This window comes from Vreelandella olivaria (genome assembly GCF_023507745.1).
Taxonomy (GTDB): domain Bacteria; phylum Pseudomonadota; class Gammaproteobacteria; order Pseudomonadales; family Halomonadaceae; genus Vreelandella; species Vreelandella olivaria_A.
This window is the reverse complement of record NZ_JALPZO010000052.1, coordinates 1-57671: the sequence shown is the minus strand read 5'-3', so window position 1 is coordinate 57671 and position 57671 is coordinate 1. Positions and strand designations below refer to the sequence as shown.

58 protein-coding genes and 1 pseudogene (1 of these 59 running past the window's edge) are annotated in these 57671 nt (G+C 52.9%); 34 read left to right on the top strand and 25 right to left on the bottom strand.

Annotated elements, in window-relative coordinates:
• The 4 genes from HP566_RS04280 to HP566_RS21820 all read right to left on the bottom strand — a co-directional run.
• Positions 1-1828 carry the 5' portion of an efflux RND transporter permease subunit gene (locus tag HP566_RS04280; protein WP_249976023.1) on the bottom strand. It extends 1358 nt beyond the left edge of the window, so the window shows 1828 of its 3186 coding nt (coding positions 1-1828); its start codon is at positions 1826-1828; the stop codon falls past the left edge of the window.
• Positions 1828-3105 carry an efflux RND transporter periplasmic adaptor subunit gene (locus HP566_RS04275; protein WP_249976022.1) on the bottom strand — a complete coding sequence of 426 codons (1278 nt, stop codon included), beginning with the start codon at positions 3103-3105 and terminating at the stop codon, positions 1828-1830. The genes HP566_RS04280 and HP566_RS04275 overlap by 1 nt, the downstream gene beginning before the upstream one ends.
• A gap of 76 nt (positions 3106-3181) precedes the next feature.
• Entirely contained in the window at positions 3182-4648 is a 1467-nt protein-coding gene (locus HP566_RS04270; RefSeq protein WP_249976021.1) for a TolC family outer membrane protein, read from the bottom strand.
• A 268-nt stretch (positions 4649-4916) separates the two neighbouring features.
• The gene (locus HP566_RS21820; RefSeq protein WP_425348171.1) at positions 4917-5030 is read right to left on the bottom strand and encodes a MipA/OmpV family protein; all 114 of its coding nucleotides are present in this window, start codon (positions 5028-5030) and stop codon (positions 4917-4919) included.
• A gap of 476 nt (positions 5031-5506) precedes the next feature.
• On the opposite strand from HP566_RS21820, the gene HP566_RS04265 reads away from it, so the two are divergent.
• Positions 5507-6211 (top strand): response regulator, encoded by a 705-nt coding sequence (locus tag HP566_RS04265; RefSeq protein WP_249976020.1) that lies wholly within the window; start codon positions 5507-5509, stop codon positions 6209-6211.
• Entirely contained in the window at positions 6208-7572 is a 1365-nt protein-coding gene (locus HP566_RS04260; protein WP_249976019.1) for a sensor histidine kinase, read from the top strand. Before HP566_RS04265 ends, HP566_RS04260 begins: the two co-directional genes overlap by 4 nt.
• Positions 7573-7794: 222 nt before the next feature.
• Here HP566_RS04260 and HP566_RS04255 read toward each other — a convergent pair whose 3' ends face one another.
• Positions 7795-9711 carry a sigma 54-interacting transcriptional regulator gene (locus HP566_RS04255; protein ID WP_249976018.1) on the bottom strand — a complete coding sequence of 639 codons (1917 nt, stop codon included), beginning with the start codon at positions 9709-9711 and terminating at the stop codon, positions 7795-7797.
• A 299-nt stretch (positions 9712-10010) separates the two neighbouring features.
• Between HP566_RS04255 and HP566_RS04250 the strand changes: the two genes are divergently transcribed.
• Genes HP566_RS04250 through cynS form a run of 4 tightly spaced genes read left to right on the top strand, consistent with a single transcriptional unit; the run spans position 10011 to position 13698 of the window.
• Complete coding sequence (locus HP566_RS04250; protein ID WP_425348169.1) at positions 10011-11432, top strand: CmpA/NrtA family ABC transporter substrate-binding protein; 1422 nt, start codon at positions 10011-10013, stop codon at positions 11430-11432.
• A gap of 2 nt (positions 11433-11434) precedes the next feature.
• Positions 11435-12292 carry a nitrate ABC transporter permease gene (gene ntrB / locus HP566_RS04245; protein WP_249976016.1) on the top strand — a complete coding sequence of 286 codons (858 nt, stop codon included), beginning with the start codon at positions 11435-11437 and terminating at the stop codon, positions 12290-12292.
• A gap of 13 nt (positions 12293-12305) precedes the next feature.
• A complete protein-coding gene (locus HP566_RS04240) occupies positions 12306-13265 on the top strand; it encodes an ABC transporter ATP-binding protein (protein WP_249976015.1) in 960 nt (319 codons plus the stop codon).
• Positions 13258-13698, top strand: a complete 441-nt coding sequence (gene cynS / locus HP566_RS04235; protein ID WP_249976014.1) for a cyanase — start codon at positions 13258-13260, stop codon at positions 13696-13698. Before HP566_RS04240 ends, cynS begins: the two co-directional genes overlap by 8 nt.
• Positions 13699-13716: 18 nt before the next feature.
• On the opposite strand, the pseudogene HP566_RS04230 reads toward cynS, so the two are convergent.
• Positions 13717-14069: pseudogene (locus HP566_RS04230) on the bottom strand (fructosamine kinase family protein); the annotation flags it as partial.
• A 105-nt stretch (positions 14070-14174) separates the two neighbouring features.
• Here HP566_RS04230 and HP566_RS04225 point away from each other — a divergent pair.
• A complete protein-coding gene (locus tag HP566_RS04225) occupies positions 14175-14486 on the top strand; it encodes an NGG1p interacting factor NIF3 (RefSeq protein WP_249976013.1) in 312 nt (103 codons plus the stop codon).
• Between the two features lie 5 nt (positions 14487-14491).
• On the opposite strand, the gene HP566_RS04220 is transcribed toward HP566_RS04225, so the two are convergent.
• Positions 14492-15049, bottom strand: a complete 558-nt coding sequence (locus tag HP566_RS04220) for an NUDIX hydrolase (protein WP_249976012.1) — start codon at positions 15047-15049, stop codon at positions 14492-14494.
• 94 nt (positions 15050-15143) lie between these two features.
• On the opposite strand from HP566_RS04220, the gene HP566_RS04215 reads away from it, so the two are divergent.
• From HP566_RS04215 to HP566_RS21705, 4 genes are read left to right on the top strand one after another with little or no spacing between them, the layout of a single operon-like run.
• Positions 15144-15830 (top strand): CoA pyrophosphatase, encoded by a 687-nt coding sequence (locus tag HP566_RS04215; protein ID WP_249976011.1) that lies wholly within the window; start codon positions 15144-15146, stop codon positions 15828-15830.
• The gene (locus HP566_RS04210; RefSeq protein ID WP_249976048.1) at positions 15830-16498 is read left to right on the top strand and encodes a 2OG-Fe(II) oxygenase; all 669 of its coding nucleotides are present in this window, start codon (positions 15830-15832) and stop codon (positions 16496-16498) included. Before HP566_RS04215 ends, HP566_RS04210 begins: the two co-directional genes overlap by 1 nt.
• A 7-nt stretch (positions 16499-16505) precedes the next feature.
• Complete coding sequence (locus HP566_RS04205; RefSeq protein WP_249976010.1) at positions 16506-18071, top strand: PAS domain-containing sensor histidine kinase; 1566 nt, start codon at positions 16506-16508, stop codon at positions 18069-18071.
• A gap of 26 nt (positions 18072-18097) precedes the next feature.
• Positions 18098-18745, top strand: a complete 648-nt coding sequence (locus HP566_RS21705) for a response regulator transcription factor (RefSeq protein WP_249976009.1) — start codon at positions 18098-18100, stop codon at positions 18743-18745.
• A 25-nt stretch (positions 18746-18770) separates the two neighbouring features.
• On the opposite strand, the gene HP566_RS04195 is transcribed toward HP566_RS21705, so the two are convergent.
• A complete protein-coding gene (locus tag HP566_RS04195; RefSeq protein WP_249976008.1) occupies positions 18771-19739 on the bottom strand; it encodes a L,D-transpeptidase family protein in 969 nt (322 codons plus the stop codon).
• A 506-nt stretch (positions 19740-20245) separates the two neighbouring features.
• On the opposite strand from HP566_RS04195, the gene HP566_RS04190 reads away from it, so the two are divergent.
• A complete protein-coding gene (locus HP566_RS04190) occupies positions 20246-20653 on the top strand; it encodes a PRC-barrel domain-containing protein (protein ID WP_249976007.1) in 408 nt (135 codons plus the stop codon).
• A gap of 123 nt (positions 20654-20776) precedes the next feature.
• Here HP566_RS04190 and HP566_RS04185 read toward each other — a convergent pair whose 3' ends face one another.
• Entirely contained in the window at positions 20777-21199 is a 423-nt protein-coding gene (locus HP566_RS04185) for an OsmC family protein (RefSeq protein ID WP_249976006.1), read from the bottom strand.
• A 198-nt stretch (positions 21200-21397) separates the two neighbouring features.
• Here HP566_RS04185 and HP566_RS04180 point away from each other — a divergent pair, with 198 nt between their 5' ends.
• Positions 21398-22303: a DMT family transporter gene (locus HP566_RS04180; RefSeq protein ID WP_249976005.1), complete on the top strand. Its 906-nt coding sequence runs from the start codon at positions 21398-21400 to the stop codon at positions 22301-22303.
• On the opposite strand, the gene HP566_RS04175 is transcribed toward HP566_RS04180, so the two are convergent.
• From HP566_RS04175 to HP566_RS04160, 4 genes are all read right to left on the bottom strand, one after another.
• Complete coding sequence (locus tag HP566_RS04175; protein WP_249976004.1) at positions 22257-23099, bottom strand: MOSC domain-containing protein; 843 nt, start codon at positions 23097-23099, stop codon at positions 22257-22259. The two genes, HP566_RS04180 and HP566_RS04175, sit on opposite strands and share 47 nt — an antisense overlap.
• Positions 23100-23175: 76 nt before the next feature.
• A complete protein-coding gene (gene gntR / locus HP566_RS04170) occupies positions 23176-24180 on the bottom strand; it encodes a gluconate operon transcriptional repressor GntR (protein WP_340163062.1) in 1005 nt (334 codons plus the stop codon).
• 70 nt (positions 24181-24250) lie between these two features.
• Positions 24251-24781: a gluconokinase gene (locus tag HP566_RS04165; RefSeq protein WP_249976003.1), complete on the bottom strand. Its 531-nt coding sequence runs from the start codon at positions 24779-24781 to the stop codon at positions 24251-24253.
• Positions 24782-25098: 317 nt separating this feature from the next.
• A complete protein-coding gene (locus HP566_RS04160; RefSeq protein ID WP_249976002.1) occupies positions 25099-25794 on the bottom strand; it encodes an aspartate/glutamate racemase family protein in 696 nt (231 codons plus the stop codon).
• Positions 25795-25950: 156 nt separating this feature from the next.
• On the opposite strand from HP566_RS04160, the gene yghU reads away from it, so the two are divergent.
• On the top strand, positions 25951-26799 hold the full coding sequence (gene yghU, locus HP566_RS04155) for a glutathione-dependent disulfide-bond oxidoreductase (protein WP_249976001.1): 849 nt from the start codon (positions 25951-25953) through the stop codon (positions 26797-26799).
• Positions 26800-26899: 100 nt separating this feature from the next.
• Complete coding sequence (locus HP566_RS04150) at positions 26900-27133, top strand: DUF2798 domain-containing protein (protein WP_249976000.1); 234 nt, start codon at positions 26900-26902, stop codon at positions 27131-27133.
• On the opposite strand, the gene HP566_RS04145 is transcribed toward HP566_RS04150, so the two are convergent.
• The 3 genes from HP566_RS04145 to HP566_RS04135 form a co-directional block, all read right to left on the bottom strand.
• The gene (locus tag HP566_RS04145) at positions 27130-28119 is read right to left on the bottom strand and encodes a lipid A deacylase LpxR family protein (RefSeq protein WP_249975999.1); all 990 of its coding nucleotides are present in this window, start codon (positions 28117-28119) and stop codon (positions 27130-27132) included. The two genes, HP566_RS04150 and HP566_RS04145, sit on opposite strands and share 4 nt — an antisense overlap.
• Before the next feature lie 200 nt (positions 28120-28319).
• Complete coding sequence (locus tag HP566_RS04140; protein WP_249975998.1) at positions 28320-28859, bottom strand: YaeQ family protein; 540 nt, start codon at positions 28857-28859, stop codon at positions 28320-28322.
• Positions 28860-28923: 64 nt separating this feature from the next.
• Entirely contained in the window at positions 28924-29613 is a 690-nt protein-coding gene (locus HP566_RS04135; RefSeq protein WP_249975997.1) for a glutathione S-transferase family protein, read from the bottom strand.
• 200 nt (positions 29614-29813) lie between these two features.
• On the opposite strand from HP566_RS04135, the gene HP566_RS04130 reads away from it, so the two are divergent.
• On the top strand, positions 29814-31193 hold the full coding sequence (locus tag HP566_RS04130) for a GntP family permease (protein ID WP_249975996.1): 1380 nt from the start codon (positions 29814-29816) through the stop codon (positions 31191-31193).
• Between the two features lie 67 nt (positions 31194-31260).
• Here HP566_RS04130 and HP566_RS04125 read toward each other — a convergent pair whose 3' ends face one another.
• From HP566_RS04125 to HP566_RS04090, 8 genes are all read right to left on the bottom strand, one after another.
• Complete coding sequence (locus HP566_RS04125) at positions 31261-31878, bottom strand: LysE family translocator (protein ID WP_249975995.1); 618 nt, start codon at positions 31876-31878, stop codon at positions 31261-31263.
• Positions 31879-31977: 99 nt separating this feature from the next.
• On the bottom strand, positions 31978-32751 hold the full coding sequence (locus tag HP566_RS04120) for an enoyl-CoA hydratase-related protein (protein ID WP_249975994.1): 774 nt from the start codon (positions 32749-32751) through the stop codon (positions 31978-31980).
• 117 nt (positions 32752-32868) lie between these two features.
• Positions 32869-33720, bottom strand: a complete 852-nt coding sequence (locus HP566_RS04115) for a 3-hydroxybutyryl-CoA dehydrogenase (RefSeq protein ID WP_249975993.1) — start codon at positions 33718-33720, stop codon at positions 32869-32871.
• Positions 33721-33737: 17 nt separating this feature from the next.
• Positions 33738-35369 carry an acyl-CoA synthetase gene (locus tag HP566_RS04110; RefSeq protein ID WP_249975992.1) on the bottom strand — a complete coding sequence of 544 codons (1632 nt, stop codon included), beginning with the start codon at positions 35367-35369 and terminating at the stop codon, positions 33738-33740.
• 49 nt (positions 35370-35418) lie between these two features.
• A complete protein-coding gene (locus HP566_RS04105; protein WP_249975991.1) occupies positions 35419-36792 on the bottom strand; it encodes a solute carrier family 23 protein in 1374 nt (457 codons plus the stop codon).
• A 183-nt stretch (positions 36793-36975) separates the two neighbouring features.
• Positions 36976-38766, bottom strand: a complete 1791-nt coding sequence (locus tag HP566_RS04100; RefSeq protein ID WP_249975990.1) for an acyl-CoA dehydrogenase — start codon at positions 38764-38766, stop codon at positions 36976-36978.
• A gap of 125 nt (positions 38767-38891) precedes the next feature.
• Positions 38892-40262, bottom strand: a complete 1371-nt coding sequence (locus HP566_RS04095; protein ID WP_249975989.1) for an MFS transporter — start codon at positions 40260-40262, stop codon at positions 38892-38894.
• 136 nt (positions 40263-40398) lie between these two features.
• Entirely contained in the window at positions 40399-41037 is a 639-nt protein-coding gene (locus tag HP566_RS04090) for a class I SAM-dependent methyltransferase (RefSeq protein ID WP_249975988.1), read from the bottom strand.
• Between the two features lie 40 nt (positions 41038-41077).
• On the opposite strand from HP566_RS04090, the gene HP566_RS04085 reads away from it, so the two are divergent.
• The 4 genes from HP566_RS04085 to HP566_RS04070 all read left to right on the top strand — a co-directional run bounded on the left by HP566_RS04085 (position 41078) and on the right by HP566_RS04070 (position 43310).
• On the top strand, positions 41078-41461 hold the full coding sequence (locus tag HP566_RS04085) for a VOC family protein (RefSeq protein ID WP_249975987.1): 384 nt from the start codon (positions 41078-41080) through the stop codon (positions 41459-41461).
• Positions 41462-41571: 110 nt separating this feature from the next.
• Positions 41572-41988: a DUF4870 family protein gene (locus HP566_RS04080; protein ID WP_249975986.1), complete on the top strand. Its 417-nt coding sequence runs from the start codon at positions 41572-41574 to the stop codon at positions 41986-41988.
• A 3-nt stretch (positions 41989-41991) separates the two neighbouring features.
• Positions 41992-42927, top strand: a complete 936-nt coding sequence (locus tag HP566_RS04075) for a lysophospholipid acyltransferase family protein (protein WP_249975985.1) — start codon at positions 41992-41994, stop codon at positions 42925-42927.
• Positions 42928-42959: 32 nt separating this feature from the next.
• Positions 42960-43310, top strand: a complete 351-nt coding sequence (locus tag HP566_RS04070) for a DUF4870 family protein (protein ID WP_249975984.1) — start codon at positions 42960-42962, stop codon at positions 43308-43310.
• A 26-nt stretch (positions 43311-43336) separates the two neighbouring features.
• On the opposite strand, the gene HP566_RS04065 is transcribed toward HP566_RS04070, so the two are convergent.
• Positions 43337-43747 (bottom strand): DUF1090 domain-containing protein, encoded by a 411-nt coding sequence (locus tag HP566_RS04065; protein ID WP_249975983.1) that lies wholly within the window; start codon positions 43745-43747, stop codon positions 43337-43339.
• Between the two features lie 217 nt (positions 43748-43964).
• Between HP566_RS04065 and HP566_RS04060 the strand changes: the two genes are divergently transcribed.
• The 14 genes from HP566_RS04060 to HP566_RS03995 all read left to right on the top strand — a co-directional run bounded on the left by HP566_RS04060 (position 43965) and on the right by HP566_RS03995 (position 57418).
• Positions 43965-44897: a CysB family HTH-type transcriptional regulator gene (locus HP566_RS04060; protein ID WP_249975982.1), complete on the top strand. Its 933-nt coding sequence runs from the start codon at positions 43965-43967 to the stop codon at positions 44895-44897.
• 227 nt (positions 44898-45124) lie between these two features.
• Positions 45125-46204, top strand: a complete 1080-nt coding sequence (locus HP566_RS04055) for a sulfate ABC transporter substrate-binding protein (protein ID WP_249975981.1) — start codon at positions 45125-45127, stop codon at positions 46202-46204.
• A gap of 59 nt (positions 46205-46263) precedes the next feature.
• The gene (gene cysT / locus HP566_RS04050; protein ID WP_249975980.1) at positions 46264-47094 is read left to right on the top strand and encodes a sulfate ABC transporter permease subunit CysT; all 831 of its coding nucleotides are present in this window, start codon (positions 46264-46266) and stop codon (positions 47092-47094) included.
• An 11-nt stretch (positions 47095-47105) separates the two neighbouring features.
• Positions 47106-47993 (top strand): sulfate ABC transporter permease subunit CysW, encoded by an 888-nt coding sequence (cysW, locus tag HP566_RS04045; RefSeq protein WP_249975979.1) that lies wholly within the window; start codon positions 47106-47108, stop codon positions 47991-47993.
• Between the two features lie 34 nt (positions 47994-48027).
• Complete coding sequence (locus HP566_RS04040) at positions 48028-49107, top strand: sulfate/molybdate ABC transporter ATP-binding protein (RefSeq protein ID WP_249975978.1); 1080 nt, start codon at positions 48028-48030, stop codon at positions 49105-49107.
• A 189-nt stretch (positions 49108-49296) separates the two neighbouring features.
• The gene (locus tag HP566_RS04035; protein WP_249975977.1) at positions 49297-49656 is read left to right on the top strand and encodes a winged helix-turn-helix domain-containing protein; all 360 of its coding nucleotides are present in this window, start codon (positions 49297-49299) and stop codon (positions 49654-49656) included.
• 133 nt (positions 49657-49789) lie between these two features.
• Positions 49790-50578: a molybdate ABC transporter substrate-binding protein gene (gene modA, locus HP566_RS04030; protein ID WP_249975976.1), complete on the top strand. Its 789-nt coding sequence runs from the start codon at positions 49790-49792 to the stop codon at positions 50576-50578.
• Entirely contained in the window at positions 50575-51276 is a 702-nt protein-coding gene (modB, locus tag HP566_RS04025) for a molybdate ABC transporter permease subunit (protein ID WP_249975975.1), read from the top strand. The genes modA and modB overlap by 4 nt, the downstream gene beginning before the upstream one ends.
• The gene (gene modC / locus HP566_RS04020; protein WP_249975974.1) at positions 51266-52378 is read left to right on the top strand and encodes a molybdenum ABC transporter ATP-binding protein; all 1113 of its coding nucleotides are present in this window, start codon (positions 51266-51268) and stop codon (positions 52376-52378) included. The genes modB and modC overlap by 11 nt, the downstream gene beginning before the upstream one ends.
• A 434-nt stretch (positions 52379-52812) precedes the next feature.
• A complete protein-coding gene (ssuC, locus tag HP566_RS04015) occupies positions 52813-53610 on the top strand; it encodes an aliphatic sulfonate ABC transporter permease SsuC (RefSeq protein ID WP_249975973.1) in 798 nt (265 codons plus the stop codon).
• Positions 53611-53612: 2 nt separating this feature from the next.
• The gene (locus tag HP566_RS04010; RefSeq protein WP_249975972.1) at positions 53613-54410 is read left to right on the top strand and encodes an ATP-binding cassette domain-containing protein; all 798 of its coding nucleotides are present in this window, start codon (positions 53613-53615) and stop codon (positions 54408-54410) included.
• 91 nt (positions 54411-54501) lie between these two features.
• A complete protein-coding gene (locus HP566_RS04005; protein ID WP_249975971.1) occupies positions 54502-55476 on the top strand; it encodes an aliphatic sulfonate ABC transporter substrate-binding protein in 975 nt (324 codons plus the stop codon).
• Between the two features lies 1 nt (position 55477).
• A complete protein-coding gene (gene ssuD / locus HP566_RS04000; RefSeq protein WP_249975970.1) occupies positions 55478-56656 on the top strand; it encodes an FMNH2-dependent alkanesulfonate monooxygenase in 1179 nt (392 codons plus the stop codon).
• 177 nt (positions 56657-56833) lie between these two features.
• On the top strand, positions 56834-57418 hold the full coding sequence (locus tag HP566_RS03995; RefSeq protein ID WP_249975969.1) for an RBBP9/YdeN family alpha/beta hydrolase: 585 nt from the start codon (positions 56834-56836) through the stop codon (positions 57416-57418).
• Positions 57419-57671: the final 253 nt, after the last annotated feature.

Below are 57671 nucleotides of genomic sequence, written 5' to 3'. Positions count from 1 at the left end.
GGATCTCTTCAACGGCAGCACTGAGCTTGGCCATGTAGTTTTGGGTACGGTCAAGTGATGCAGCATCTGGCAGCGAAACACTCACCAGAACAATACCCTGGTCAGTTTCAGGCACCAATGTCGAGGGGGTATTGGCATACAGCCAGTAGGACCCCACGCCGGTTGCCACCGTCAGCGCCAGTGCAAGCACCCAGAAGCGTACCAGCTTTTTCACACACCACATATAAACCGCCGTGATACCGGCAAACAGACGATCAAACAGGCGTAGTGGCGTGGTGATCGCACGTTTAAACGCAGATTGCTTCGTTTTATGCAGGTTGTGTTTGATGAAAATGGCCGATAGCGCTGGTGTAAATGTCAGAGCCATCAGAGCCGACAGTGACACCGATATGGCCACAGTAATGGCAAACTGCTGGTAGATTTGCCCGGTAAAACCACCCAGGAAGGCTACTGGCACAAAGACAGCCGCCATAATGAGCGATGTGGCGATAACCGGGCCACCCACTTCTTTCATCGCCCTAATAGTCGCATCACGCACACTGATATCATCATCTTCGCTGAGCACACGCTCAACGTTCTCCACCACCAGAATGGCATCATCCACCACTATTCCTATCGATAGCACCAGGGCAAAAAGTGTCAACAGGTTGATAGAGAAGTCAAACAGATAGAAGCCTGCAAATGTACCAATAACGGACACCGGCACTACCGACATCGCAATAACCGTAAATCGCCAGTTCTGCAGGAAGATGAACAAAATAACGATAACGATCAGGAAGGCTTCAATAAAGGTATACAAAACCGTTTCTACTGAAGCATCGATAAACAGCGTGGTGTCATAGGGTGTTACGTACTCAAGCCCCGGTGGAAAGCGCTCGGACAGCCCTTCCATAGTGGACCGCACTGACTCAGCGGTCGATAGCGCATTAGCGCCCGGCTGCTGGTTAATAATGATAGGCGTCATCGTAGAGCCGTTTAAGCGGGCATCCACGCCATAGAATGAAGCCCCCAGCTCGATACGCGCCACATCCTCCAGCCGCAACGATGAGCCATCAGGATTGGTACGCAGATAGATATTACGGAAATCGTCAGCATCCGATAAGCGTCCGCCAGCCGTAATGGTATACGTGTAAGCGCGCGGATCACTTTGCGGTGTTGCCGCTAAATTACCTGCAGGAATTTCAGTGTTTTGGGCACGAATGGCACTTGCTACCTCACTGGGTGTGAGGTCGTACTGAGCCAGCTTATCCGGGTCCATCCAGATCCGCATGGCAAACTCGCCGCCGCCTAATACCTCAGCATTCCCGACACCAGGCACTTGGCGCAGTTCGTCAAGGATATTGAGCGTGGCATAGTTCTGCATATAAACGTTGTTGTAGTCTCCACTGGGAGACGTCAGAGCAACCAGCATCAGGATCGAATCCGAACGCAGCTCTACGGTTACCCCCTGAGACTGCACAGCCTCAGGTAGCTGCGAGAGGGCTCCTTGAACCCGGTTGTTCACATTGATGGTGTTAATATCGCCATCAGTGCCGATATTGAATGCCACGCTCAAGCTCATAAGGCCATTATCAGCACTGTTCGAGGTCATATAGAGCATGTCCTCAACGCCGTTGATAGCTTCAGCCAGGGGCGCAGCGACGGTTTGTGCCACGGTTTCAGCATCGGCCCCTGGAAACTGGGCCTGCACTGAAACGGTGGGGGGCACAACGCTGGGGTACTGCTCAATAGGCAGTATCCGCATCGCCATAGTGCCTACCAGCGTCAGGATAATCGCCAGTACCGTGGCGAAAATCGGACGACTGATAAAGAAATTGGAGAAATTCATTATTGAGCGCCCTCTTCCCCTTCATCCGCAGGCACATCACCAGCACCTTCGGTCATTGCGGAGGCGGCTTCAGCCTGCTCCTGCTGCTCCTGAGCTTCAGCCTCTTCAACGGTTTCCACCAGTTCTTTGGCGTCGCCATCAAAACGGACAGGGTCAATCACCATCCCAGGCTCAATCCCCGCTGGGTCACCGACGATCACACGTTCGCCCTCTTCCAGACCGCTAGCAATGATTTGCCATGGGCCTGCTACATCGCCTAACTGTACGGTATGCTCGCGCGCTTTATTCTCGTCATCCAATACAAATACGCGTGGCCCCATCAGCCCCTGAGTAACGGCGATCTCTGGCACTGCGATAACGTTGAAGCGTTTTAGGCCGTCAAGACGAACACGCACGAACTGACCTGGCAAGACGGCACCATCGGGGTTGGCAAAGGTGGCAGATGCCTGAACGGTACTGGTACCGGTATCCACACGGGAGCCTAAATAGTCCAACCGACCTTCGAGTTCAGCAGTACTACCTCCGCTGATGCCTGGAACGGTAAGGCGCGCAGTAATATCTGACGTATCGCCACCGTCACTCAGCTGACGGCGCAGCTCAAAAGCATCTCGTTGGGGTAATTGGAAGCGAACCTCCAGCGGATCCAGCGGCGTAATGATGGCAAGCTCTGTTCCAGAATTAACCAGATTGCCCACATTGATCTGGCTTAAGCTGATCATGCCAGAAACCGGGGCGGTCACATTCGAGTAGCCCAGGTCCAGATTGGCACTGGTGAGCGCTGCTTCGGCTTGGGCAACGTTAGCCTGAGCCACACGCTGTTCAGCCAATGACTGATCATACTGTTGACGACTGACCGAGTTTTGGCTCAACAGCTGTTCAAAACGCTGGGCATCACGCTGGGCACGGGCCAACTCAGCACGGGCGCTCTGTAAATCCGCTTCGCGCTGATTGACGGTCGCCTGGTAGAGATCAGGTTCAATGGTATAGAGCCGATCCCCCTGCTCCACCAACTGCCCAGGCTCAAAATGGCGCTCCTCCAGGAAGCCACTCACCCGTGCCACCAGAGTAACTTCACCATCACTACGCAGCATAGAGGGGTAAGACTTATCCAGTGGCAAATCCTGGCGAGCCACTTCTGCCACTTCCACCGCATGGGGCGGAGCCTCCTGCTGCTGCGACTGTTGCTCTTGCGGCTGCTCTTGTCCACATGCGGCTAGCGCCAGTGTAGCTATCAGCGTCACTAGACTCGCTCTACCTGAGTGAATCACTTTCTTCATACGATGAATTCCCATACATTTTTGAATATTGACGGGTAGCAACACAGCGTTCGTGGTAACTCACGCTAACCAATGACTATGCCCCAGGGGTAGGTGGGGCACCGATATCCATCGCCCTCTGATAAGCGTCTGCTTCACCACTTTCAGGGAGCGTAAAATTCACAGTGTCACCGGTTAGCCACGCATTCACTTCCTCAATGGCGGCGACATCCAATAAGCCGGCCTGCTGGCGCAGAGCGAGTAGATTCACCACATAGTCATAGCGCGCTTCTGCATAGTTGGCGATCGCGTTATAGAGGTTTTGCTCGGCGTTCAACACATCAACAATATTACGCGTGCCCACTTCATAACCAGCTCGTGTGGCCTCCAGGGCACTACGATTGGAAACAATCGCCTGCTGCCGTGCTTCCACGGTTTCAACATTATTGCTGACCTGGGTATAGAGCGAACGCACCTGCTGGATGGTGGTACGTCGTTGAGACTCAAAGTCATACTGGCTGCTTTCCAGCAGGAAAGTCCCCTGACGGATGCTCGCGCTTGTGCTTCCACCGGTATAGATGGGTAAACTGGCACTTACACCTACTTGGCTTGACGAATCGTGCCCATTAACCAAGTCACTATCACTTTCGGCATATTGGTAATTAGCAAACGCCTGAACACTGGGTAGGCGGCTAGCACGGGCAATTTCCACCCCCACCCGGGAAAGCTCAATACCAGCTCGCTGCGCCAATACCTGGGGGTTTCGTTCAATAGCCTGCTCTACCCAGTAATCCCGATTGCTCGGCGACGGCAGTGCAATCGGCATATCGCCCAATGCATCAATGGCGGCATAACGACGCCCTGTGAGTTGCTCAAGCAGCTCGAAAGCCACCTGAAGGTTACTTTCAGCAGCAATACGGTCAGCCCGGGACTGGTCGAAACTCGCCCGCGCCTCCTCGACTTCCGTGATTGCGATCAACCCAACCTCAAACTGCTCACGAGCCTGCTCTAACTGGCGGCCAATCGCACGCTCCTGAGCCATTCGTGCATCGAGCACTTCATGAGCACGAAGAATATCGAAGTAGGCGCTCACCACATCTATTAGCAATTGTTGCTCGGTCGCTGCCAACAAATAAACCTGCTGGTCAATTTGACGTTCCGCCTGGTTCACTTCCTGGCGGGTAACGGCATTAAACAGCGCCTGGGTAGCTTCTAACGATAATGATGCGGTGTTATAGCGATCATCGCTTAACCCCACACCCGGTATATCCACTGTATCACTATCATTTGTCCTGACGGTGGATTGGCTCTCATGCTGCCGGTTATGCACCACATTTCCGGAAGCATTTACCTGCGGCAGCAACCCGCCGCGCACCACATCACGCCCTGCTTCAACGCTGGAAAACTCCGCACGGGCAGATGCCAGTGCAGCGTTATTATTCAGTGCATCACGGGTGATGGTCACTAAGTCTGCCGCATGGGCAGGCAATATAAAGGACGATGTCAGCACTGCTAACAACAGGGGGCGAAAAGGGGCATTGACTGCCCAGTGTGCCAGTCGCATGGGATTGCCTCTAGGTGTCAACGTAGGATGGCGCAACAGCGATGCCATTCAGAAGAAAGAGTGGCATTATAGTTACATTCATGTATGTATGCTAGAGTTGAACGTTAACAAAATGTGTGGACATGGACGATGTCAAGCTTGGCCTTATTAACCTAGACCAGGGTCACCCCTCGCGCACGCATGTCCTCGGGTGTAAGCACGCTCAGGGGATAACATAAACCACACAAGCTGCCTTTGCATGCTACCTGGGGTACTTGGAATATATAACCTATTCCCACCCAACAGATGTAACACTACTGTCATTAATTAGCGGGCTATCTGAAATCGCATCTGGGTACCACTCATAACGAATGCTTGTATACACGGCCCAACTGAGGGTCAACGAGAGCAAAGCCTACTCCCACATTGGGAATGTCGTTACGTGAAAAAAACAACTGGCTACTACCGAAATACAGTCAGAGGAAAAATACTCAGTTCAGTACCTGCGCCAGTATAGGGTGAGTTTGCGTATCTCCCACATCCCCTAAGCACCACTGCGTACTCTGCTCATCTGATTGGCTAGAGGACCCTTCTTGCGCATATGTAGAGGTACATCCCCCTCCCGCAAGAACAGTACAACCAAGCAGATTTTCTGCCACATTCTTCAATAACATACTTTTCTCCACAATTTAATGGCATAGCGTCTCTAGATAACTGCGATATGGTGTACTCCTGACCTTCCTCCTATACTATTGCATATTTATTTTTCTGGATTATTTCTTCATTATTTCCATCCAGAAACAATAGTTTCAGATAACAACATGCTTCAGGTAAAAGAAAAGCTATAATAGACTGACCTTTACATAGGAAACCAGGCTCATGGCCACAATCTTAGTCATCGACGATGACATCGACTTATTAGATTTAATGCGAGATTTTTTAACCAGGCATGGTTTTAAAGTTGAAACCGCTTGCTCAGGTAAAACCATGGATCAGAGAATGGAACATACCAAGTTTGACATGTTAATTCTCGACATCATGTTACCAGACGAAGACGGCATCGCTATCTGTAAACGCATACGCGAACACTCGAATATATCCATCATCATGCTCACAGCAATAACAGAACTTCCTGACCGAATCTTAGGGCTAGAGTTAGGTGCAGATGATTATGTAGCAAAGCCTTTTGATCCTAGAGAGTTGTTAGCAAGAATCAGAGCCGTCCTCCGACGGACCTCTCAACGGTCATATACCCACACATCCACACCTCATTTTCATTTCAACAACTGGAAGCTGGAAATAGGTAAACGAGAGCTGAGAAATGAAAATAACACACTCATCCCCATATCTGGCGGAGAATTCGAACTACTTTTAACCTTTGTAAATCATCCTGGAAAAGTACTAAGTAGAAACCAAATACTAGACCTAACAAAAGGAGCAACATATGATGTTTTTGATAGAAGCATTGATGTCCTCATCAGTAGACTTCGTAGAAAAATCGAACCAAATCCAAAATATCCAAAACTGATAAAAACAGTTCGTAACTCTGGATATATATTTACTCCGTTGGTTTATCGAAAATGAGGTGGAACAGTCAATTCCCTGGAAATATCAATGCATGGTTCGTAATACATGTCATCGCTGCAATTCTAATTGCTTTGGTGATGAATTTGGTTTTCATATGGTCAGCAGGCACGCTATCACAGCCTCCTCTTGAAAGAAGCGATCAAATTGTCATGGTAGCAGGCATCACTAAAGTGATTAATCAGCTACCGCCAGATCAACGCCGACAGATTGCCAATAAAATTTCCGAAGAACCTGTAATGGTGAGCTGGTTCCCTGATCGTACAAGCCTGCCGCTTCCACCCACCCCTAACGACTATGATCCTCTCTATTGGGGAAACTTCGCCAATATATTAGGCTATCCAAATATCAAACTACTTCTAATTGATCCGGCTGATTCTGCTTGGCAGCAAGCAGATATTCCTATAGAAAAGCGCTTATATGCACTTGCAATTCGTCTAGAAGATCATTCTTGGCTCATGTTCAATAGCACTGAGCGCCTATGGGGACTAAGTTTTCCATATCGTATTCTTTTGTATATTACTTTTTTTCTGGTATCCACTTTTCTAGTTTCCTGGTTTTTTGGTCTTTCCGTATCCCGCCCCATACGCTTATTTGCACGTGCTGCTGAACAGTTTAGCATAGGGGCAAGAACTCAACCGATTGAGGAGCACGGCCCATCCGAAATCCGTACGGCTCTCTCAATTTTTAATTCTATGCAAACCAGAATTCAGCGTTTAATAGACAGTCGCATAGAGATGTTGACTTCAATATCACATGATTTAAGAACCCCACTAACACGCTTGAAGCTACGCAGTGAGTTCATTACTAACGAAATGCAAAAGAAAAAATTTTCTGCCGATGTTTGTGAACTTCAATCCATGGTAGAGGCATGTTTAGATCACTTCCAACTGGAATCAAAATCAGTTGAAATGACCCCATTTGACCTTAGCGAACTTTTATATACTGTAATTGACAACTTTTCTGACATGGGTCATGACATTAAACATCAACACTATAAAAAAATCACTTACTATGGGCATCCAGATTCTTTAAAAAGAGCTTTAACCAACCTAATAGATAATGCAATAAAATATGGATATGATGCAGAAATAACGTTATCAATAACACAATCACTTATCATCATTGCTGTAATGGATAATGGCCCTGGAGTTCCTTCCTCTCAACTCCTTCGGATTTTCGACCCTTTTTACCGTGGAGAACCATCACGCAACCATAAGACTGGGGGATATGGGCTAGGGCTAGCTGCCAGTCGCTCCATTATCCATATGCATGCAGGGGAGTTGACACTTGAGAACCGACAACCACAAGGACTCATTGCAAAAATCACACTTCCTATACTAAAAAGCTATTCCTCCTAGACTCATAACATAATCACAGTGCTTTGGGCTAACCGGTAAAAGCAAGAGGGCCAGCGGCAGATCCTGAGAGTCTGACACCCACAGCAGTACGGCTATTTAGACACCGGCACAGGTGTTCTCCTGGGGAGCCCCAGAGCACCGCCCAGGTGCTGTATCTATGGCTTAAGTTCAGGCCTTAAAACCAAGTAATTCTATAAAAGCAACTGAAGTGCCAATTTCAGATTATTGCCTCTTTATACGATAGAGGTGCGGGTCGACCCCCCATTTATGCAGCCGCGAAGCCAGTGTCGTCGGTTTTACTCCTAGCTGCTCAGCCGCCCCACCAATTCCCGATACCTTTCCATTGGCAGCAATCAGAGCGGCAATGGCATTATCACGTTGCTGTTGCTGAAATGCCTGTTCAGTTTGGACGCTTTCCTGAGGCGATGGCACATCACTCCATTTTCGGGAGACGCTCCCCCTCATGCGCGAAGTTTCACCCAGCAGCAAATCATCAAAGGTCAAACGACGATCCTGTGTCACAATGACCTGTCGCTCTATCACGTTTTCCAACTCGCGAATATTTCCCGGCCAAGGGTAACGTTGCAGTACCTCCAGTTGCGCGGGGGGAATGCGTACGCCAGGCTTGTTGAACTTCAGGCAAGCCCTGTTCAGAAAATGCCGCGCCAACAATGGCACATCTTCAATCCGTTTGCGCAGTGGAACGGAATCGATCGGGAAGACGTTAAGGCGGAAGTAGAGATCTTCGCGAAAATGCCCTTCCTCAATCATATCCCGCAGGTCGCGGTTAGTAGCAGCAATTACCCGTACATCGACTTCCCGTGTTCGGTTATCACCTACCCGTTCAAACTGCTGGTCTTGCAGTACGCGGAGCAATTTACTTTGTAGCTCTAATGGAATTTCGCCCACCTCATCCAGAAAGAGCGTACCACCATGGGCCAACTCAAAGCGGCCCGGGCGATCCTGTACAGCGCCCGTAAATGCTCCTTTCACATGGCCGAAAAATTCGCTCTCAAACAGGTCACGGGGGATCGCCGCACAGTTAACCCGAATGAGCGGCCGGTCGCTGCGTACACTACCGGCATGAATCGCCCGGGCAATTAACTCTTTACCCGTACCGGACTCACCACTAATCAACACGTTAGCGCTGGTCGGTGCGACCATTTCAATCTGCTGAATAAGCTTGGCCACCGCCGGGCTGTTACCAACAATATTACGGTGATTTAGCTCCGCCTTAATCTCCTCCTGAAGGTACTGGTTCTCAAGCTCTAAACGACGCTTGAGCGACTCCACTTCCTCCAAGGCGTCACGCAGCTGCTGCTCAGCCCGCTTGCGCTCGCTAATATCACGAAACAGCACAACGGCTCCCACCAACCGTCCCATCTCGAAAATCGGCGTGCTGGTGTATTCAACCGGTATCGCCTCGCCGTTTTTATGCCAGAACACTTCGTCATCAACATGATGCACCTGGCCATCACTAAAGGAGGCATGGATGGGACACTGTTGCACTGGAAAATGACTGCCATCCGCGTGGGTATGATGGAACATCAGGTGGGCATCGTGCCCCACCATATTCTCTGTGCTCCACCCTAAAATACGCTCCGCTGCCGGATTGACGAAAGTAGTTTTCCCCTCCGCATCCAGGCCGTAAATCCCCTCTCCGGCGGCACTTAAAATCAACTGGTTCTGCTTTTCGATCCGCTCGAATACCTGCTCAACCCGCTGCCACCCCACCTCACCCTGGCGGTGCTGACGGATTAGCTCGGCCTTTGCGCGGCGCTGCTCAGCCTTATTGCGATCGATCAATGTCAACAGTAGCAGCGACGTACCCTGGATTCGCTGGCCGTATACTTCAACCCGATGTGGCTGGCGCCCCGTATCAAGAAGGATCAGATCATCAGACCAGCCACCAGATTGGGTTAGCACTTCATCAGTAAAACTCACCCATAGTGGCAACGACGCGCTGAGCCGGTGACTGAACGGAGTGTCAGGCGGATTTTCCGGTTCGATAAGTAATAGCTGACATGCCGCCTCATTTGCCTCGACCAACTGGTCTTCTAACGGATCAATGACCACCATGGCGAGCGGAGTCTGACTAGCCATTAGCGTCAAGGCGTGGCCAGAACCATTTAATGCCATTACAGCGTCCTTTTGAGTCACCCAATTTAGAGGATGGTTAACACCATACAAACACTGGGCCAATTACGACATTTCGTCATTTTAACAACGAAATATCGTAATTAACGAAAAATCGTTAACCAATAGATTCATAAATCCTTATCATAAAACAACATTAAATATTTGAAATAAAAGGCATTATCCAACAAAAGAGCATTATGGCACATAAGTGGCTACCTAACTCTGTAGCGCCGCAGGGAATTTTTCGCACCAAGACGGCGCAGCCAACACCCTTTTTTGCTCCTGTGAGGTGAACGTCCATGAAAGAGAACAATGACCATAGCAGTCTTGGTAATCCCTTTGATCATCACCAATCACTGATTCACGGACGAAAATGCAATTGCCATCAGTGCCTCCCGGCGTCCCCATCTACCACTAGACCACCTACTGCCGCCCCCTCCCATCAGTCAACTACCTTGAGCAGCGCAGACGATGTGATGGACAGGGTGGTGGAGAGCACGTTGGTACGCGGCATGTTCGGCCATAGTGACATACACCGCCGCCAGTTTATGAAGCTGGTGGGCGGCGGCACCGCCGCAGCGGCCCTCGCCAGCCTGTTGCCGATGGATGCGATCAAGGCTGCGGTCAAAGAGGATCTGGGGCCACTGGAAAAAACGCAGCTTGATATAGGTTTTATTCCCATTACCTGCGCCACTCCCATTATTATGGCGCATCCCATGGGTTTTTATGAGCGTTACGGCTTGGATGTCAACGTGATTAAAACCGCCGGCTGGGCGCTCATACGCGATAACTCACTGAATGACCGTTACGATGCAGCCCATATGCTTTCGCCGATGCCGCTGGCAATGAGCCTGGGCGTGGGCTCTTCGCAGCGCGCTTTCATCGCACCGGCGATTGAAAACATTAATGGTCAAGCGATTGTTTTGCACAACGACCATCAAGATAAACGTGACCCTCAGCAGTGGAAAGGCTTTACCTTTGGCGTACCCTTTGAATACTCAATGCACAACTTCCTACTGCGTTATTACGTCGCCGAACATGGCCTGGACCCAGACCAGGATATTCAAATCAGGGTGATCCCACCGCCCGAAATGGTGGCCAACCTTCGTGCTGGCAATATCGACGGCTTCCTCTCACCTGACCCCTTTAACCAACGTGCCGTGTTTGAACGCATTGGCTTTATCCATTTGCTCACCAAAGAGATATGGGATGGCCACCCATGCTGCGCCTTTGCCACCAGCACACGCTTTGCGAGAGAGAACCCCAACACTTACGGTGCTCTACTGCGTGCCATCATTGATGCAACCCAGTACTCTTCAGACCCTGCAAATCGTTCTGAAATCTCGGAAGCCATTGCGCCCACCAACTACCTTAACCAGCCGGTTACCGTTATCGAGCAAGTGCTAACAGGTCGTTATGCCGATGGCCTGGGTGGCGTGCAGAACGTACCGGATCGTATCGACTTTGACCCCTTCCCATGGCACTCCATGGCGATATGGATTCTTACCCAGATGAAACGATGGGGCTATATCGAAGGTGACATGGATTACCAGCAAATTGCCCGGGATGTCTTCCTTGCCTCCGATGCCCGTACCGTTATGAACGAGCTTGGTTACGACGCCCCTGAGGAGTCTTCACGCCAATACCAGATTATGGGCAAAACCTTCGATTACAACGATCCCGAGGGCTACATTGCCAGCTTTGATATCCGCAGGAGCTGATCATGGACCGCACCACGATCGAATGGAAATTAAGCTTGAACATGCGTGCCGGGCTGCTGGCCATCGTGTTACTGGCGCTGCTCCTGGGCTTGTGGGAAGGGTTACATAGAACGCCTTTACTTGGCGGCGGCGAGGAGCTCAGCGAGTATGAGATGCTACTGGGGGGAGCTGATGAAACGGCCAGCGTCCCCCCTCCCTCCGCCATCATAGAACGCGCATGGGAGCAGTTATCCAACCCTTTCTATGATGCGGGCCCCAACGATAAAGGGATTGGCATTCAACTGGGTTACTCGCTTTACCGAGTGCTCAGCGGATACTTGATGGCAGCCGCTGTCGCCATTCCCATCGGCTTTCTGATTGGCATGTCGCCATTGGCCTATAAAACCTTGAACCCCTTCATTCAGGTACTGCGACCGATATCACCGCTGGCCTGGATGCCGCTGGCGCTGTTTATCATTCGTGATGCAGAAGCCTCGGCAATCTTTGTCATCTTCATTTGTTCCATCTGGCCCATGCTGCTGAACACAGCCTTTGGCGTAGCGGGGGTGCGTAATGACTGGGTGAATGTGGCCCGCACTCACGAGCTTTCGTCTCTGCAGACCGCCTTTAAGGTCATACTGCCTGCTGCCGCACCGACCATTCTTACCGGCATGCGTATTTCGATAGGTATTGCATGGCTGGTGATCGTCGCCGCTGAAATGCTTGTGGGTGGAACCGGTATTGGCTACTACGTCTGGAACGAATGGAACAATCTTGACCTGACCAGCGTAATTTTCTCCATCCTGATGATCGGCGTGGTGGGCATGCTATTGGATATGACACTTGCCTATGTTGCCCGCCTGGTCACCTACGCCGAATGAAAAGGAGTTTACGATGAGTCATGCCTTTGTTGAAGTGCAGCAAGCCGCGAAACGCTTCCCTGGCGCAGGTAAAGACACCGCACCATTAACCGTTTTTGAAAACATTAGTTTTCAGCTAACGAAAGGTGAGTTTGTTTGCATTATTGGCCATTCAGGCTGTGGCAAATCCACCATTATGAATGCACTCGCCGGACTGGATCAGTTCTCGGAAGGCTCCATGGTGATGGAGAACAAAGAGATCAGTGGCCCTGGTCTTGAGCGTGGTGTGGTGTTCCAAAACTACAGCCTGCTGCCGTGGTTAACCGCACTGGAAAATGTCCGCTTTGGGGTTCGTGCCCGCTGGAAAACGTGGAGCAACCACGAAGTCACCGCACATAGTATGAAGTACCTGGAGATGGTGGGTTTGAAAGAGGTGATTAATCGTAAACCCGCGCAACTCTCTGGCGGTATGCGCCAGCGGGTCAGCATTGCCCGCGCCTTCGCCACCAAACCAAAACTACTGCTGCTTGATGAGCCTTTTGGCGCACTGGATGCGCTGACGAGGGGGGTGATTCAGGATGAGCTGATCAAGATCTGGAGCCAGGATCAGCAAACCGTATTCATGATCACTCATGATGTCGACGAAGCGGTACTACTGGCCGATCGCATCTTCTTAATGACCAACGGCCCCCAGGCGCGTATCGCTGATGCGGTGGAAATCGACCTGCCCAGACCACGGCAACGGGCAGAGATCGTTAAGCACCCCCATTTTTATACCATTCGCAATTATCTGGTCGATTTTCTGGTGAACCGCTCAGGTGAGCTACGCACCCAGGAGTTCGACGGGCAAGGGCTTCGCTATCCAACACCAGTGAACCCAGTGCACCTGGCGGCAAGCGATGAGCCTGGAACCACTTTACCCCCGGCATCCCCTGCCACCAAACCACAAGAGAACCTAGTCAAGTTCACTCCCAAGGAGGTCCGTCATGGATAAACTTGAAATGCGCCACACTCTGCTGGCCGCGAAAGCACGTAAACAAATGAGCTGGGATGACATCGCCAGTGCTGTTGGCATGTCACCGGTTTGGGTAGCCTCAGTCTGCTATGGAATGAATAGCGCCAGCACCGAGATCGCCCATAAACTTTGCGATGTTCTGGAAGTGGAAAGCGATGTAGCTGAAGCCCTGATCACCTTCCCCACCAAAGCCTGGGATGAAGCGATTCCGCAAGACCCATTTGTATATCGCCTTTATGAAGTCGTGGGTGTCTATGGCGAAACCCTGAAGGATGTCGTCCAGGAGAGGTTTGGTGACGGCATTATGAGCGCCATTGATTTCACCATGGAGGTGGACAAAATCGAAGACCCCAAAGGCGACCGGGTATTGCTAACCCTGAATGGCAAGTTTCTGCCTTATAAATCCTGGTAGCGTTCCAAGGCTACAACACAGCGCTTCACGCCTCGGCCAATCGGCCGGGGCGTTACCGTCCCAGTAGGCATCAAAAAAGCCGCTTCTGGCGAGCCAAACAGTGTCAGCATTGCAAGATCAACCTCGGGGTAATGGCGATACACTGCTGGATCAATCAAGGCGGGGCCACGAGGCGTTGTCAAAACATTATCCGGCCACAAATCACCATGGATCAAACTGGCAAGAGTATCCGGCATCCATGTTTCCAACTGATCCGCCTGATGTTCAACTCGAGCCAGCAAGCCATGTTGGTAGCAGGCCTGACTCAGTGGACGCAGCCGTCTTTCACGCTGAAACACACGGCCATCTGCAACGGGGGCATTGGCTTGGGGGGGTACGTCCAGGGAAGTGAGCGAAGACAGCTGGAGGCAAGACCAGTCGTCGCCTTTCCGCTAACATAAGCGTCTCACATCGTTCATCATCAGGAGGCCCCAGCTATGTACAAGCTGGCATTTTTTGTTCCCGTTGAAGAGGCAGAAAACGTTAAAGAGGCTATCTTTGAAACGGGCGCGGGCAGGATTGGCAACTACGAAGCCTGCTGTTTTCAGACACACGGAACGGGCCAGTTCCGCCCGCTGAAAGGGGCAGCCCCACACATAGGTCAGGTGGATATGCTGGAAACGGTGGAAGAGATTAAGGTCGAACTGGTCTGTGAAGACACCCATATTCACGCGGCCATAGCGGCACTTAAACTCGCCCACCCCTACGAGGAGGTGGCCTACGACGTCTGGCAGCTTGCTGATCTTTAACCGCTTCACGCACTCCCCAAGTACCGCTCACGATCTTCAGGCGTAATCGTACTGATATGGAGAGGGTAATACGCGCATTTTCGATCTGCGTAATAGTGCTTCAATGTACGTTCGATGGTAGGGAATGCCAATATATCCCAAGGTATTTCATGCTCTTCGAATAAGGCGACTTCAAGGCTCTCAGGCCCTGCACTAAAGCCCCCCACCAGCTCTGCACGAAAAATCATATACACTTGATTAATATGCGGCAGGTCGATCAGGGTGTACAAATCGCCCAGCGTTACGTCAGCACACGCCTCCTCCCAGGTTTCCCGTGTCGCTGCCTGCCGGGTGGTTTCAGCATTTTCCATATAGCCTGCCGGCAACGTCCAATGCCCTTTACGCGGGGTAATGGCCCGTTTACACAGCAACACCTTTGACCCCATCACTGGCAGGGTACCTGCGACGATACGCGGGTTTTGATAATGGATAGTACCGCAGGCATCGCACAGGTAACGCGGGCGGTCGTCGCCTGCGGGAACGGCAAAACGGACTTTTTCACCACACTGACTACAAAAATTCATCGCGTTTTCTCTACGGCTGATGGGGTGGGGCTGCGAGATGCTTGACGTCAATAACCGCTGCTGGGTAAAAGAGAGCAAAGCAAATGGAACCTCTATGTTAGAGAAACTGCGCAAACAGCTGCAACAGCATACGCCTCAACAGCTAGACCACCTTGCCTTACCGGAAGCCGCCGTGCTGATGCCTATCGTCGAGCGCCCTGCACCTACATTGCTGTTTACACGACGAGCCAGCCACCTGAGTACACATAGTGGTCAGGTAGCCTTTCCAGGTGGCAAACGCGAACGCGGCGATACAGATCTATACGCTACAGCCCTCCGGGAAGCAGAAGAAGAGATTGCACTCACGCCCTCGCTGGTGCAACCCATTGGGCGCCTGTCTGACGTCATTTCGCTACACGGCATCCGAGTAGCACCGTGGGTCGGTATCATTCCGCCTGATCTACCGCTGGTTGCGGACCCTATGGAACTGGACGCTATCTTTGAAGTCCCATTAAGCCACTTTCTGGACGACAAGCGCACCCATACCGATGTGATTACCGTGGATGGCGTTGCCCACTATGTACCAAGTTACCATGTAGATGGCCACGTGATATGGGGACTCTCTGCCATGATGCTGGTAGAACTGCTGGCCGAAGGATTTGGTATGGCCATTGACCTCTACCAACGTCCGACCGGGGTATTACGCCACTATCCTGCAAGGCATAGCCCCACAACCAATAACATTGAACGCGATCGCCGTTCCAAGGCACAGCGTACGCCAGCCACGAGAAATACCAAATGATGAGTTCTTCTACTGCCTTAACGCCCCCAGCATTTGAGCCCAGTGCGCAGATTGACCTGGTGGATGCGCTGATTGAACAGGGCTGGTATGTAGGTCACAACGTTATTAACCAGGAACTCTGTTATGCGCTGCACCGTGAGCTGCATCATATGGCCGAACACGATGTACTGGATGAAGCTGGCATTGGCCGCGGCCAGCACCACCACCTGCGTAAAGATATTCGCGGAGATGCCATTCACTGGCTGGATAGGGAAAGTGACGCCCAGAGACGCTATTTAGATGCTATGGCGAACCTTCAGCAGGCACTTAATCAGGCGCTATTTCTCGGCCTGTTTGAGTATGAGGCCCACTTTGCTCATTACCCACCTGGTGCCTTCTACCAACGCCACCTGGACAGCTTTCGTGGTCGCGCCAACCGCGTCATCTCAACGGTGGGCTACTTGAACCCTCACTGGCCTAGCGACGGCGGCGGTGAAATGGTCATTTATCATCCTGACGACCCCAGCCGGGAAATAGCCCGCGTGGTACCGGAAGCTGGAACCTTTGCCTGTTTTTTATCGGAAACCATTCCCCATGAGGTACTCCCCACCCGCTGCCCCCGAGCCAGTATTGCGGGTTGGTTCCGGCGTAACGCGTCACTGGGTGGCGTTTTAGACCCAGCCCGATAACTGACACATGAATATCTTCGATAAAGCCGCCTTACAGGCAAGAATAACCGAGTTGGAATCACGCAATGCCGCACTGGAGGAAGAGAAACGCCACTACCAGTGGCTGGCAGAAAGCACGACCGACCTTATTTCCCGCCATGCCCGCGACGGCACCTTCCTGTACGCCTCTCAAGCCGCACGGGCTTTATTAGGCTATGAACCGGAAGAACTGATCGGTGTCTCGGCATACCAGCTCTTCCACCCGGCTGATTTAAACGACCTGCTCAATAAATCCCCGCAGGTGTACTATCACGATGGCTTTTACCAGCAAACTTACCGCTTTCGTGCCAAAGCGGGGCACTACGTCTGGTTCGAAACCACCAGCCGCACCCGACGAGACCCCGCCACTGGTGAGCTGCTTGATATTCTATGCGTTTCACGGGACGTAGGCCGGCGCATAGAGGCCGAAGCCACCCGTGAGCGGCTGGCTCAAGTCGTCGAGTCCACCACCGACTACGTGCTGTTTCTGGGGCCTGATCAACATATTTTTAGTGCCAATGAAGCTGCTCGCCGTTGTTTCTCGCTCCCTAAAGCAACCATGCAGATGGCGCTCGGAACCCTCTACCAGGGAGAGTCACTGACACTATTGCAGGAGGTTGTTTTTCCCGCGGTTGAACGTTACGGCTCATGGAGCGGAGAACTTGAGATGCGTGGTATTGATGGCAACGTTCCCGTTTTAAGTGTGGTGCTCAGCCATCGCAGCCGCGGCGCGGAACCTGGACACTTCGCCCTGCTCAATCGTGATATCAGCGTGAGAAAAGCATCAGAAGCCCAGGCACGCCGCCATCAGGAACAAATCGCCCATGCCAACCGCCTGGCCGCCGCAGGTGAGCTGGCATCGAACATTGCCCACGAGCTTAACCAACCCCTGGGCGCCATCGCCAACTATACTAGCGGTGCGCTCATCAAGTGCCAGCAGACCCCTGAATGCTCTGCCAGCGAACTTCGACTCCCTCTTGAGCGTATCGACCAACAGGTACAGCGCCTAGCTGAGCGCCTGCGCCATTTGCGTAGTTTCGTGCGCAAACGCAGCCATCGAGTCCGCCCGATGATGCTCGCCGATGTCGTCATTGCCGCCTGCCAGCTATGCGAGTGGCAATACCAACAGGCATCCATACTGCTTGTACAACGTACACCCTCTGAACTACCGCGCATTTATGCGGACCCTATTGCGCTTGAGCAGGTAATTGTTAATCTACTGCTGAATGCCCTATCAGCCAGCCGTGGTTGTCCAGACGCTCAGCAGGTAACAATCAGCGCGCAAAAAAGTGGACACCGCCAAGTCACGCTATGCGTAGAGGACCAAGGGCCTGGTATCGCTCAGGATCGGCAAAGCGCTATTTTTGATGCGTTTTATACCACCCGGGAAGAGGGGCTCGGCATGGGGTTGGCGATTAGTCGCTCGCTGATGGAAAGCATGGGGGGCGCACTTACCCTGCGCCCTATAAACACTCATGGCGGGGCGTGCTTTGACGTTACCCTTCGTGCCGAAACAACGCACCACCATGGCGCTCAGGCTTCCGCATCACCTTAACGCCACCCAGCACCAAGGAGATAGTCGTGCGCAGCAATGCCGAGTCACCATCGCCCGACACCATTGCCATTGTTGATGACGATCAGGCGCTACGGGAGTCGCTGGTATGGTTACTCGAATCAGTTGGCTTACCCACCTGCTCTTTTTGCGATGGTGAGCAGTTTCTGGCTGCCCAGCATGGAGGGTTTGGTGCGCTGTTGCTGGACGTACGAATGCCGGGCATGAGCGGCCTTCAGGTTCAGCAACAGCTGGTTGATCAACACTCTGCTTTGCCAGTCATTATGATGACCGGCCATGGCGATGTACCCATGGCAATCGCCGCGTTAAAAAACGGCGCTTTCGACTTTATCGAGAAACCATTTAATCACCAACAACTGATTGATGTGGTGCAACAGGCACTTGGCAGCGCTTTACAGCACCACCGCGTACAGCAGCAGCACGCGTTATTGAAAGAGCGCTATCAATTACTGCGGCCAAAAGAGCAACGCATTGTGGCGCATGTGGCAGAAGGTATGACCAGCAGGGAAATAGCTGAGCTTATGCAGATTAGCGGAAAAACAGTTGAGGTGTATCGGCTGCGGGCAATGAAAGCCATGGGGGCGGCGAACTTGGCGGAGTTAGTACGGCAGGCGGTGGCGCTGGAGCTGGTACCCGCACTCAGCACCACCGAATAATGACATGCCGTGTCTGCTATTCCGCTTAGCCAAGTGGGACAATCTGACCGGTGGCTTCTTCCAAAACCTCACGCACCTGCTCATAGTTAATGCTGCGCCCACTATCATTATCATGCTGTTCAATCAGCCCCACCACATCCAGCAGTGTTTCCATACCAAAGGCCTTCTCATCCGTGGCCGTAAATGCCTGTATATAAGCCTCACCATCGGAGTCCCAGCCTAGCTTGATTGGCGCATCAATGATATTTACCTGAGTGCCCACCGGCACACGCCAAAAGATCGATTCAATATCCTCTGAGTGCATCCGGATACAGCCCCGGCTGGCACGCATGCCGATACCATCTGGCTGGTTGGTGCCATGAATGAGATAACCGGGAATATCCAGCAAAATGGCAAATTGCCCAAGAGGGTTATCCGGGCCTGGCGGAACAACCGCTGGCGGCGGATCACCCCGTTCAGCGGCCTCCTGGCGTATAGAAGCAGGAGGATACCAGGCAGGACTTTCAAGCCGCATGGTGGTTTTGGTGATTCCCAGTGGCGTATTGTATGCATCACGCCCAATACCAATGGGATATGTCTCAACCCGGGGCGTTTCACCTTCACCTACGTCAGGGTAATAATAGAGACGCAGCTCTGCCACGTTAATCACAATGCCTGTACGTGGCTCATCGGGGAGAATGAACTGGCCGGGAATAACCACTTCAGTACCTTCACCTGGCATCCAAATACTGACATCTGGGTTTGCCAAACGGATTTCCTCGTAGCCCACATTATGTTCCCGGGCAATATCAAGCAATGTGTCGTCATCACTGGCAGTTACAGTGTATACCTGCCCTACCATGTTGCCACTTTCAGGCAGTATAAAATGACCTTTAGGTAGATCGCTGTCATTCGCCGTCGCAGTGGTCGCCAACAGCCAGGCACCTAGGGCAAAGCTCCTGATACATAGCTGTTTAATACGCTGAAAAGCCTGGTACCGCGTGATTATCGTCATGGGTTCTCCTTTTTTATGCGGCCTGAAGGCAGCGCCAACCGGACCATTTGAATAAGAATATGCCCACCGATACGGGATGGGTCAATTCGACAGACTGTCGCAGTAGTGTGCTATCACGCTGTGTTTCAAGTGCAGCGCCCCCTCGCTCACCAATACATTACGGACTTAGAGTATTCGCCTTATCATCCCATACACTTAATATGCCAGCATAAAAATTATTGTAATAATCATTGCAAAGTTGAGTGTAGCGTCTACCTTAATAAGTGTCTCAGCGCAGTGAAGCGCAGGACAGGGTCTACTATCTACCCCCGTAGTTTAGATCTATTTGTTATTAGATTGGCCTAAAGGCCACCAGGAGTAATAGTGAGCGATAGAAGCGTAATAGGGATATACGCTAAAGGGTTTTCCAGGAAGGAAAAGCAGGCCTTACACTAACTCGCTATTAATTTGTTTAGGCAGTGACGTAGGAACGTTATGCCTCAATGCAAGCGCAAGGAGCAAGAGCAATGAAAATGATCAAACCCGCATTTCTGGGAACATTAATGGTACCGGCTTTCATGTTTGCAGCTAGCGCAGTAAACGCTGAAGAGACCACCGTCATGGAAGCAACCTACCTGACCAGCACGCCTGAAAACACGTTCCACGCTGACTCCCTGACCGGCAACAACGTCAAAAGCACCGTGGAAGATGACGAGGATATCGGCACTATCTCTGATTTGGTGATTGACGAGGATGGCCAAATTCAAGCCGTCGTTATTGGTGTTGGCGGCTTCCTCGGTATGGGTGAAAAAGATATCGCTATTGAATGGGACTCTCTTGAGCTAACAAAAGATGACGATGGCGAAGATTACGTCATTCGCGTTAACGCTTCACAAGATGCACTTGAAGCGGCAGACGAGTATGAGCGCAACTGATTATTAACCATTAGTTCGCCTCTCTCATGGGCCCTGGCAACTGCCAGGGTCCTTTTCTTTTAATAAAAAAAGACGCTACATTTAAGTAGCGCCATAACCTATGTTAACAAATCAATATTTATATTATCCGTTAAGTTTGGCGGTCATTGTAATATCGGCATTCAGTACTTTAGAAACCGGGCAGTTTGCCTTTGCAGTTTCTGCAGCTTCCTTAAAAGCAGCTTCGTCTGCACCACTAACAGTAGCGGCAACATCCAGATGGATTTTGGAAATATCAAAACCTGAAGAACCTTGGGAAAGCGTCACACTGGCTTTTGTGTCAATGGTATCTGCGGTATACCCTTTTTCACCCAATATCATCGACAACGCCATGGAGAAACAGCTGGCATGAGCAGCACCAATCAACTCTTCTGGATTGGTGCCCTTTTCGTCTTCAAAGCGCTTTTTAAAGGAGTAGCTGGCATCCAGAACGCCACTTTCGGTGGAAACGGTGCCTTTACCATCCTTCAGCCCACCTTCCCAATGTGCACTAGCTTTACGATCCATGAAAAACTCCTTATTCAGTCATGTGCTTGATAAACGTAGCAGCACAGGAAATCAGTTCCTGTCAGCCACACACACAGCGTAGCTGATTTTCAGCAACGTGCCGCCGCCGCCCCAGGGATTGCTTCCATCTGTCCACTATGCACCGTAATCTAGTTCGCTCTCTAAGCGAATAGACGTTATTTCAAGTAAGGACACCTTATGTCATCAGCTGATGCGATACGCCTACTGCTACTCTCTTCCCTGTGGGGCTTATCGTTTATATTTATGCGCGTTGCCGCACCGGAGTTTGGTGCTGTACCGCTGGTACTGGTTCGCATGGGAATTGGAGCACTATTGCTGGTGCCGCTGCTGATGAGCCTGCACTACCTGCAGCTGATCTGGCGTCATAAGGGGCCATTAATGCTGCTGGGCATTATCAACCATGTTCTGCCCTTTTCATTACTAGCTCTTGCCACCACCCGGCTGGAAGCAGGCTTTACGTCGTTGCTCAATGCCACAACGCCCATCTTCACCGCATTGCTGGGAGCCGCCTTTTTTGCCACACCCGTGCAGCGCCAGCAGTACCTCGGATTAGCACTCGCCTTACTGGGGGTGTATGTGCTTTCTGCTAACCGTTTAGACTTTGCTATCGGTGGGGACGGCTGGTTTATTGTCGCGGTGCTGGGGGCCACATTCTGCTATGGTATTGCAGGCAACTATTCGAAAACCCGCCTTAGTCATCTACCCACCCGTGTACTGGCGGCTGGCAGCAGCGCAATGTCGGCGCTGGTTCTACTGATCCCCGGCCTGCTGCTTTGGCCAAGCGAGCCAGTCAGCATGTTGGCATGGGGAAATGCCCTTGCACTGGCAGTGCTCAGCACCACCCTTGCCTTCCTGCTCTATTTTGGCTTGCTGGCCAGCGCAGGCGCGACCGCTACTTCAACGGTCACGTTTTTGGTACCTGTCAGCGCTCTGCTTTGGGGCTACCTGCTACTGGACGAAACCCTGAGCCTTCAAGTGGTAGTGGGTATGATCATTACCCTACTAGGGACTGCCATTGCCACCAAACTGCTCAGAATTAAACGACGCGGGGTGTTGCCACCACCTCGCTCCCCATACGAATAGTGGCTCCATCACCCTGCGCCAGCGTTGCGTTTTGGCCAAAGTGAGCCCCCTTTAAATTGGGGAAAGTATTCAATGCCAACAGCGTTTTAAGCGGTTCTCCTGGCGCTGGTATCAGCGCGGTTTGCTGATCAATAGTGGTGATTTTGCAGCGTTGGCAAGGCTTACGTAATGCCAGTTGGAACTGCTGATCGCCAAGCATTGACCAGCTATTTTCAGCCCAGGCCTCATCGCACTCAATCACGATATTGGGACGAAAACGGTTCATTGGCACAGGAGATTGGCCGCCAGCGATAAGCGCTTGGTTTAAAGCCTGCAAAGAACCCGTGGTCGTGACCAGGAACGGATAGCCATCGGCGAAATAGGTATTCGCCTTATCACCGGCTAAAAAATCCGCTTCTACTGCGCGGGGAAAATCAGTAGCAAACCGTACCAAACTGATACCACGCGCCGGCTCGCCCAGGGCAGCTTCAAGCCAGTGGGTTACCTCCTCACTCTCGGGTAACGCCTTGCAGTGGTCATTCCACACCTTGACCAAGCGAAGGTTACCCTTTGGCTCTTTCAAAGAAATGGAAATGGAAGCTGCGTTGGGGTGTGTAAGCACTAACGCCTGCTCCGTTAACGCCACCTCTATAGTGGCAAGCGCAGGCAACTGGCGCTGGGTAACAAAACGTTGCTGGGCATCAACCAGCATCCAGCGGCGATCCCACGCCAAACCATGGGCATAAATATCACTCTGGGTAACACTGATGCCCTGCAACGATTTAACAGGGTAAATACACAACTGAGTTATCTTCAAGGCAACCTCACACGTCATTATTGCGCTACTTTAGCTATTTAGTGGGCCAGTCATCAGACGAGACGTAGGAGGGAGCCTAGAGCGTTTTACCCACTTCAATGCGGTATCCCAGATCCACCATCCGTTGGGTAAGCGGCTCTCCACGGATTCGTGCCAGCAATGATTCAGCCGCCACTTCACCAATCGCCTGACGAGGGGTCACCACACTGGCTAAACGCGGTGTCATCGCCTGCCCCACATCGTGACCATGAAACCCCGCAATCGCCATTTGCTGGGGTACTCTCACCTTGCGACGCAGACATTCAAAATAAGCACCTACCGCCACATCATCATTGGTACAGAAAACACCATCGGTCGCGGGGTAATCTCGCTGCACCTCCTGCATTAGCGCCGCCCCTACGCTATAGGAGGAGCGCTGGCTACTTTGCAAAGTAACAGGGGTCAAACCATGCGCCTCCATTGCCTGACGGTAACCTGTCTCACGCTGCAGTGTCCGCTCATCGAGACGCACCGCAAGATAAACCACGTTGCGCCGGCCACGGCGAATCATCTCCGTCACCATATCGTATGCGGCCTTCAGGTTATCATAGCCAACCGCCTGCTGAATCGGAGGACGATGGGTATCCATAATCTCAATAATCGGAATACCGGCGGTTTCCAGCATACGCAAACTGCGGGGGGTGTGATCACGGTCGGAGAGAATGACGCCATCCACATTATAGGAGAGTAAAGAAGCCAGGCTTCGCTCTTCAAGTTCGGGGCTATAACCGTAGTGGGAAAGCATTAAGTGATAGCCCGCAGGCTCAGTATAGGCCTCAATACCAACGATCACATCGGCAAACACCTGGTTGGTCAAAGAGGGAACCAGGACACCAATGGAGTGGCTGGTTGCCCGGGAAAGCAGTTCCGGCGCACGGTTAGGAATGTAGCCAATTTGTTCAGCGATGGAAAAGATGCGTTCGCGCAGACCTTTAGATACAGTCTCCGGGTCTCGTAAACAGCGGCTGACCGTCATTTTGGTTGCACCAACGCGATCAGCTATGTCCTGGAGGGTTGGACGTTTTTTCTTCGATGGCGTCACTGCCTTTTCCTATAGATATGCAGAGGCCCTTACCATAACGAATAATCCCCCCCTTCGCCTATCCCAGACTTTAGCTTAGGGCTTGGTGAACAGACGGCGCTAAAGTAGCCGTAAAGTTGTGAATGATGTCTTGGGGAGGTAGTGCGATAGAGACAGTCACTGCCTCATCGCTGCCGGGTGGTTCCAGGTCGGCGAGCTGGCTTGCCAGCATACTGTCACCTTTAAAGAAGTGGCCCTCCCGGGATTCCAGCCGCTCCTTTAACAGCGCCCGTGTTCCCTCAAGGTAAAGGATACGAAGTGCCGGGTCCCCCTCTCTCAAGAGATCCCGATAACGTCGTTTCAATGCAGAACAGGCGATGATAACCGTCGTGTTTTTTTGTTTATACTCTGCAAAGAGTCCCGCCAGCGTACCTAGCCAGCCCCGCCGGTCATCATCATTAAGCGGCGTGCCACTGGCCATTTTGGCAACATTTTCAGGGGGGTGATAATCATCGCCATCAATAAACCTAGCACCCAGCGCCGATGCTAAGTGCTCGCCTATCAAGGACTTACCGCACCCCGATGCACCCATAACCAAAATACGATAAGAAGTGGGGTTCATTGGCTTATCTCTCCCGACGTGCAGCCTATGTTGCAAAAAAACACGATACTATAGTGTATATGAAGCCCAATATGCAGCGAATTACGCCTTGGAAGCATATGCGCGAAAACGGCATTGTTACCGGTAACAATGCCAGCAGAGGCTAACGACCTCAACGCAAGGTGTCAAAACAAAACTATCTATTTGAGACCAACGTCTAGGGATAGCTGCCCGATCTGGAAAAAGGCACCACACCAACTCGCAAGGGCAAAGCACATATTGTCTGCCCTTTCTCCAGCACTACCTCTGGCTATTATTGATGTCACGCTAACGCAGGTTTAATCGTCCAGCGCCCAAGCCACCGCTTTACTCGCATGTAGCGCTGTGGTGTCGTAAAGCGGTACCGCGGTATGTTGCTGATTCACCAGTAGGGCTATTTCAGTACACCCCAGAATAACGGCCTGGGCGCCCTGCTGCTGCAGTGATGCGATAATATCCACATAGCGCTGCCGTGATGATTCACGAATATTGCCCAGGCACAGCTCGTCGAAGATGATGCGATGTACTTCCGCACGTTCTGCGGCTTCGGGAATCAGCACATCAATGCCAAACTGCTCTAGCAAACGTGCCTTGTAGAAATCCTGCTCCATGGTGAACCGAGTACCTAACAACCCTACCCTCTTAATGCCATCCTGCCGACACTGTTCCCCCGTTGCATCAGCAATATGGAGTAGCGGAATCCCAATGACAGCCTCAATAGCTGGTGCCACTTTATGCATGGTATTGGTCGCAAGAAGCAGGCATCCTGCTCCCGCGCCTTCAATGCGTATGGCCGCATCAGCTAATAACCCGCCAGCGGTTTCCCAGTCGCCCTGCTGCTGCAGTGCTTCTATCTCGGCAAAATCGACGCTAATCATCACAATGGATGCCGAATGAAAACCACCTAGCGCCTGTTGGACACCTTCATTGAGCGCCTGGTAATAGCTTTGTGTCGACTCCCAGCTCATCCCGCCCAGCACACCAATAACGCGCATCGCTCACTCCAGGTTCACAAAACCATTTATTAACGGGCTAACAATCTATTACCCTTGTACCAGCAACAAGCACCCCAATAACATCTGGCTAGCGGTGTACTCAAGCAAGGGCCACCGCACCGCCTTTTTTTCAACTTTTTTGAAGATGAGAATGCAATGAGCGACAACACCTATACTCCACCATGCGTATGGAAATGGGAACCAGGCAATGGTGGTAAATTCGCCAACATTAACCGCCCCATTGCGGGTTCCACCCATAACAAAACCTTACCCGTAGGTAAGCATCCATTTCAGCTTTACTCGTTGGCGACACCCAATGGTGTCAAAGTGACGGTTATGCTGGAGGAGTTGCTGGAGAAAGGCATGGAGGGGGCCGAGTACGATGCGCACTTGATCAAAATTAATGAAGGCGACCAGTTCGGCAGCGGTTTTGTTGGGGTAAATCCCAACTCTAAAATACCGGCACTCATGGATCACAGCACTAATCCTCCTCAACGTGTGTTCGAGTCGGGGGCCATCCTGCTCTATCTAGCCGAAAAGTTTTCTGCTTTTATCCCCACCGACTCCGCCAGCCGCACAGAGTGCCTCTCCTGGCTATTCTGGCAAATGGGCAGTGCGCCGTTACTAGGCGGCGGCTTTGGACATTTTTACGCCTATGCGCCGGAAAAATACCAATATCCTATTGATCGCTACACCATGGAAGTCAAACGCCAGCTTGATGTGCTGGATCGTCATCTGGCAGAAAATCGCTTTATGGCAGGCGATGAATACAGCATTGCGGATATGGCGATTCACCCCTGGTACGGAGCGTTGGTGAAAAACCGCGTTTACGAAGCTGCTGAGTTTTTAGACGCCCACACCTATGGGAACGTTTTACGCTGGACCGAGGAGATCGACGAGCGCCCAGCCGTCAAACGGGGCCGTATGGTAAACCGCACATGGGGCGATGAAAGCGAGCAGCTTCCCGAACGCCATGATGCCAGTGACTTCCGCAATAAACCCTAGCATTCTGGCCACCTACGTTAGGCCGTCAATGTGCCCACACCAAAGTGGGCCAGGCTCATCATTACCGCAATATCAATCGTGTGTTTACCAGAGGCAGTTCATGTTCGACCCAAAATACGCCCAGCTGATATTCTCCTCCCTGATGGCACTGTTTATGTCGTGCATTATGTCACTGGCCATAACGCTCTATAATGTCGGTTTTGTGGATGATATTTTAGGGATGTGGTTAAAAGCGTGGCTGTTCGCCTTCGTGGTAGCGTTGCCGGTGATTAATCTGGTGTCGCCGGTAGTTCACCGCTTGGTTAGGTTGCTGGTCAAGCGGCCACGCCTCTAAAAACGTCTGGAGAGTGTGATAGCGCCAAACTTATCCTGCTCATCCTGACCATCAAACTCACGTGTACGCTGTACAGCGGCGTAGGTTACCTGCCACTTATCCCAGGCGATAGCAAGGCCTGCCGACATATCTCCCACCCACTCTTTGCGATCAACCGAGTGGCTATTGGAGAACGTATTACCATCCAGGGTCAGGTTTTGCGCCATAAAATAACCATCTACATTGGCAAATACATACCACTGCCAACCACGGGTACCGGTCATTAAATGACGACTACCAGGATTAGGTGTCAGCGTGGGAATACCATCGGCATCATCTCCCCAGCGAACGCTATATCCTGCGCTTGCATAGGTATACAGGTTGCCCAGTGCCGCCCCTAGGCTTGGGCCATGGGAAAACTGCTTCCCCGCCAACGGTAGGTCATGCCACCACTGGCGACGCAGTGTTAAGTTGACCAGGGGCTCATCACCCAACTGGTTACCCCAACCACGGGGACGATCACTCTCCGTTACTCTATGTACCTCCCGCTGAATACTGTCCGCAAGCGATGAAGGCCCAACCAAACCGATATCCACATGCAGATCGGTCGCCTGCGTCCACGGGCCGACGGGTACGTCTTCATAAAGCGACATACCGCCATAAACCAGCCCTGCATAGGGGCGATCCTCTTCAATTAAACGACGCCGTTCAATGTTATCCGGGGTGTAAATCTGATGCACCACCCGAAAAGCCACGCTATCCGCCTGGTTAATCAAACCATCTGGTAGCGCTATGGCAAACCGCTGCATCCAGCTTTCATCACGTGGCTCAAAAGCCCAGTTGAGTTCAAAACCACTGGTAAAATGGCCGTCATCGCGGCTGGCTAGTCCATCATTCTCCAGTTTTAGGGTCACTGAGCTGTCGCTTGCGACGGCTAGTAGGGGTATACAGCAAAACGCAGTAACCGCAAAAAGCTTGTGCCATCGCAAAGAGGGGTTTTCTTTCATGGCTCATTCCTTGAGGTTAAGAGGACAGGGGAAGTAATGTTCAAACAAACATTGTTGATTGTATGTAATTGTGCAAAAAAATAGCAAGCACACTTACTTGAAAAATTCCCCTTCATCTGCCATCAAGTGCAGATAGACAGCCATGCTACAAGCGGATATCCACGCTACCCTGATGAGTGGAATTCACTCAAAATGGCAGGCTACCTCTCCCGCAGTAACCACTGCGGGGTAATTTCATGCTGGCCATTTTCATCAGTGATGAAGAGCGAACCGTCGCTGACCATCACCGCCCAGTTAATTGCCCGCGGTAGATCTGCTGCAATAGTGGTCAGGGCTTCCTGAGGCAGCCCTGCCACATGAACATTTTTAAGTGACGCCACACCTGGGAGCACTTTGTTTTCCCATAGGTCTACCCGCCCATATGCCAGTAGCGATACACGCTCAGCCCGGCGAGAGCACCATGTCAGCCGCTCTACACCCGGCAACCCCACTTCCACCCAGTGCAGTACACGACCGTCCAGGCTTTTTTCCCACAATGCAGGCTCGTCTACATCGGAAAGCCCACGCCCAAAGGATAGTGCTTCGCTGTACCACAGTATGTAAGCAATCAGCCGCGCGCACATCCGCTCTTCTGTTTCTGAGGGATGACGTGCCACCGTAAAGCGCAGCGTTTCAAAGACGTTGCGATCCAGGTCGGTGAGATTGATATCAACTTTATAGGGGGTAGCACTCAACGCCATGGGGTCATCCATCTAAAATTTGCGTCATTGTAGCGGATTTACGGGCACCCAGGGTGACAGGGCCTTAAACAGCGCGGTAATCCTTTAACAGGGTCGCATTTTTTAATGTTTCTCGCTCATGCATGGGTTCACGCCAGGTTTCTGCCAGTGCTGACTGGTACCACTCCTGCATGGCAGGCAGCGTCAGCAGCCGTTGCACATAAGCCTGCGATTCTTCACCTAATGGCAGGTTAAACGTCTGCACGCGAAAAGCCACTGGCGCGAAGAATGCATCAACGGCGGTAAACTGCTCGCCTGCCAGGAAAGGCCCTCCAAATTTCTTTAACCCCTCTCCCCACAGTGCATCCAAACGCGTCAGGTTGCTCTTCAACCCCGTAGAAAGCGTCTTCAGCTCAACACGAATACCACAGTTCATTGAGCACTCATCACGCAATACGCCAAAACCACTATGCATCTCTGCACTGGCTGAACGCGCCCAGGCACGGGTCGTTTTATCCAACGGCCACACCTGGGGATACTGCTCAGCAAGGTACTCGATGATTGCCAGAGATTCCCAGACGGCCAGTTCACCATCCACCAGGCAGGGAACCAGGCCCGAGGGGGAAAAACGGCTAAAGGTGGCATAGCTTTCCCCCGCGCCGCCTTCAAATGGCATTAACCGTTCGTTGAAGGGCAAGCCCAGAACCTTCATCAGCACCCAGGGACGTAATGACCAGGAAGAGTAATTTTTATTGGCAATATAAAGTTCCTGCATACGAATTTCCTTTTGGTAGGAAGAGAAAGACCATTTCGCCATAGTGTAGTCGAAAGGGTTGTTATTTTTTATCTGTCTCCCACTCGCTTTCTTAAACCAAGGTAGTGTGTGTATCGCTCATCTTCACATAGTAGGATGTTACCGATAACATTCACGCCCACCAACAACGACTCACACCTCACTCACCTTGGAGCACTCACATGGATGGATGGACGCAAACGATGTCAGCAGGCTCTCTGCTGAGCATTGCCGCAGCAGCCGTCTTGCTACTTCTGGTATTGATTATCAAATTCAAGGTGCATGCATTTCTTGCATTGATCCTTGTTAGTTTGCTGACCGCTTTTGCTACTAATATCCCTTTTCAAGCCATTGTTCCTACCCTGGTCAACAGTTTTGGCGGAACCTTGGGGGCCGTTGCCCTGCTCGTTGGCCTGGGTGCCATGTTGGGTAAGCTCGTTGAGCATTCCGGTGGCGCCAAGGTACTGGCTGACAAGATGATTGAGCTGTTTGGCGAGAAGCGGGCCCCCTTTGCGCTGGGTATCGCCTCCTTGCTGATGGGTTTCCCGATCTTCTTTGATGCGGGCTTGATCGTTATGCTACCGATCATCTTTGCCGTGGCTCGGCGGCTCGGTGGCCCCATTCTGCTTTATGCCATGCCGGCTGCTGCAGCGTTCTCCGTAATGCATGTGTTCCTGCCGCCGCACCCCGGTCCGGTAACCGCCTCGGAGCTATATGAAGCCAACCTCGGTTTACTGTTGCTGACAGGCGTCATTATTGCTTTTCCGATGTGGTGGGTCTCCGGTTATATGTGGGGTAAGTTTGTTGCCAAGCGCTATCCCTTCCCACTGGGCAAGGCGCTATTCGGTGAAGTAAAAGAAGAAGAAATCGTTAACCCACCTTCTGTTGGTACGGTCATCTTTATGCTGACCCTGCCGTTGATCCTGATTTTCATGAACACTGGCCTCGACTTCATGCGCTCTGTGGGCGTTGTGGATAGCGAGCAGGGCTGGTTTCAGCTCTTAACAGCACTGGGCAGTACCCCTATTGCTCTTCTTATTTCCACATTCGTTGCCATGTTAGTGCTGGGCCAGCGCCGTGGGGTGGAAGGCAGTGCACTCGAAAAAGTCCTGGACTCTTCTCTGGCTCCCATCTGTTCAGTCGTCCTGATCACTGGGGCTGGGGGCATGTTCGGGGGAGTGTTACGGGCATCCGGCATTGGGGACGCGCTCTCTGGCTCACTCAGCGACCTGGGGCTACCCATTATTGTGGCCGCTTACGTCATTGCCGTGATTATGCGTCTGGCCCAGGGCTCCGCCACCGTCGCACTGGTAACGGCAGCAGGCCTTATGGCACCCGCCGTCATCGGAGGTGATTTCAGCGCCATGCAAGTCGTCGCCATTACATTGGCCACTGCGGCGGGCTCTGTATTTGCCGGGCATGTCAACGACTCCGGCTTCTGGCTGGTTGGCCGTCTATTAGGCATGGACGTGAAAACGACTCTCAAAACCTGGACGGTTCAACAGGCACTTGAATCCGTCATCGGCTTCGTTTTTGCATGCATCATCTTCATGATGTTTTAGGTAGGCAGGCGCCCATTTCATGAGCAACAGGCGGGGTGTGGTACCCCGCTCTGTCAGGCATCGCCTGTTAGCGTACAGCCTGCGATAAGGTGTTACCTCCCAACCCCATCAGTACCCCACCACCCATACGCTGGATAAGTGAAGAAGAGCCACCGCTTTTTTGTAGCCATTTTCTCAGCGGGCTGGCCAGTAGCACTACCATCACATCGGCAGAAGAGAACAGGACATTAGTGGCGATACCTAGCCATAATAGCTGCCATGCAACGGGCATTGAGCTTTCAGGTTGTACAAACTGGGGCAGAAACGCCACAAAGAATAGCGCGGTTTTCGGGTTGAGCAACTCCACCAGAAAACTATCACGCAGCACCCTTTTGGTCGTTGCCAGTGGCACATCATCACCGTGGCCGCGAATACCCTGCTTCCATAAGCGCAGTCCTATCCACAGCAGGTAAAGCCCACCAACGACTTTCATGGCAATGTATGCAGGTGGAACAGTTGCAAACAAAAGAGCCAGACCCAGCGCGGCAGCAACCACATGAACGTAACACCCCATATGCACGCCAATCACCGCTAACCATCCTGCCCGTCGGCCGCGGCCCAAGGTTTGCGCAGCGGTATACAGCATTGCTGGCCCTGGCAGATAAGCAAAACCAAGTGCGGCGATTAAAAAAGCGGCCCATTGCATAATGGCGGTTCCAGAAAATCGGTGATGGATATTTGAGAATAAAACAGGGGTAGCGCAAGCGCCACCCCCTACATAAGCAAAATGTGAATGAGTGGAAGTTTAGAAATTAGGTTTGCGCTTCTCGACAAAGGCGCTCATGCCCTCTTTTTGCTCCTGACCTGCGAAGCAAAATGCAAACAGGCTGGTCTCAAGCGCCAGGGCGCTGTCAAGATCCTGATCCATCCCATCATGAACGGCTTGCTTGGCACCACGCACCGAGTGTGGCCCATTACCTCTCAGTTGCCTGGTCAACTCTGCCACATAATTCTCAAGTTCAACCTGTGGCATTACCTGGTTAACCAACCCGATACGTAGCGCTTCCTGAGCATCGATTTTCCGCCCGGTGGTTACCAGGTCAATCGCCATGGCAGGGCCTACACGACGAGGTAAGCGTTGCGTGCCACCGAAACCGGGAATAACTCCCAGCAGCACTTCAGGCTGGCCGAAAATGGCATTATCACTGGCTACCGCCCAGTCGCAGGCCAGTGCCAGTTCGCAGCCGCCGCCAAGGCAAAACCCGTTCACCAGCGCGACCACCGGCACGGGTAGTGTCTCCAGACGTTTAATCGTGCGCAGCGCCTGACTGGCGAAGGCACGCGCCTCTTCCGGCGTTTTATCGCGCATTTCCGTGATATCGGCACCCGCCACAAAGGATTTTTCCCCTGCACCGGTAATTAACACAGCACGTAAACCTGGGTACGCTTCCAGCTCCACCAAATGCGCGTCTAATGCGGCGAGTACTTCGCTATTCAGTGCATTCAATGCTTTGGGGCGATTAATCGTCAGGCGCACGACGCCATCGTTATCAACCTTTTCAATCACTGCATCGCTCATCTTGGCTCCTTGATTGTTATCGCGCGTTAAAGTGACCACCCATCAACCCTAGCGAACGCTTGGTTGGCAGGCAATCACTTCTTTTGTCGCGCTTGCAGACAAGCATCCAGAGGCCAATCACTCATCGTAAATATGGAAACCGCGGCCACTCTTACGACCCAGATATCCTGCATCCACCATACGCTTTAATAACGGGCAGGGGCGGTACTTGGGATCACCAAAACCTTCCTGAAGTACTTCCATAATAGCCAGACAAACATCCAAACCAATCAGGTCAGCCAACGCTAGTGGTCCCATGGGATGGGCCGCTCCCAGCTTCATGGCTTCGTCTATTGCTTCGGGAGTGGCCGTGCCTTCCTGGACGATAAAAGCGGCTTCGTTGATCATCGGAACCAATAGCCGGTTGACCGCAAAGCCAGGGGAATCGCCAATGGGCACTGCTGTTTTACCCAACGCCTTCGTCAGTTCTTCTATCCGTGCCACCGTGGCATCAGAGGTTTGTTCGGCACGGATGACCTCCACAAGCTTCAGAACGGGCACAGGATTGAAAAAGTGCATGCCTACCACTCGCTCAGGGCGTTCGCACACGGCAGCCAAACGCGTAAGCGAAAGCGAGGAGGTGTTCGAGGCAAGAATGGCATCCCTGCTTAAGTGGCTCAGGTCACGAAACAGTTTTTCCTTAAGAGCGGGCTGCTCAGGCGCGGCCTCGATGATAATACCGCAGTCGCTCAGCGCTTCCAGAGCGGCTGTGGTGGTAAGCCGTGCCAGCGCCTCCCGCTTTTCTGCTTCGCTCATTCTCTCTTTCGCCACCAGCTTATCGAGCCCTTTGGCGATATTACTCTGGGCGCGCTTGAGCTGCTCATCAGCCACATCATACAGACGCACCGTATAGCCACTCGCTGCGACCACTTGGGCTATCCCCTGCCCCATGGTGCCAGCGCCTACCACGCCAATCAGTTGCTCGCTCATGCCGTTGCTCCCCTGAATCAGTGCTGCTTGGCTTCTTCACGCAGTACAAATTTTTGAATTTTGCCTGTCGATGTTTTGGGTAAATCACTAAAGATAATGGTTTTGGGCACTTTAAAGCCCGCCAGATGCTCGCGGCAGTGGGCAATGATATCTGCCTCGGTAACCTCACCATAACCGATTTTTAACTTAACAAAAGCACACGGCGTTTCCCCCCATTTTTCATCAGCTTTGGCGACTACCGCTGCCTCTTCCACGGCGGGATGGCTGTAGATGGCATCCTCTACCTCAATGGTAGAGATATTTTCACCACCGGAGATAATGATGTCTTTCGAGCGATCCTTGATTTCGATATAGCCATCCGGATGCCAAACGGCTAAATCGCCTGTGTGATACCAGCCTCCTTCCAGCACGCTGGCTGTTGCATCCGGATTCTTCAGATAGCCCTTCATGACATTATTGCCGCGCATCAGAATTTCGCCAACGGTCTGGCCATCTTTTGCGACCGGCTCAAGCGTCACCGGGTCGGCGACGCTGATTGCTTCAAGCATGTGATAACGCACTCCCTGGCGGGCCTTGAGTTTCGCCCGGGATTCCAGCGGCAACTCATCCCACTCCTCGCGCCAGGCACATACCGTCACGGGACCATAGACTTCTGTAAGGCCATACACGTGGGTCACTTCAATACCCAGCTTTTCAACCCCGGCAATCACTGATGCAGGTGGCGCAGCACCCGCCGTGGTGACCTTCACAGGATGGTTAAATTCGCGCTTCTGCTCAGCCGGTAGATTAACCAGCCCGTTTAGCACAATCGGGGCACCACTAAAGTGCGTGACCTTTTCATCCACAATAAGATCGTTGATCCGCTTGGGATCTACTTTACGCAGACACACACTGACACCGGCATTGGCAGCAATGGTCCAGGGGAAACACCAGCCATTGCAATGGAACATGGGCAGTGTCCAGAGATAGACCGGGTGATGGGGCATGGCCCACTCTAAAATATTACTGACCGCATTTAAGTAAGCACCCCGGTGATGGTAAACCACCCCTTTGGGCTTACCGGTAGTGCCCGAGGTGTAGTTAAGCGAAATCGCCTGCCACTCATCATCAGGCAACTGATAGGCATAGTCCGGGTCGCCTTCAGCCAGTAAGGCTTCGTACTCCACCTCGCCAATGCCTTGGGTGTCACCTAAAAACTCCGGATCGGCAACGTCAATAATCAGCGGTTTGTCATCCAGCAGGGCCACAGCATCGTTAATAACGCTGGCAAATTCAGGATCAACCAGAATGGCTTTTGCTTCGCCATGCGTCAGCATGTAGCTGATGGCTTCAGCATCCAGGCGAATATTCAGCGTATTAAGTACACAGCCCGCCAGCGGCACACCGAAGTGGGCTTCAAACATGGCCGGAATGTTTGGCAGCATGGCAGCTACCGTTTGGCCAGGCTGGATGCCACGTTTTTCAAGGGCCGAGGCGAGTTGGCGGCAGCGGGTCCAGGTTTCTGCCCAGGTGCGGCGCGTAGTGCCATGTACCACTGCCAGAAAGTCGGGATAAACAGCCGCCGAACGCTCGATAAAGGTTAGCGGTGAAAGCGGTACATGGTTAGCGGCAGTGGGTGATAAGCCTTGATCAAAAATAGAAGCATTCATAAATCACCTTGTATGTTAACGGTTAATTGCGTGATACGTTTTTTATAATTTAGTGCTGTTCATGTTCTTCCGTTGCTTTACCCGTCCCAGGCTCACGCCCAAAGAGGTTTTGCTTTTGGACTAACATGTACAGCACGACACCTGCTGCTAACCCCCAGCCCGCGCCATAAACGGCCAGCACAACGGCCATAGTGCCTGCCACCCCGCGCTCTGCTGTAGTTTTGGTCTGCTCAATCCCTACCATTAGGCAAATATAGCCCGTGAGCAACAGAGTGAGTGAAAGGGCAACAGGCAGTACCGGCTGAAACATGCTGACTAACGGCAGCGTAAATAGCGCAAAAAAGCCCGTTATCCAGAAGGTGCCACCACCGCTATAGATAGACTCCATGGCATTGCGGCCATTTTGATAGCGTTCAGCCATGGTTGCGGTAACGGCAGTCCAGATGGGACCTGCCAATCCAGGGTAAGGCGCAAAGAAGGCGTGCATGCCATTACGAATGGCCGTGACATGATGGATGCGGTTGGTGCTGTAATCGATTTTTTCATCGGTACGGATATGGTCGACACGGGACATTAACGTACGCCCCACCACAATATCGCCAAACGCGATGACATAGGCGATGACCGCGGTAGGTACAGCCAGCATAAATACATCAACGCCTGGAAAACCCACGACGAAAGGCAGATGGTTCCACATTTCAGTAAAATTCGGCTGAGTAATCCCCCACTCGATAGTAGGACGTGGATATTCACCAATCGCCCAGGCAATCAGGATGGCGACGACCATCCCCGGTACCATGCCGTAGTTGGCGATTTTGCGCATGATGGTGTGGTCTTCAACCCAGCGCTTAAAAGCCACTGAAAACAGCATAAAGATGGCAATTAACATACCGGCAATGAGTGAAACCGGGGTTTCAGCCAAACGTCCGCCCTGCTGTATCTCTCCGGTAATGGCGGCAATACCGGCACCGATGATAATCCCGGCTTGAAGAGAGTTAGGCACCAAATGCACGAGCTTGCGGCCTAACCCCGTCACCCCCAGAATTAAAAAGATCAAGAAGACCAGAAACTGCAGTGCAAATAGTGCCTGAATCGCCTCAGGGCCGGGTTCAAAATCGCCCAGAAACACCAGCACAACCGGTACCGCCGGAGTAATCCATCCTGGCACCATGGGGACACCCAACAGGGCTGGTAGCATAAAGCCAATGCCACACACCACCACAAAGGCAAGAGCCACATCATAGGGAAGGCCCAGGTACTGTTCTAAAAGGGGAATCATGGCCAGGCTGACCACAAACATAATCAGGGCTTGAATCATCTCCGCCATTTCCCAGCGGTAATGAATAAACGGGAGACGAATTTTAAACGGCCCGGCGGGCCAATAGGGCTGTTCTTCCCCATGTTGGCGGTGTTTTAACTGCATGAAATACTCCTTCGGGTTTTAGTCATTGTTAACTTGTTGTTTCCCACTGAAACTTACCCTGTCGGCTCCTCCACCCAAGCACGTTTTTTAAACGGCCGTTTCATTGTGTTTAATGTAAGCCGCCGACCCTTCAGAGTCGGCGGATAGGGGGCAAATGGGGAGCGGTAATACTGTCCAGGGCAGCTATGAAGCTGTGTCGAAGTCGCTCAGGCACTGCATGCCTGATTCGATAATGGCACGCTGAGCACGACCTACTGGTAGCCACTGGGTAATGGCAAAGCTGGCGCTGCACAGCTTGGCGGTGTAGAACGGCTCATCACTACCATTCTGGATGGCCTGGGAGGCATGCAGGGCAGCGATGCCCATTTGCCAGGCACACAGCACATGGCCTGCCAGATTAAGAAAGGGAGTGGCATAGGCTTGTACTGCATCGGGACCATTTTCTGGATGACGACCTTGCTCAAGCACCGTAGCCGAGGCAGCACGCAGATCATCGGCGCCTGCGGCCAGCGCATCGCCCAGCGTGGCTAAACCTGCGTCAGCACGCAGTGCCGCGGCAGTTTGCTGTACATCGTCGATCAACGCTGCTAGTGCGGCACCGCTGTCGCGTTGCAGCTTACGGCCTGCCAAATCAAGCGCCTGAATACCGTTAGTACCCTCATAGATGGGTGCAATGCGCGCATCACGTAAAAGCTGTGCAGCTCCCGTCTCCTCCACATAGCCCATGCCACCATGCACCTGGACCCCCATTGAGGCGATATCCACTGCCTGATCCGTCGAAAAGCTCTTCACGATAGGAATAAGCACGTCGGCACTGGCTTGGGCAGCCTGACGCACCTCCGGGCTTTCAGCATGGCGCGCCAGATCTAACTGGCCGGCACAGTAAAGCGCCAGGGCACGCAGGGCATCGGTACGGGCCCGCATGGAGAGCAGCATCCGCCGCACGTCCAGGTGATCGTTAATAGCACACTCGCTGCCGCCACGTGACTTGGGCGCCCGGCCCTGAGTCCTATCCTGGGCATAGGCAAACGCATGCTGACAGGCACGTTCGGCAACGCCAATACCCTGGATACCCACCTTATGGCGCGCCTCGTTCATCATGGTGAACATATGATTAAGCCCGCGTCCCTCTTCCCCGATCAGGTAGCCAATGGCACCGTCGTTCTCACCAAAACTCAGGGTGCAGGTGGGTGAACCGTGAATGCCCAGCTTATGCTCGATAGAGGCGCAGGTAACGTCATTACGCTCGCCAAGGGAGCCATCTTCATTAACCAGAAACTTAGGGAGCAGGAAGAGCGAAATGCCCTTATTGCCTTCCGGTGCATCGGGCTTACGCGCCAACACCAAGTGAATAATGTTGTCGGCAGCGTCGTGCTCGCCCCAGGTGATAAAGATTTTTTGGCCGCTGATGCGGTAATGATCTGCTTCAGGAATGGCTTTAGTGCGAACCTTGGAAAGGTCCGACCCCGCCTGTGGCTCGGTAAGATTCATGGTACCTGTCCAGGTACCTTCCACCAGCTTGGGCAAATAGATTGTTTTTAATTCATCACTACCGTGATGGGCCAGCGCTTCGATAGCGCCGGCAGTTAACATGGGACAGAGGCCAAGCGCCATATTGGCCCCGTGGAGCATTTCCTGTACCGCACTGGCCACCACTTCGGGCAGGTTTTGGCCCCCCAGCGCGTCAGCAACACCAATACCGTTCCAACCGCCTTCCACATAGGCCTGGTAGGCTGCAGCGAATCCTTCTGGCGTGGTCACACTGCCATCTGCATGGCGTTTAGCTCCGAGCTGATCACCAATGCTATTGAGCGGCCCCCACACATCACCAGCAAGCTTTGCCGCCTCTTCCAGCACCGCCTCAACAAGATCGGGAGAGACCTCTTCAAAGCCAGGCAGTGCAAGCGAACGATGCGCCAGCATCTCTTCGAGTACAAAGCGTAGGTCGCGTACCGGCGCGGCATAATAATTCATGGCAAAACCTCAGGCAAAGACGGTGATAATCAGCGATTAGCAAAAACACTACGCAAGATAGTAGTTTCACTACTTTTATCACGCCATTAGCCCAAGGTCTCACCCAGGCAAATAATGCCTGCTATTTATTTACGCTCTACCTGCTCCACATCATCGTAATAGGCAATATGTGTTTCATCCTCTGGTGGCGGACCAACGACCGGCTCAGCCACTTCCACCTCAGGCACAACGTCTGAAAGGTCTTCCAGATGCTCATGCTCAAGGGCGCCTTGTACCAATTCCTCAGTGACCACCAATTCAGCACCTGCTGCCGACATAGGAGTCGTCGGTGTAAAAGGAGCCACTGGCACTGGCGCCGGGCGCACACTACGCCGCCAGCTAAAGAACAGCACAAAGAACAGGCTGAGCGAGCCAAACGCCCAAAACAGTCCTGCATCGCCCATGGCGGTCATGACCGGAGAAATCATCAGTGGGCTGATAGTCGCGCCAATCGAGTTGATTAACAACAGTCCCTGGCTCATGCGCACCAGCGCTCCTGCGGGGGCGCGATCGGCCGCATGACTGACAGCCACCGGATAGAGCGCAAACACACCGCCTCCCAGCAAAAACAGCAACATCGCCAACAACGGGATCGAAAGTGGCAACCACAGAATGGCCGCAGAAATCACCACGCAGAAGGCGCTGATAGCGATGAGCACCATTTGACGGTCGTGGCGATCCGACCAGCGGCCAATGGGATACTGCAGCAACATGGCCCCCAGAATCACCACCGCCATCATCTGCCCAACCTGATTAACGCTCATGCCAATACGCTGCAAATAGAGGGGTAATAACGTATAAGCAGCAGCCACCACCATCCCCGAGCCGAGGCTACCTATCACACCTGTGGGCGTCATGGTAATCAAACGGTGAGGTGGCAGGGGTTCTGCATGTTCAATCAGTGGCGAAACGCGGGGGATCATTGCCATGGGCAATACAGACAACGAGGCCAATAAGCCTATCACCATAAAGGGAGCGGTATCCCCCATGGCACTGGTGACACCCAGCATCAACTGGCCGAGCACTCCGGCAGCGTAAAGGGAGATCATATAGAGGGCGAGCAAACGACCACGCACCTTCTGGTCACCTGCGGTCAGCAACCAGCTTTCAATGACCAGATAGACGCCTACGGTAGCCCAGCCACCAATCAGGCGCAGAGCGAACCAGGCCCAGGGGTCAAAAAACAGTCCTTGCAGTAACACGGTTACCGCCACCAATGAAGCAAAACTGCCATAGGCACGAATATGGCCTATACGCAGCAGCAGGCGGTCATTGAACATGGCGCCCAGGGCCAGGCCGATGAAATAGGCCGACGAGACAATCCCGATGACCGTGGCCGACTCACCTGCGGCATCCAGTCTCACGGTAATTAACGTAGCGAGAAAGCCATTGCCAATCCCAAGAATAAATAGCCCTAACAGGGGCGCCAGCGCCATGGCCAGCAGTTGCCGCGACATGAGTACCTCACCTTGCCAAGATTATTGACGTTTAGCCGCCTGCGCACCTGGCACACCGGCAGGCAAGAAAACGGGCGCGCAATTATTGCTTTAACCGGCATAAAGTCAATGCTTTTTCGCCCTTATAGCCACACCATTAGTGTTTTTTAAAAATTACCGTATCTTTACTGGGAAATTCCACTAAAAGCCGCTGTTCAGCCGCCCACCAACGAAACGTCGCTTCACTGAAAAAGCTGACATGGGTAGGGTCGTTAATATAATGCCAACGGGCAAAGGAGTCCTGGGTGGTCACACGTTTGGTCATCAGCCCAAGATAGCCACCTGGAGAGAGTTGCGCGACCAATTGCGCAAGCACCCTGCCCGGTTGTGAAAGATGCTCCATAACTTCAGTAGCCGTAATAAAATCGTATTGGTGGTTGAGCACCTCAGCATGGGGGGCGTAAAAAACATCGTAAACCGCCATCGAGTGCCCCCTTTCTTCAAACATGACAGAAAGCGTGGGACCAGGCCCTGAGCCAAAATCCAGCCCATGGGCCCCTTTAGGCAGTTTGGCAAGCAGTGGCTCAAATAAACGCCCTAAGAAGCGCCGGTATCCCGTATCATGCGGCGAATTCTGGTGCTGGTCGTACACGGCCTTTTCATCAGCCGCCGTTAAATGCTGCTCGACAGGCACAAACACCAGCGCACACGTGGCACACTGGTAGTAATCCCGGCGACGGTCCTGGTGGTAAAGCGCAGGCTTGGGCGCATCGCATAGCGGACAGCGTCGCATCATCGTATTCTCTTGTTCTACGTCTGTATTAAAGGAAAGTGGCATGCTCTCAGGTTTGGACCATCTTGTTGTTACGGTGACCGATATCGGTCGCGCTGTGGATTTTTACTCCCGTGTATTGGGGCTTGATGTACGTTATCGGGACGCGCAGCGGGTAGACCTGATGCTGGGGGATACCGCACTGCGATTGCACCAGACCGACACCGATATCGCTCCCGTTTCCGCCACCCCTACCCCCGGCAGCCTCGATTTATGCCTGCGCTGCCAGTTACCGCTGGATGAGTTCAAACAGCACCTGGATGCGCTGGATATCGAGGTTGAACTTGGCCCCGTCGCCCGTCAGGGCGCCAATAGCCCAATTGAGTCGTTATACCTGCGCGACCCGGATGGGAACCTACTGGAAATCTGTCGCCCATCTACCCGTTAAGCGACAAACCAACGCATATTAATGATAAGCCTCGCTGCCCACGCTATCATAGCGTGCTTGAACGGCATTCAAGAGATGCCATGTTGAAAAGCAAGCAATAAGGAAAAGTCATGAGCGACAACGCAAAGGGTGCGCCGATTGAGGGCGAAGTGATCAGTAACGAAACCAGCTCGGAACAGCCATCCAGCGAACAGTCACCGCAACCCGACACTACCATGGCCATGGTGATTTATGCCCTCTATTTAGCTAGCTTCGTAGTGGGCTTTACTTCTATTGTTGGGATCGTCATCGCTTATATGTACCGGGGCAAAGGGCCTGTCTGGCTGGATGAACACTATCGCTACCAGATTCGTACCTTTTGGATAGGCCTGCTCTATGGCAGCGTGGCTGCTCTGCTTACACTTGTACTGATAGGCTTCCCACTTCTGTTTGCACTGGCGGTATGGTTGATCATCCGCTGTGTGAAAGGGTTTAAAGGACTGCAGGAAAAACGCGCCCCCTCTAACGTGGATAGCTGGTTCCTCTAAGGTATGACGGAACAGGTCCCCCCAACGCGCAGGCTCTTCTCACAGGCCGGAGCCATCGCCTGGCTCTGGAGAATGCTTTCCCGCTGGCCACTATCCCGATTATGGCGCATTGCCGCCCGGCTAGGCCCACAGGTATATCGTTTTAGTAAACGGGAGCGCCAGGTAACCGAAATCAATCTTGAGGTGGTTTACCCGAATGCCACTACCCAGGAGCGAAAAGCACTCGCCAAGCAGAGCCTGCAACACTCCGCCGCCACCATGCTGGAACTTGGCCACGCCTGGATGGCCATGCCAGAAAAAGTAGAGACCAGTATTTTATCCGTACACGGTCGTGAAAAACTGGACAGCGCCCGTGCTGAAGGGCATGGCGTTATTGTGCTGGCCCCTCATTTTGGCAATTGGGAGGTGCTTAATTTCTGGCTCTCCAGCCATTTCCCTTTTACGGCCATGTACGAGCCACCAAAAATCACCAACCTTGAGCCTATTATTCGCCATGGCCGCGAACGTATGGGCGCAAGTTTGGTACCCACCAACCCCAGAGGGGTCGCCGCCCTGTTAAAAGCGCTTAAACGCAGTGAAGCAATCGGCATTCTGCCTGACCAGGAGCCAGATTGGGGTAGTGGCGTCTTTGCCCCCTTTTATGGTCGTGATGCCTATACAGCAACACTGCTCCCCAAACTGGTAGCCCGCACCCAGGCGCGGGTAGTGACAGGCGTTGCCTTACGGGTACCCGGAAAAGGGTTTGAAATTCACTTTCTTGATGCGGATGAGCGTGTGTACAGCGCCGACGATGTCGAATCTGCCACCGGCGTCAACGCCAGTGTCGAGGCATCCATTGCTCTGGAACCGGCCCAGTACCAATGGGAATACAAACGTTATCGCAAGGTAGTGGAAGAGCAGCAAGGACTTACCAACGCCAATGATTTCCGGCTCTATTAACAGCTCTATATAACACGGTTCTGAGGTAATTGATGACCCAGCACTACATCCCCAACGAAGATACCCGGCCACCGCAAATCATCTACGCGCTTTATCTGGCGGGATTGGTCACCGCCAATATATCACTGCTGATTGGGGTGATTATCGCGTATGTTTATCGTAAAGAAGCCGCCCCTTGGCTTCAGGCCCACTATCGCTATTTGATCCGCACCTTTTGGATGGGCTCTCTCTACTTTATCGTTACCTTTACCCTAAGCCTTATCCTGGTGGGTACCCTGCTATGGCCACTGTTGATGGTATGGTTGGGCGTGCGCTGCATTGTGGGCTGGGTAGCGGTACGTAAAGGGCAGCCACCGGCACGCCCCGGCAGCTGGCTCTGGTAATTGGCGAGATGGGCCATGCCTCCCAGTTAATCGTTCAGGCGACGCTGCAACGTATCCAGCTCCTGAGTGTGTGCTTCAAGTTCACGCGTCGCTTCTGATAATTTTGTACGCCGTTTCTGGATATCGTCTTCATCGCCATCACGTAGTGCAGCTTCCAGATCTGCCTGCCGCTCGCTTACTTCTTCCTGACTTTCACGCACCTCATCAGCGGCCTCGGCAAGCACGCTTTCATTGGTGCAGTTTTCCTCAATGGCATTCAGGGCACGCTGTAACCCCCGAATACGATGTTGATTGCCATGCTGTTGGGCATACTCAAGCTGTTGGCGTATCTCACTACTCTTGTCCTCGCACAACACTTCCTCAGCGTGCGCAACCGGTAGCAGTAAGAGGCCGGCGGTGACCATGACACTTAAACAACCTACCCACTGTTCTTTCATTACTTACTCCTGACACTTCATGAATACTGCCATGCCAGAGAAGTATAGCGACTCTCATCGCCACATGTAGCATATGTCTGCCACTGGCGTCATGCTGACGAGCTAATGATGCAAATGCGATATAGATAGCAGAAAATACAATTTATTGAATAAGAGGAAAATTTAATATTCTTTTTTAGAATATTAAAACTTACTGACAAACCAGGTATCGCTCGCAATGAATCTCCAGCAACTGCGCATCGTACGCGAGACAGTGCGGCAGCACTTCAACCTCACCGAGGCCTCGAATGCGCTGTTCACCTCACAGTCCGGGGCAAGCAAGCACATTCGCGATTTGGAAGAGGAGCTCGGCGTTGAGCTTTTTGAACGCCGGGGTAAGCGCATTCTTGGCCTGACGGTTGCTGGCAGCACATTGATCGACTTTATCGAACGTATTTTACTGGATGTAGAAAACCTTAAGCGCTCGGCGCATCAGCTTACCAATGAAGACCAAGGCAGCCTGGCAATTGCCACAACACATACCCAGGCCCGCTATGCACTGCCACCCATTATTGCACGCTTCAAGCAAGCCTTTCCCAAGGTACATCTTGAGCTGCACCAATGCAGCCCTGAAGAGATTGTGTCGCTATTAAAAGCGGGCAAGGTCGATATTGGTATCGCCACGGAAGCCCTTCATGAAGAGGGCCAGCTGTTCGCCTGCTTCCCGTTCTACCACTGGTACCACGGTGTCGTTGTACCGGAAACACATCCGCTTAACGACGGTACGCCACTAACACTTGAGCGTATAACCCAACATCCCATCGTTACATATCACGAAGGGTTTACCGGGCGGGCGCGGATAAATACGGCGTTCGCCGCAGCGGATGTCTATCCCGACATTGTACTCACAGCGCTGGATGCGGATGTTATTAAAACCTATGTGGAGCTGGGCATGGGCGTTGGCTTGATCGCCTCCATGGCCTACCACGAACAGCGCGATCAGGGGCTCAAGCTGTTAGATGCCAGCGCGCTCTTTCCGCGTAACACCACTTACCTCGCACTGCGGCGTGGGCATTTTCTACGTGGCTATGCCTACCAGTTCCTAAGGCTATGCCGCGACAACCTGGATGAAGAGACTATTCAGCGGGTGTTATCAGGACGTCAAGAGTAATCCATCAGTTCCTGCCACTCCTCCAACCCCGGACCCCGCGGGCAAAGTCTTTCAGGCCATGCTGGGGTGCGGGCATATTTTCAGGGTATCGCAGCCACCCCATACATAATCACAAAAAAATATAAGCAATCCATTTTTTATTCGTTAATTTGCATAATACTCACCGTTAGGCTGTTCCCATCCATCTAATGAAAGACCCAAAATGGTCTCACTCTGGAGCAGCCAATATGCAAATCTCGTTTTCCCATTCAAAGCTCTTCAACACACGGCACCTTTCCAGACTAACGGCTGCCACTCTGCTGGGTGGTGCCGCTTTAGCAGGCGCGCTCAGCCTTAGCGCCCCCGCCCTGGCACAAAGCGACCGGGTGGAACTACTCAACGTATCTTATGACCCCACCCGCGAGTTTTATCGTGAGTACAACGAGCTGTTCAACCAGTACTGGCAAAATGAGAACGGCCAAACCGTTACCGTTCGCCAGTCCCATGGCGGCTCTGGTTCTCAAGGTCGCTCTATCATCGATGGTATTGATGCCGACGTGGCCACACTGGCGCTCGCTTACGATATCGATGCCCTGCATGACCGGGCCAACCTGATCCCTGAAGATTGGCAGTCACGCCTGCCCAACAACAGCTCGCCGTACACCTCTACCATCGTTCTGCTGGTACGCGACGGCAACCCCAAAAACATACAGGATTGGGATGATCTGGCCCGCGACGATGTCGAAGTCATTACGCCTAACCCCAAAACATCCGGTGGGGCACGCTGGAACCTCCTGGCACTGTGGGGCTATGGCCTAGAGAAGTTTGATGGTGATGAGGAGCAGACTTACGATTTCGTGCGCCAGGTTTACGCCAATGTTCCCGTACTGGACCCGGCAGCCCGAGGAGCGACCAACACCTTTGTACAACGCCGCTTGGGTGACGTTTTCATCGCCTGGGAAAACGAGGCAATTCTGTCAGTGGAGCAATTGGGCGCGGGTGATTACGAAATTATCGTGCCATCTTTAAGTATTTTGGCTGAACCGCCGGTCACGCTGATTGATAACAATGTTGACCGTAAGGGTACCCGCGAGGTCGCTGAGGCTTATCTGGACTATCTCTACTCCGATGAAGCACAGCACTTGGCTGCCAAGCATTACTACCGCCCTAGCAACCCGGATATTCTGGCTGAGTATAGCGAAGAGTTCCCAGAGCTTGAGCTATTTACCATTGATGAAGTCCTGGGTGGCTGGCAGGAAGCGCAACAGCGGTTCTTTAACGATGGCGGGGTGTTCGACGATATTCTCGAAGAAATCAATACTCAATAAGTACTTTTGACTTTATTGCCAGGGGGCTACTGCCTCCTGGCATTTTAATGGGGGCCTATATGTCAATCACCCTTGCCAAACGACGGGTCATACCGGGATTCGGACTCACCATGGGCTTTACCTTGCTATATATGGGGCTGGTGTTTCTGATTCCGGTGGGTGCCTTTCTGCTTTACGCCACCACCATGAGCTGGGAAACCTTTTGGAGCGCCGTCACCCAGCGCCAAGTGGTGGCATCTTATAAACTCTCTTTTGGCGGCTCCTTGATGGCGGCGACCATTAACCTGGTGTTCGGTGCACTGCTTGCCTGGGTGCTGGTCCGCTACCGGTTTCCAGGCAAGCGCATCGTTGACGCGCTGGTCGATCTGCCTTTCGCGCTGCCAACCGCCGTGGCCGGTATTGCCCTGGTCACGCTCTACGCCAGCACGGGTTGGGTGGGCCAATACCTGGATGTCTTTGGCATCCGGGTGGCGTATACGCAGTTGGGTGTTGTCGTGGCGCTTACCTATATCGGCTTACCTTTCGTTGTGCGCACCGTACAGCCGGTGCTTGAAGACCTGGAAGCCGAGCTGGAAGAAGCCTCGGCAAGCCTGGGAGCTGACAGGCTGACGACCATTCGTCGGGTTATTTTTCCCGCCCTGTTTCCTGCCTTGTTGACGGGCTATGCGTTGGCATTCGCCCGCGCACTTGGCGAATACGGCTCCGTGGTATTTATCTCTGGCAACCTGCCTTTTCGCACTGAAATTACGCCGCTACTGATCGTTGCCAAAACTGAGCAGTACGACTATCACGGCGCGGCCGCTATCGGCACGGTCATGCTGATTGCTGCGTTCGTCATGCTGTTAATCATTAATGGCCTGCAGTGGTGGACCAGCCGGCGTCATGGATAAGGGGAGCAAACGTGACTACATCGACCACCGTGATTGAAACCAACGACACCATTGCCAAACGCTGGCGACGTGCGACAGAAGAGCCCGCCTGGCTGCGGATTGTGCTCATCACCCTCGCCCTGGCCTTTGTCGCGCTCTTTTTGGTGCTGCCATTATCAGTCGTACTTTACGGTGCCTTCGAGCGGGGTATCAGCGTTTGGTATGAAGCAATACGCGACCCTGATGCGATGTCTGCCATTCGCCTGACGCTGCTTATCGTCGCTATCGTCGTCCCCCTGAATACACTGTTCGGTATTGCCGCAGCCTGGGCAATCGCTAAATTTGAGTTTCGTGGTAAGCCCATCCTGATCTCACTGATTGATATGCCCTTTGCCATATCACCTGTTGTTGTGGGTTTAATCTTCGTGATTCTGTTTGGCTCTCAAGGCTGGTTAGGTCCCTGGCTCTTAGCCAACGATATGCGGATCATCTTCGCCGTACCCGGCATCGTCATCGTGATTGCCTTTGGCACACTGCCGTTTATCGCCCGGGAGTTGATCCCACTGATGCAGCAACAGGGGAAAGAGGAGGAGGAAGCGTCACTCACCCTCGGAGCTAACGGCTGGAAAACCTTCTGGTATGTCACCCTGCCGAACATCAAATGGGGTCTCATCTATGGGGTTATTCTCTGTAACGCCCGCGCCATGGGTGAGTTCGGCGCCGTAGCGGTGGTTTCCGGCCGTATTCGTGGAGAGACCAATACCATGCCGCTGCATATCGAGGTGCTGTACAACGAGTACATGTTTACCGCCGCTTTTGCTGTCTCATCACTGCTAACAGGTTTGGCACTGGTCACCATCGCGATCAAAAGCGTTGTTGAGTGGCAGGAAGAGCATCGACAACGCCTTGCCGCTGTCTGACCCCTGAGTGCTTCACAGAGATAAGAGAACCTTCATGAGCATCGAGATTGATCACGTTAATAAGCACTTTCGCGATTTTGTTGCGGTAGACAATGTCAGCCTCACCTTCCGTGATGGTGAGCTTACTGCGCTACTCGGCCCTTCCGGCTCGGGCAAGACCACGCTATTGCGCATTATTGCCGGCCTGGAACAGCCGGATACCGGACGTATTCGCTTCCACGGGGAAGACACCACTGACCTGCATGTCAGCGAGCGCGGCGTCGGCTTCGTCTTCCAGCACTATGCACTTTTCAAGCACATGACCGTTTTCCAGAACGTGGCTTATGGCCTGACCGTCCGCCCACGTAAAACGCGCCCCAATAAAGCTGAAATTAAACAGAAGGTCATGCGACTGCTGGAATTGGTGCAACTGGACTGGACCGCACATCGTTACCCACATCAGCTTTCCGGCGGACAACGCCAGCGGATTGCTCTCGCCCGGGCACTGGCGGTCGAACCAAAAGTATTGCTGCTGGATGAGCCCTTCGGGGCACTGGATGCCAAAGTTCGCGCGGAGCTGCGCCGCTGGCTGCGTCGGCTACACGATGATATCCACGTCACCAGTGTGTTTGTGACCCACGATCAGGAAGAAGCACTGGAAGTCTCTGACCGCGTCGTGGTGATGAATACAGGCCGCGTGGAGCAGGATGGCTCCCCGGAAGAGGTCTATGACCACCCAGCCAACCCTTTCGTGTACCAGTTCCTCGGCAATGTAAACCTCTTCCATGCACGGGTGCATGATGGGGTTGCCCGAATTGGAAACATACAGCTACCGGCGCCGGAGTTCCAGGGCTACCAGAATGAACAGGGCCAGGCTTACGTCCGCCCTCATGAGATTGAGGTATTTGCCACAAAAGAGCACTCTGACGCGCTCCATGCCAAGGTAGAACTCGTGTCGGTGGTAGGCCCAACGGTGCGCCTTGAACTACGTACAGATGATAGCGAAGCGCTGGTACATGCTGAAATTTCCAAGCACCGTTTCCGCGCACTGGGCCTCGTACAGGGCAGTGATGCCTGGATTCGCCCCATTTACAGTCGAGTCTTTCTACCCGATGAACGTGTGGCAAATGGTTAAACGCCTGATCAACACCTATGGCCGCTGGTGCAGGCTGTATCAGCGACCTGCCCCGGCACATGCTGATAAAGAGAAACCCAAGCCAGCAACCTGGTGTGGGCCCCGTGACATTATTGACTGGATTGATGGACCTTGAGTCGTTCATGACTGTTAAACTAGTGGGAAACTGACTACGCATGGGAGCCCTCAGTGACACGAACCCACCACGCAAAGCCTACTTTTCAGTTACGGGTAGCGCTACATCGTGATGTAGTGATCGGGCCTGGCAAAGCAGACCTGCTGGAGATGATTGACCAGACTGGCTCTATTTCAGCGGCTGGGCGCTCGCTTAAAATGAGCTACAAAAAAGCCTGGCAGCTTATTGAGACCATGAATAATCACTTCCTATCCCCTCTTGTTTCTACAAGCTCTGGGGGTAACGAGCGTGGAGGCGCCCATTTGACCGAGTTGGGCAAGCAGGTACTCACCCATTACCGTGCCCTGGAAAAACAGCTCACACCCGAGCACTCTGCTGATGCCCAGGCACTACTCTCACTGATGGTCTCCTAAGTAGCTCCCTAACCTTTAACACCCTGCGCATCTTTGGTCAGATGCTATCGACCCGCCTTCCTCATTTGCCGTTGAGCGTCACGCTACTTTTGTGTAATCTCCGCTATATCCATTTGGAAATAGCGGAATACCGATGATGACAATGCGCCCGATTAATCGCCACCTGCTTACCACAGCCTTTGTATTGATGCTGCCGACCTCTGCCTTTGCAACGGAAAATCTGCAAGTGGCCGCAGCCGCTTCACTTACCGATGCGCTGAATGACGCTATCGCCGTCTACGAGGCACAGCACGACGTGAAAGTGACCCCCATCTATGCCTCCTCCTCCACCTTGGCCAGACAGATTGCCAGCGGGAGTCCATCGGTGCTGTTTCTATCGGCCAATGTAGAATGGATGGACTGGCTGGAGGAGGAAGGTGTAAACGTTCAGCAGCGCAGTGATTTACTGCAAAACCGCTTGGCACTCATTTCCGCCAGCGACTCGGTACCAGAGCATTTTACTCCCGGTGATGACGCCCATATCGCCACTCTGCTAGGCGACCGCGACCGACTCTCTGTTGGAGACCCGGATCACGTACCTGCCGGTATCTATACCCAGCAGGCACTTGAAGCGCTGGGCGAGTGGGAAGAGCTACAGCCAAGACTTGCCCGTGGCAATGATGTGCGTGCAGCGCTAACACTGGTGGAACGCCAGGAAACGCCGGTGGGCGTGGTGTACCAGACCGATGCCTTTGCCAGCGACCGGGTGAGAGTGCTGGGGCTCTTCCCTACCGATAGCCATGCCCCTATCACCTACCCTGTCGCGTTGATTGATGCAGAGCAGAACGAAGCGGCAGTGGCACTCAGGGAGTGGCTGGAAAGCGAAGAGGCATTAAGTATTTTTGAGGAGCATGGTTTCGACACCATTACGAGCACACCGTGACACTCTCTCCAGCCGAATGGGAAGCTATTCGCCTTAGCCTGCTGATTGGCCTGGCGGCTGTCGCCTGGATTTTACCACCCGGTATTGCGGTTGCCTGGTGGTTAGCCCGCTACGATTTTCGTGGCAAGGCGCTGGTGGATGGCTTAATCCACTTACCATTGGTACTCCCTCCCGTCGTCGTGGGGTACCTACTTTTAGTGGCACTGGGCAGACAGGGGGTGGTTGGTCAGTGGCTATACGCCAGTTTGGGGGTATCCCTCCCCTTTACCTGGCAGGGGGCTGCGGTTGCCAGCGGGGTGATGGCATTTCCACTGCTGGTGCGGGCACTGCGCCTGTCGCTGGAGGCGGTGGACCCCAAGCTTGAGGCAGCGGCAAAAACCCTTGGTGCTAACCGCTGGCGAATATTTACCACCATTACGCTCCCCCTGGCCGTTCCCGGCTTACTGACAGGAACGGTCCTGGCGTTTGCACGTGCGCTTTCCGAGTTTGGAGCCACCATCACCTTCGCCTCAAACATCCCAGGCGAAACACGCACTCTGCCCCTGGCACTTTATACGCTGATCCAGTCACCCGGCCAGGAAGCTGCGGCGGCGCGGCTCTGTATTCTGGCTATCATCATCGCCCTGTTCTCACTGGTCGCTTCCGAGTGGCTGGCCAGGCGCACCAAACAACGCTTACAGGAACGTGATGTCTATTAATCCTTCCTCATCCACCGACATCTCGCCACTATCCCTATCCATTGATCAGCGCCTTGGTAGCTTTCACCTTCAGGCGGAATTAACACTGCCAGGACGTGGTGTCACCGGTATTTTCGGTACCTCGGGTAGTGGCAAAACAAGCCTGCTACGTTTAATCGCCGGACTGGAACGTCCTGAGACAGGAGCGATTCAGTTGGGCGATCAGGTATTGCTGGATACCCAGCGCCGTATTTGCGTTCCCGCACATAAGCGCAGAATTGGAGTCGTATTTCAGGAGGCCCGCCTGTTCCCTCACTACCGGGTACGCGGCAACCTTACCTATGGCATGCCCACCCATGCGCCAGACCGTTTTGATGAGATTGTCGAACTCCTTGGCATTGCCCCTCTGCTGGAACGCATGCCTGGCACCCTATCCGGTGGAGAGGCAAGGCGAGTCGCCATAGGCCGGGCGCTGCTCAGCGCCCCACAACTACTACTGATGGACGAGCCCTTAACGGGGCTGGACGGAGCCCGCAAGGAGGAGCTGCTGCGCTTTATCGCACGGCTCACCAAACAGGTCGACATCCCTGTGATCTACGTCAGCCACGACCCGGAAGAAATTTCTGCGATTGCTGATCATCTTGTACTAATGAAGTCGGGCAATATCGTAGCCAGCGCCCCCTTGAATCACCTGCTACAGCGTTTCGACTTAACTCAGGAATTGGGAGGGTTCGACGCAGCCTCGATTATTGAAGGGCGGGTGGAACAGCACGACACCAGGTATCATCTCACCCACCTTTCGCTTGATGAGCGTCACCGTTTAGTCATACCAGGTACCTCAGCCCCGATAGGCAGCTATTTGCGGATACGGATTCTAGCACGGGATATTGCCCTGGCACTGACGCCTCCGCTGGCTACCAGCTACCGTAATCAGCTACCTGCCACCATTGAAGCAATGACAACGCTCCCCATAAGCCCTCACTCGGTTGAGTTGCTCTTAAGCGTAGGTGCTAACCGGTTAAGAGCCCGCTTAACACGCAAATCCTCGGATGAAATGGCACTTGGGGTAGGCAAGCAAGTGACGGCGCTTATTCGTAGCGTATCGGTTTCGCATTATTCTTAGCACCGGAATAATAGCCGTCTGTGCCCTTATCGGGATAGTTCGAATCGTGCTCAGGGCAATCAAAGATTTTGTCAGCCGTCTCATCTGCAGGCACTACCCTCTGACGTTACTGAACGCTGGGTTACACAGGCAAGCATTACTCCTGCCACCATCGATCAAGAGGTTATCAGCTCCCTACAGGCAGCCGCGGATTTCTTCCATCGCCATGAAGTGCTTCCCGTTGCCGTTGATGTCAGCGATGCCTTCGATACCCGTTTCGCTGACTGGCTCATAGCTTCAGATAGATTCCCCCTTAGCAATCCCGAATAACCTTTTCTTTTTTAACTATTTAAGCCAGGAACAAGCACGTTGGTAGCATAAATCAACACGCTTACTGGCTTAATTCTTTCATTTTCATCGCGTTTTGTTACCCGTTCCCATCGGAGGACCATGTAATGGCCACTGTTTCACAGAAATTGGCTTCACACAGGCTGGCCGACAGTGCACTGCCCTGGGCAGTTCCTATCGCGTTAATACTATTGTGGCAACTTGCGGTCAGCTTCGGCTGGATTTCCAGCCGCATTATGCCAGCTCCCCTGGCAGTGATTGAGGCGGGCTGGCGGTTAACAGCAACAGGCGAAATTTTTTACCACCTAGGCATCAGCTTTCAGCGCGCAGCGCTGGGGTTTGTCATTGGTGGCGGCATAGGACTGCTGCTGGGTTTGATTAGCGGGCTCTCCCACTGGGGAGAAAGGCTTCTTGATAGCACCGTGCAGATGATTCGTAACATACCGCACCTGGCGCTGGTGCCTCTTGTCATCCTTTGGTTTGGCATTGATGAAACCGCAAAGATCTTTCTTGTTGTGCTGGGTACCGCCTTTCCTATTTACCTCAATACCTTTCATGGCATTCGTAATATCGACTCGAACCTGATGGAAATGGCACGCAGCTATGGCTTATCAGGATGGCCACTGTTTACCAATGTCATTTTGCCCGGAGCCATGTCGTCAATTCTGGTGGGTGTGCGTTATTCGCTGGGATTGATGTGGCTCACACTGATCGTTGCAGAAACCATTTCAGCCAGTGAAGGCATTGGCTATCTGGCTATGAACGCACGGGAGTTCTTACAAACCGATGTCGTCGTACTTGCCATTGTGCTGTATGCACTGCTGGGCAAGCTGGCTGATGAAGCTGCCCGTTTCCTTGAACGCCGCTGGCTGCGCTGGCACCCCGCCTACGTTAAGGGAGCATAACCATGACCTTTTCCACCTATTCGGAAACAAGCGCTTCTACCACCTCAACGGCTTCCAGCAGCGCCCGCTCATCCCACGCCCCAGCAAAGGGGGGAACGCACCTGCACTTAACAGGTGTGGTGAAGAAGTTTGGCGAACTGGAAGTACTTAAAGGCATCGACCTGGAGATCGAAAAAGGTCAGTTCATTGCCATTGTGGGCCGCAGCGGTTGCGGTAAAAGTACGCTTTTACGGCTGATCGCCGGGCTGGATAGCCATAATGCGGGCACTTTAAGTGCAGATGGTCACGCAGACCTGGCATCAACTGATATTCGCATGATGTTTCAAGACGACCGCCTTCTTCCCTGGAAATCGGTTATTGACAACATAGGCCTGGGGTTAAAGGGCGATTGGAAACCCCGCGCCAAACGTGTGCTGGATGAAGTGGGCCTGTCAGATAAAGCTGGTGTCTGGCCAGCCAAACTTTCAGGCGGCCAGCGCCAGCGAGTGGCACTGGCAAGGGCTCTCATTCATCAGCCGCAACTATTGTTGCTGGATGAGCCCCTTGGCGCCCTCGATGCGTTAACCAGAATCGAGATGCAGCGCCTGATTGAGAGACTCTGGCAACAAAATGGCTTCACTGTTTTGCTGGTCACCCATGACGTTCAGGAAGCGGTTCAGCTTGCGGACCGCGTGATCGTCCTCGAACAGGGGCAGATCGGCATGGACTTACCCGTTGATCTGAATCGGCCCCGTGAACCTGCCAGTGCCGACGTCTCTGCCATTGAAGGAAAAGTGCTGAAACGCGTTCTAGGTCAATAACCCTGATCCAATAACAAGTACCTCTCATCATTCCTTAGCTTCTCCCATCACACCAACGCACAAGGATCGTGCTGTTTAAGGAACTTACGCCATGAAACACTTCACTCTGCCCCAAACCTTTAAACGCTCTGCCATGGTGGCGGCTCTCGCTACTGCAACGCTCATTCAGGCGCCATTAACGCTGGCCGATGAATTACGCATCGGCTACCAACGCTCTTCTACCCTGATGAGTGTTTTACGCAATGATAACTCTCTTGAAGAAAAGCTGGCTGAGCAAGGCGTTACCATTGAGTGGTACGAATTCACCAGCGGCTTGCCCATGCTGGAGTCATTGAACGTTGGCAATATCGATATCAGCGCCGATGTAGCCGATACCGTCCCGATCTTTGCCCAGGCAGCAGGTGCCGACCTTACCTTCTATGCCAGTGAAGCCCCCTCACCTTCCGGTCAGGCGCTGATTGTGCTGGAAGATAGCGAGATTGAAACGCTGGAAGACCTCGCCGGTAAGCGTATTACCGTAACCCGTGGCGCAGGTAACCACTATCTGCTTATCGCCGCACTCGAAAGCGTTGGCCTGACGCTTGACGATGTACGCGTCTCTTATCTGCCTCCCTCCGATGCCCGCGCAGCATTCGCTCAAGGCAATGTAGACGCATGGATTGCCTGGGAACCGTTCCTATCAACATCACGCGCCACTCTTGAGACCCGCACGATTACGGATGGAAGTGATGGGCTGGCCAGTTATACACGCTACTACCTGGCGGCCACCCCGTATGTAGAAGCCTATCCCGAGGTGATCTCCACGGTTTATGAGGCACTGAATGAAGCAGGTAAGTGGGTAACTGAAAACCCGGAAGAAGCCGCAGAGCTGTTAGCGCCTTTGTGGGGTAATCTTGACCCGGAAATCGTACAAACCGCTAACCAGAATCGCAGCTATGATGTACAACCGATGACGCTGGAAGGGCTTAGCGAGCAACAGAAAATTGCCGACGCTTTCTTAGCTGCGGACATTCTGCCCCACGCCGTGGATGCTACAGGCTCCCCGATCTGGCAACCTGGAGAATAACATGACCGCCTTTGCTACTCCTTCCCAGCCAGCACCAACCGTTACAAAAGGGAAGTTTCTATGGTTTCTACCCACCCATGGAGATGGGCACTACCTGGGGACCGCCAAGGGTGGCCGAGAAGTCAGTCTTGGCTATCTGAAACAGATCGCCCAAGCGGCAGACCAGCTTGGCTTTTACGGCGTGCTGTTACCCACTGGCCGTAGTTGTGAAGACTCATGGGTTATCGCCTCGGCCTTGGTTCCCACCACTGAGCGCCTGCGCTTTTTGGTGGCTGTTCGCCCAGGCCTACAATCCCCCTCGGTGGCTGCCCGCATGACAGCCACGCTTGACCGTATTTCCAATGGCCGGCTGCTGATCAATGTGGTGACCGGAGGCGACCCCGCCGAGAACAAGGGCGATGGCATTTTCCTGCCCCATGATCAGCGCTATGAGGTCACCCGGGAGTTTTTGGAGGTATATCGTGGCTTGCTCGCGGGTGAAAATGTCACCTATAAGGGCAAACATATCCATGTCGAAGAGGGCCAACTCATCTTCGAACCGGCCCAGACACCCCACCCACCACTCTACTTTGGCGGCTCATCGGCAGCGGGCATTGAAGTGGCAGCGGATACCGTCGACAAGTATCTCACCTGGGGGGAACCTCCCGCCCAGGTTGCCGACAAAATAGCCACCGTTCGTGAGGCGGCTAAAAAGGCTGGACGTGAACTCACCTTTGGCATCCGGCTGCATGTGATTGTGCGCGATACCGATGCCGAGGCATGGGCCGCAGCGGATAAGCTCATCGAGCATGTGGACGATGAGACCATTGCAGCTGCACAGCAAACATTTTCACGCATGGACTCCGAAGGGCAGCGCCGCATGGCAGCCCTGCATGGTGGGCGCCGGGATAAGCTTGAGGTCAGTCCCAACCTGTGGGCAGGTGTCGGCTTGGTGCGTGGTGGTGCCGGAACCGCGCTAGTAGGTAGTCCTGAAACCGTTGCGGAACGTATCCGTGAGTATATGGCCGTAGGCATTGATACCTTTATCTTCTCAGGTTATCCGCACTTAGAAGAGGCCTACCACTTTGGTGAAAAAGTACTGCCATTACTGCCCAAAGCGCACGAACCGCCCCCTGCTATTGACACACTAAGAGCACCTGTGCGCGGCGAGATTGTAGCGAATAGCGCAAAACCTCGCTAAGCCTTATTTTTATCTTATAAACTTATTGCCCCCTTAGTAAAGGGGGCCTTTGTATAACCTCAACACCCTTTTCACCATAAGCATTTCTTTTATTCTTCTTTACACTGCATTGCTATTTACAGCCAGTACGACATACTTCATTCAATCTTATTTATTTCAACGTGGGGAGAGAAGAGTATGTCAATTGCAAACGAACACTACCTAATCGTACCCGGTTGGAACGGATCCGGGCCCGATCACTGGCAAAGCCACTGGCAAACACAACTGATTAATAGTTCGCGTACTCAAGTAAACAGCTGGAGCCACCCGGACTTACATGATTGGGTGGCATCACTTCACCATGCCATTTTACAAGCCAAAACGCCCATTATATTGATTGCCCATAGCCTGGGCTGTGTCACCGTTTCACACTGGGCTAAACGCTACCCGGCACTGGCTTCGAAGATCAAGGGTGCTCTGCTCGTAGCCCCTGCGGATGTTGAGCGTGGTAGCGTAAGTGAGCGCTTAGCTACTTTTGGCCCCATTCCATTACGCCCGCTTCCTTTTCCCAGTCTTGTCGTTGGCTCAACCAATGATCCTGCAGCGACTATCGAACGCATCCAGCATTTTGCCAATGAGTGGCATAGCGCTTTGCATATTATTCATGGTGCAGGTCATATTAACTCCCTTTCTGGACATACACATTGGAGCGATGGATTACGCTTACTCAAGTGCTTTAACTATTATCGTGATTTAAATAGCGATCAACGACGTATTGCTTAACATTTTTATATAGAGATAGTCCACTCGTAGGAGCCTGCCTAACCTGGCCTTCCTGCGTCATTTACATCCCTCGCCCAGAGGGATTTTTTTATTCTCTTATTGTGAATAACAACATCTAAAAAACTTCCTAGATACCATCTCTCCTAACCAGTCACAAACAACCCATTAGGTGGTTTGCGACCGATATTCGGTTTGGGTCTTGAGGATGCCATAGGCGATGTGGATTAGCTTCCGCATCGCCGCCCCCAAGGCC

Excerpts from the sequence above, each read along its gene's own strand:
- HP566_RS04275 (WP_249976022.1), bottom strand. The coding sequence starts at position 3,105 with ATGAAGAAAGTGATTCACTCAGGTAGAGCGAGTCTAGTGACGCTGATA.
- HP566_RS04270 (WP_249976021.1), bottom strand. The coding sequence starts at position 4,648 with ATGCGACTGGCACACTGGGCAGTCAATGCCCCTTTTCGCCCCCTGTTG.
- HP566_RS04265 (WP_249976020.1), top strand. The coding sequence starts at position 5,507 with ATGGCCACAATCTTAGTCATCGACGATGACATCGACTTATTAGATTTA.
- HP566_RS04260 (WP_249976019.1), top strand. The coding sequence starts at position 6,208 with ATGAGGTGGAACAGTCAATTCCCTGGAAATATCAATGCATGGTTCGTA.
- HP566_RS04255 (WP_249976018.1), bottom strand. The coding sequence starts at position 9,711 with ATGGCATTAAATGGTTCTGGCCACGCCTTGACGCTAATGGCTAGTCAG.
- HP566_RS04250 (WP_425348169.1), top strand. The coding sequence starts at position 10,011 with ATGAAAGAGAACAATGACCATAGCAGTCTTGGTAATCCCTTTGATCAT.
- ntrB (WP_249976016.1), top strand. The coding sequence starts at position 11,435 with ATGGACCGCACCACGATCGAATGGAAATTAAGCTTGAACATGCGTGCC.
- HP566_RS04240 (WP_249976015.1), top strand. The coding sequence starts at position 12,306 with ATGAGTCATGCCTTTGTTGAAGTGCAGCAAGCCGCGAAACGCTTCCCT.
- cynS (WP_249976014.1), top strand. The coding sequence starts at position 13,258 with ATGGATAAACTTGAAATGCGCCACACTCTGCTGGCCGCGAAAGCACGT.
- HP566_RS04225 (WP_249976013.1), top strand. The coding sequence starts at position 14,175 with ATGTACAAGCTGGCATTTTTTGTTCCCGTTGAAGAGGCAGAAAACGTT.
- HP566_RS04220 (WP_249976012.1), bottom strand. The coding sequence starts at position 15,049 with ATGAATTTTTGTAGTCAGTGTGGTGAAAAAGTCCGTTTTGCCGTTCCC.
- HP566_RS04215 (WP_249976011.1), top strand. The coding sequence starts at position 15,144 with ATGTTAGAGAAACTGCGCAAACAGCTGCAACAGCATACGCCTCAACAG.
- HP566_RS04210 (WP_249976048.1), top strand. The coding sequence starts at position 15,830 with ATGAGTTCTTCTACTGCCTTAACGCCCCCAGCATTTGAGCCCAGTGCG.
- HP566_RS04205 (WP_249976010.1), top strand. The coding sequence starts at position 16,506 with ATGAATATCTTCGATAAAGCCGCCTTACAGGCAAGAATAACCGAGTTG.
- HP566_RS04195 (WP_249976008.1), bottom strand. The coding sequence starts at position 19,739 with ATGACGATAATCACGCGGTACCAGGCTTTTCAGCGTATTAAACAGCTA.
- HP566_RS04190 (WP_249976007.1), top strand. The coding sequence starts at position 20,246 with ATGAAAATGATCAAACCCGCATTTCTGGGAACATTAATGGTACCGGCT.
- HP566_RS04185 (WP_249976006.1), bottom strand. The coding sequence starts at position 21,199 with ATGGATCGTAAAGCTAGTGCACATTGGGAAGGTGGGCTGAAGGATGGT.
- HP566_RS04180 (WP_249976005.1), top strand. The coding sequence starts at position 21,398 with ATGTCATCAGCTGATGCGATACGCCTACTGCTACTCTCTTCCCTGTGG.
- HP566_RS04165 (WP_249976003.1), bottom strand. The coding sequence starts at position 24,781 with ATGAACCCCACTTCTTATCGTATTTTGGTTATGGGTGCATCGGGGTGC.
- HP566_RS04160 (WP_249976002.1), bottom strand. The coding sequence starts at position 25,794 with ATGCGCGTTATTGGTGTGCTGGGCGGGATGAGCTGGGAGTCGACACAA.
- yghU (WP_249976001.1), top strand. The coding sequence starts at position 25,951 with ATGAGCGACAACACCTATACTCCACCATGCGTATGGAAATGGGAACCA.
- HP566_RS04150 (WP_249976000.1), top strand. The coding sequence starts at position 26,900 with ATGTTCGACCCAAAATACGCCCAGCTGATATTCTCCTCCCTGATGGCA.
- HP566_RS04145 (WP_249975999.1), bottom strand. The coding sequence starts at position 28,119 with ATGAAAGAAAACCCCTCTTTGCGATGGCACAAGCTTTTTGCGGTTACT.
- HP566_RS04140 (WP_249975998.1), bottom strand. The coding sequence starts at position 28,859 with ATGGCGTTGAGTGCTACCCCCTATAAAGTTGATATCAATCTCACCGAC.
- HP566_RS04135 (WP_249975997.1), bottom strand. The coding sequence starts at position 29,613 with ATGCAGGAACTTTATATTGCCAATAAAAATTACTCTTCCTGGTCATTA.
- HP566_RS04130 (WP_249975996.1), top strand. The coding sequence starts at position 29,814 with ATGGATGGATGGACGCAAACGATGTCAGCAGGCTCTCTGCTGAGCATT.
- HP566_RS04125 (WP_249975995.1), bottom strand. The coding sequence starts at position 31,878 with ATGCAATGGGCCGCTTTTTTAATCGCCGCACTTGGTTTTGCTTATCTG.
- HP566_RS04120 (WP_249975994.1), bottom strand. The coding sequence starts at position 32,751 with ATGAGCGATGCAGTGATTGAAAAGGTTGATAACGATGGCGTCGTGCGC.
- HP566_RS04115 (WP_249975993.1), bottom strand. The coding sequence starts at position 33,720 with ATGAGCGAGCAACTGATTGGCGTGGTAGGCGCTGGCACCATGGGGCAG.
- HP566_RS04110 (WP_249975992.1), bottom strand. The coding sequence starts at position 35,369 with ATGAATGCTTCTATTTTTGATCAAGGCTTATCACCCACTGCCGCTAAC.
- HP566_RS04105 (WP_249975991.1), bottom strand. The coding sequence starts at position 36,792 with ATGCAGTTAAAACACCGCCAACATGGGGAAGAACAGCCCTATTGGCCC.
- HP566_RS04100 (WP_249975990.1), bottom strand. The coding sequence starts at position 38,766 with ATGAATTATTATGCCGCGCCGGTACGCGACCTACGCTTTGTACTCGAA.
- HP566_RS04095 (WP_249975989.1), bottom strand. The coding sequence starts at position 40,262 with ATGTCGCGGCAACTGCTGGCCATGGCGCTGGCGCCCCTGTTAGGGCTA.
- HP566_RS04090 (WP_249975988.1), bottom strand. The coding sequence starts at position 41,037 with ATGATGCGACGCTGTCCGCTATGCGATGCGCCCAAGCCTGCGCTTTAC.
- HP566_RS04085 (WP_249975987.1), top strand. The coding sequence starts at position 41,078 with ATGCTCTCAGGTTTGGACCATCTTGTTGTTACGGTGACCGATATCGGT.
- HP566_RS04080 (WP_249975986.1), top strand. The coding sequence starts at position 41,572 with ATGAGCGACAACGCAAAGGGTGCGCCGATTGAGGGCGAAGTGATCAGT.
- HP566_RS04075 (WP_249975985.1), top strand. The coding sequence starts at position 41,992 with ATGACGGAACAGGTCCCCCCAACGCGCAGGCTCTTCTCACAGGCCGGA.
- HP566_RS04070 (WP_249975984.1), top strand. The coding sequence starts at position 42,960 with ATGACCCAGCACTACATCCCCAACGAAGATACCCGGCCACCGCAAATC.
- HP566_RS04065 (WP_249975983.1), bottom strand. The coding sequence starts at position 43,747 with ATGAAAGAACAGTGGGTAGGTTGTTTAAGTGTCATGGTCACCGCCGGC.
- HP566_RS04060 (WP_249975982.1), top strand. The coding sequence starts at position 43,965 with ATGAATCTCCAGCAACTGCGCATCGTACGCGAGACAGTGCGGCAGCAC.
- HP566_RS04055 (WP_249975981.1), top strand. The coding sequence starts at position 45,125 with ATGCAAATCTCGTTTTCCCATTCAAAGCTCTTCAACACACGGCACCTT.
- cysT (WP_249975980.1), top strand. The coding sequence starts at position 46,264 with ATGTCAATCACCCTTGCCAAACGACGGGTCATACCGGGATTCGGACTC.
- HP566_RS04040 (WP_249975978.1), top strand. The coding sequence starts at position 48,028 with ATGAGCATCGAGATTGATCACGTTAATAAGCACTTTCGCGATTTTGTT.
- modA (WP_249975976.1), top strand. The coding sequence starts at position 49,790 with ATGATGACAATGCGCCCGATTAATCGCCACCTGCTTACCACAGCCTTT.
- modC (WP_249975974.1), top strand. The coding sequence starts at position 51,266 with ATGTCTATTAATCCTTCCTCATCCACCGACATCTCGCCACTATCCCTA.
- ssuC (WP_249975973.1), top strand. The coding sequence starts at position 52,813 with ATGGCCACTGTTTCACAGAAATTGGCTTCACACAGGCTGGCCGACAGT.
- HP566_RS04010 (WP_249975972.1), top strand. The coding sequence starts at position 53,613 with ATGACCTTTTCCACCTATTCGGAAACAAGCGCTTCTACCACCTCAACG.
- HP566_RS04005 (WP_249975971.1), top strand. The coding sequence starts at position 54,502 with ATGAAACACTTCACTCTGCCCCAAACCTTTAAACGCTCTGCCATGGTG.
- ssuD (WP_249975970.1), top strand. The coding sequence starts at position 55,478 with ATGACCGCCTTTGCTACTCCTTCCCAGCCAGCACCAACCGTTACAAAA.
- HP566_RS03995 (WP_249975969.1), top strand. The coding sequence starts at position 56,834 with ATGTCAATTGCAAACGAACACTACCTAATCGTACCCGGTTGGAACGGA.